Annotated in this window: 52 protein-coding genes and 3 tRNA genes (2 of these 55 running past the window's edge); 35 read left to right on the top strand and 20 right to left on the bottom strand. The window is 71.0% G+C overall.

Translation table 11 applies throughout. The features are described 5' to 3' along the window. From ASD18_RS02650 to ASD18_RS02620, 7 genes are all read left to right on the top strand, one after another. A protein-coding gene (locus tag ASD18_RS02650; RefSeq protein WP_156387859.1) for a DUF6049 family protein crosses the window boundary here: on the top strand, positions 1–1,096 show its 3' portion. 947 nt of this gene lie to the left of the window's left edge; 1,096 of the gene's 2,043 nt are visible here — the last part of the coding sequence; its start codon lies off the left edge, out of view; it ends in the stop codon at positions 1,094–1,096. Beyond that, the gene (gene murJ, locus ASD18_RS02645) at positions 1,093–2,742 is read left to right on the top strand and encodes a murein biosynthesis integral membrane protein MurJ (protein WP_056086264.1); all 1,650 of its coding nucleotides are present in this window, start codon (positions 1,093–1,095) and stop codon (positions 2,740–2,742) included. The genes ASD18_RS02650 and murJ overlap by 4 nt, the downstream gene beginning before the upstream one ends. 35 nt (positions 2,743–2,777) lie before the next feature. Continuing rightward, positions 2,778–4,790 (top strand): protein kinase family protein, encoded by a 2,013-nt coding sequence (locus ASD18_RS02640; protein ID WP_056086261.1) that lies wholly within the window; start codon positions 2,778–2,780, stop codon positions 4,788–4,790. 88 nt (positions 4,791–4,878) lie between these two features. Then, positions 4,879–5,874, top strand: coding sequence for a thioredoxin-disulfide reductase (trxB, locus tag ASD18_RS02635; RefSeq protein WP_056086258.1), 996 nt, complete (start codon positions 4,879–4,881; stop codon positions 5,872–5,874). Next, on the top strand, positions 5,871–6,203 hold the full coding sequence (gene trxA / locus ASD18_RS02630; RefSeq protein WP_056086255.1) for a thioredoxin: 333 nt from the start codon (positions 5,871–5,873) through the stop codon (positions 6,201–6,203). Before trxB ends, trxA begins: the two co-directional genes overlap by 4 nt. A 105-nt stretch (positions 6,204–6,308) precedes the next feature. Next, positions 6,309–7,655 carry a PLP-dependent aminotransferase family protein gene (locus tag ASD18_RS02625; RefSeq protein ID WP_056086251.1) on the top strand — a complete coding sequence of 449 codons (1,347 nt, stop codon included), beginning with the start codon at positions 6,309–6,311 and terminating at the stop codon, positions 7,653–7,655. Between the two features lie 39 nt (positions 7,656–7,694). Then, a complete protein-coding gene (locus tag ASD18_RS02620) occupies positions 7,695–8,645 on the top strand; it encodes a D-alanine--D-alanine ligase (protein WP_056086248.1) in 951 nt (316 codons plus the stop codon). A 39-nt stretch (positions 8,646–8,684) separates the two neighbouring features. Here the strand turns inward: ASD18_RS02620 and ASD18_RS02615 are convergent, their stop codons facing one another. Then, positions 8,685–9,830: a ParB/RepB/Spo0J family partition protein gene (locus ASD18_RS02615; protein ID WP_056086245.1), complete on the bottom strand. Its 1,146-nt coding sequence runs from the start codon at positions 9,828–9,830 to the stop codon at positions 8,685–8,687. Beyond that, positions 9,827–10,882: a ParA family protein gene (locus ASD18_RS02610; protein WP_082573470.1), complete on the bottom strand. Its 1,056-nt coding sequence runs from the start codon at positions 10,880–10,882 to the stop codon at positions 9,827–9,829. The genes ASD18_RS02615 and ASD18_RS02610 overlap by 4 nt, the downstream gene beginning before the upstream one ends. Between ASD18_RS02610 and ASD18_RS21670 the strand changes: the two genes are divergently transcribed. After that, entirely contained in the window at positions 10,881–11,003 is a 123-nt protein-coding gene (locus tag ASD18_RS21670; protein ID WP_255355432.1) for a hypothetical protein, read from the top strand. The two genes, ASD18_RS02610 and ASD18_RS21670, sit on opposite strands and share 2 nt — an antisense overlap. Positions 11,004–11,732: 729 nt before the next feature. On the opposite strand, the gene rsmG is transcribed toward ASD18_RS21670, so the two are convergent. From rsmG to rpmH, 6 genes are all read right to left on the bottom strand, one after another. Then, on the bottom strand, positions 11,733–12,410 hold the full coding sequence (rsmG, locus tag ASD18_RS02605; protein ID WP_156387858.1) for a 16S rRNA (guanine(527)-N(7))-methyltransferase RsmG: 678 nt from the start codon (positions 12,408–12,410) through the stop codon (positions 11,733–11,735). A 3,042-nt stretch (positions 12,411–15,452) separates the two neighbouring features. After that, on the bottom strand, positions 15,453–15,965 hold the full coding sequence (locus ASD18_RS02600) for a R3H domain-containing nucleic acid-binding protein (RefSeq protein ID WP_056086242.1): 513 nt from the start codon (positions 15,963–15,965) through the stop codon (positions 15,453–15,455). Positions 15,966–15,999: 34 nt separating this feature from the next. Further along, entirely contained in the window at positions 16,000–17,058 is a 1,059-nt protein-coding gene (gene yidC, locus ASD18_RS02595) for a membrane protein insertase YidC (RefSeq protein ID WP_082573468.1), read from the bottom strand. 21 nt (positions 17,059–17,079) lie between these two features. Further along, entirely contained in the window at positions 17,080–17,376 is a 297-nt protein-coding gene (gene yidD, locus ASD18_RS02590) for a membrane protein insertion efficiency factor YidD (RefSeq protein WP_056086239.1), read from the bottom strand. A 7-nt stretch (positions 17,377–17,383) separates the two neighbouring features. Continuing rightward, the gene (gene rnpA, locus ASD18_RS02585; protein ID WP_056086236.1) at positions 17,384–17,749 is read right to left on the bottom strand and encodes a ribonuclease P protein component; all 366 of its coding nucleotides are present in this window, start codon (positions 17,747–17,749) and stop codon (positions 17,384–17,386) included. Positions 17,750–17,760: 11 nt separating this feature from the next. Then, positions 17,761–17,898, bottom strand: a complete 138-nt coding sequence (rpmH, locus tag ASD18_RS02580; protein WP_043601468.1) for a 50S ribosomal protein L34 — start codon at positions 17,896–17,898, stop codon at positions 17,761–17,763. A gap of 478 nt (positions 17,899–18,376) precedes the next feature. Here rpmH and dnaA point away from each other — a divergent pair, with 478 nt between their 5' ends. The 14 genes from dnaA (at position 18,377) to ASD18_RS02515 (ending at position 33,380) form a co-directional block, all read left to right on the top strand. Beyond that, entirely contained in the window at positions 18,377–19,912 is a 1,536-nt protein-coding gene (dnaA, locus tag ASD18_RS02575) for a chromosomal replication initiator protein DnaA (protein ID WP_056086233.1), read from the top strand. 695 nt (positions 19,913–20,607) lie between these two features. Further along, positions 20,608–21,738: a DNA polymerase III subunit beta gene (gene dnaN, locus ASD18_RS02570; protein WP_056086230.1), complete on the top strand. Its 1,131-nt coding sequence runs from the start codon at positions 20,608–20,610 to the stop codon at positions 21,736–21,738. A gap of 60 nt (positions 21,739–21,798) precedes the next feature. Then, positions 21,799–22,707: a phosphogluconate dehydrogenase (NAD(+)-dependent, decarboxylating) gene (gene gnd, locus ASD18_RS02565; RefSeq protein WP_056086227.1), complete on the top strand. Its 909-nt coding sequence runs from the start codon at positions 21,799–21,801 to the stop codon at positions 22,705–22,707. A 7-nt stretch (positions 22,708–22,714) separates the two neighbouring features. Beyond that, a complete protein-coding gene (gene recF, locus ASD18_RS02560; protein ID WP_056086224.1) occupies positions 22,715–23,896 on the top strand; it encodes a DNA replication/repair protein RecF in 1,182 nt (393 codons plus the stop codon). Continuing rightward, a complete protein-coding gene (locus ASD18_RS02555; RefSeq protein ID WP_082573466.1) occupies positions 23,886–24,452 on the top strand; it encodes a DUF721 domain-containing protein in 567 nt (188 codons plus the stop codon). Before recF ends, ASD18_RS02555 begins: the two co-directional genes overlap by 11 nt. 172 nt (positions 24,453–24,624) lie before the next feature. Continuing rightward, the gene (gene gyrB / locus ASD18_RS02550; protein WP_056086220.1) at positions 24,625–26,667 is read left to right on the top strand and encodes a DNA topoisomerase (ATP-hydrolyzing) subunit B; all 2,043 of its coding nucleotides are present in this window, start codon (positions 24,625–24,627) and stop codon (positions 26,665–26,667) included. Positions 26,668–26,715: 48 nt separating this feature from the next. Beyond that, positions 26,716–29,322, top strand: coding sequence for a DNA gyrase subunit A (gene gyrA, locus ASD18_RS02545; RefSeq protein ID WP_056086217.1), 2,607 nt, complete (start codon positions 26,716–26,718; stop codon positions 29,320–29,322). Next, positions 29,319–30,287: a DUF3566 domain-containing protein gene (locus ASD18_RS02540; RefSeq protein WP_056086215.1), complete on the top strand. Its 969-nt coding sequence runs from the start codon at positions 29,319–29,321 to the stop codon at positions 30,285–30,287. Before gyrA ends, ASD18_RS02540 begins: the two co-directional genes overlap by 4 nt. A 73-nt stretch (positions 30,288–30,360) precedes the next feature. Further along, positions 30,361–30,434, top strand: a tRNA-Ile gene (locus tag ASD18_RS02535). A 23-nt stretch (positions 30,435–30,457) separates the two neighbouring features. Next, the gene (locus tag ASD18_RS21435) at positions 30,458–30,577 is read left to right on the top strand and encodes a DLW-39 family protein (protein ID WP_210768242.1); all 120 of its coding nucleotides are present in this window, start codon (positions 30,458–30,460) and stop codon (positions 30,575–30,577) included. Positions 30,578–30,598: 21 nt separating this feature from the next. Continuing rightward, positions 30,599–30,674: transfer RNA gene (locus tag ASD18_RS02530), tRNA-Ala, on the top strand. A gap of 42 nt (positions 30,675–30,716) precedes the next feature. Continuing rightward, the gene (locus tag ASD18_RS02525; protein WP_056091411.1) at positions 30,717–31,346 is read left to right on the top strand and encodes a GyrI-like domain-containing protein; all 630 of its coding nucleotides are present in this window, start codon (positions 30,717–30,719) and stop codon (positions 31,344–31,346) included. A gap of 175 nt (positions 31,347–31,521) precedes the next feature. After that, positions 31,522–32,733 carry a sensor histidine kinase gene (locus ASD18_RS02520; RefSeq protein WP_056086213.1) on the top strand — a complete coding sequence of 404 codons (1,212 nt, stop codon included), beginning with the start codon at positions 31,522–31,524 and terminating at the stop codon, positions 32,731–32,733. Further along, positions 32,721–33,380: a response regulator transcription factor gene (locus tag ASD18_RS02515; RefSeq protein ID WP_255355431.1), complete on the top strand. Its 660-nt coding sequence runs from the start codon at positions 32,721–32,723 to the stop codon at positions 33,378–33,380. The genes ASD18_RS02520 and ASD18_RS02515 overlap by 13 nt, the downstream gene beginning before the upstream one ends. Here the strand turns inward: ASD18_RS02515 and ASD18_RS02510 are convergent. Further along, positions 33,377–34,024, bottom strand: coding sequence for a GNAT family N-acetyltransferase (locus ASD18_RS02510; RefSeq protein WP_056086209.1), 648 nt, complete (start codon positions 34,022–34,024; stop codon positions 33,377–33,379). The genes ASD18_RS02515 and ASD18_RS02510 overlap by 4 nt on opposite strands. Before the next feature lie 83 nt (positions 34,025–34,107). Between ASD18_RS02510 and ASD18_RS02505 the strand changes: the two genes are divergently transcribed. The 5 genes from ASD18_RS02505 to hisF are packed head-to-tail and all read left to right on the top strand — an operon-like array spanning position 34,108 to position 38,138. Continuing rightward, on the top strand, positions 34,108–35,034 hold the full coding sequence (locus tag ASD18_RS02505) for an ABC transporter ATP-binding protein (RefSeq protein WP_056086206.1): 927 nt from the start codon (positions 34,108–34,110) through the stop codon (positions 35,032–35,034). Beyond that, entirely contained in the window at positions 35,031–35,867 is an 837-nt protein-coding gene (locus ASD18_RS02500) for an ABC transporter permease (protein WP_056086203.1), read from the top strand. The genes ASD18_RS02505 and ASD18_RS02500 overlap by 4 nt, the downstream gene beginning before the upstream one ends. Further along, positions 35,864–36,682: an ABC transporter permease gene (locus tag ASD18_RS02495; RefSeq protein WP_056086200.1), complete on the top strand. Its 819-nt coding sequence runs from the start codon at positions 35,864–35,866 to the stop codon at positions 36,680–36,682. Before ASD18_RS02500 ends, ASD18_RS02495 begins: the two co-directional genes overlap by 4 nt. 42 nt (positions 36,683–36,724) lie before the next feature. Then, entirely contained in the window at positions 36,725–37,351 is a 627-nt protein-coding gene (hisH, locus tag ASD18_RS02490; protein WP_056086197.1) for an imidazole glycerol phosphate synthase subunit HisH, read from the top strand. Further along, positions 37,341–38,138, top strand: a complete 798-nt coding sequence (gene hisF, locus ASD18_RS02485) for an imidazole glycerol phosphate synthase subunit HisF (protein WP_056086194.1) — start codon at positions 37,341–37,343, stop codon at positions 38,136–38,138. Before hisH ends, hisF begins: the two co-directional genes overlap by 11 nt. A gap of 66 nt (positions 38,139–38,204) precedes the next feature. Here the strand turns inward: hisF and ASD18_RS02480 are convergent, their stop codons facing one another. Next, positions 38,205–41,363 (bottom strand): glycoside hydrolase family 9 protein, encoded by a 3,159-nt coding sequence (locus ASD18_RS02480; RefSeq protein WP_056086191.1) that lies wholly within the window; start codon positions 41,361–41,363, stop codon positions 38,205–38,207. 202 nt (positions 41,364–41,565) lie between these two features. Continuing rightward, positions 41,566–42,537 (bottom strand): hypothetical protein, encoded by a 972-nt coding sequence (locus ASD18_RS02475; protein WP_200938439.1) that lies wholly within the window; start codon positions 42,535–42,537, stop codon positions 41,566–41,568. A gap of 140 nt (positions 42,538–42,677) precedes the next feature. On the opposite strand from ASD18_RS02475, the gene ASD18_RS02470 reads away from it, so the two are divergent. Continuing rightward, positions 42,678–43,217 carry a peptidylprolyl isomerase gene (locus tag ASD18_RS02470; RefSeq protein ID WP_056086188.1) on the top strand — a complete coding sequence of 180 codons (540 nt, stop codon included), beginning with the start codon at positions 42,678–42,680 and terminating at the stop codon, positions 43,215–43,217. Between the two features lie 184 nt (positions 43,218–43,401). Beyond that, positions 43,402–44,085, top strand: a complete 684-nt coding sequence (locus ASD18_RS02465; RefSeq protein ID WP_369817245.1) for a rhomboid family intramembrane serine protease — start codon at positions 43,402–43,404, stop codon at positions 44,083–44,085. Between the two features lie 279 nt (positions 44,086–44,364). Here ASD18_RS02465 and ASD18_RS02460 read toward each other — a convergent pair whose 3' ends face one another. Next, positions 44,365–44,613: a cell division protein CrgA gene (locus tag ASD18_RS02460; protein WP_056086185.1), complete on the bottom strand. Its 249-nt coding sequence runs from the start codon at positions 44,611–44,613 to the stop codon at positions 44,365–44,367. 176 nt (positions 44,614–44,789) lie between these two features. Here ASD18_RS02460 and ASD18_RS02455 point away from each other — a divergent pair, with 176 nt between their 5' ends. From ASD18_RS02455 to ASD18_RS02445, 4 genes are read left to right on the top strand one after another with little or no spacing between them, the layout of a single operon-like run. Then, the gene (locus ASD18_RS02455; protein ID WP_056086181.1) at positions 44,790–45,620 is read left to right on the top strand and encodes a DUF881 domain-containing protein; all 831 of its coding nucleotides are present in this window, start codon (positions 44,790–44,792) and stop codon (positions 45,618–45,620) included. Then, positions 45,617–46,420 carry a class E sortase gene (locus ASD18_RS02450; protein WP_235522231.1) on the top strand — a complete coding sequence of 268 codons (804 nt, stop codon included), beginning with the start codon at positions 45,617–45,619 and terminating at the stop codon, positions 46,418–46,420. Before ASD18_RS02455 ends, ASD18_RS02450 begins: the two co-directional genes overlap by 4 nt. Positions 46,421–46,451: 31 nt before the next feature. Beyond that, the gene (locus ASD18_RS21255; protein ID WP_200938437.1) at positions 46,452–46,610 is read left to right on the top strand and encodes a hypothetical protein; all 159 of its coding nucleotides are present in this window, start codon (positions 46,452–46,454) and stop codon (positions 46,608–46,610) included. Position 46,611: 1 nt separating this feature from the next. Further along, on the top strand, positions 46,612–47,235 hold the full coding sequence (locus ASD18_RS02445; RefSeq protein WP_056086178.1) for an aminodeoxychorismate/anthranilate synthase component II: 624 nt from the start codon (positions 46,612–46,614) through the stop codon (positions 47,233–47,235). 48 nt (positions 47,236–47,283) lie between these two features. On the opposite strand, the gene pknB is transcribed toward ASD18_RS02445, so the two are convergent. From pknB to ASD18_RS02410, 7 genes are read right to left on the bottom strand one after another with little or no spacing between them, the layout of a single operon-like run. Beyond that, positions 47,284–49,284, bottom strand: coding sequence for a Stk1 family PASTA domain-containing Ser/Thr kinase (gene pknB, locus ASD18_RS02440; RefSeq protein ID WP_056086174.1), 2,001 nt, complete (start codon positions 49,282–49,284; stop codon positions 47,284–47,286). Next, entirely contained in the window at positions 49,284–50,537 is a 1,254-nt protein-coding gene (locus ASD18_RS02435; RefSeq protein WP_056086171.1) for a serine/threonine-protein kinase, read from the bottom strand. Before ASD18_RS02435 ends, pknB begins: the two co-directional genes overlap by 1 nt. Further along, entirely contained in the window at positions 50,534–51,985 is a 1,452-nt protein-coding gene (locus ASD18_RS02430; RefSeq protein ID WP_056086168.1) for a penicillin-binding protein 2, read from the bottom strand. Before ASD18_RS02430 ends, ASD18_RS02435 begins: the two co-directional genes overlap by 4 nt. Further along, positions 51,982–53,418, bottom strand: coding sequence for an FtsW/RodA/SpoVE family cell cycle protein (locus ASD18_RS02425; protein WP_056086166.1), 1,437 nt, complete (start codon positions 53,416–53,418; stop codon positions 51,982–51,984). Before ASD18_RS02425 ends, ASD18_RS02430 begins: the two co-directional genes overlap by 4 nt. Positions 53,419–53,428: 10 nt before the next feature. Next, a complete protein-coding gene (locus ASD18_RS02420; RefSeq protein ID WP_056086163.1) occupies positions 53,429–54,745 on the bottom strand; it encodes a PP2C family serine/threonine-protein phosphatase in 1,317 nt (438 codons plus the stop codon). Positions 54,746–54,749: 4 nt separating this feature from the next. Then, positions 54,750–55,271 (bottom strand): FHA domain-containing protein, encoded by a 522-nt coding sequence (locus ASD18_RS02415; RefSeq protein ID WP_056086161.1) that lies wholly within the window; start codon positions 55,269–55,271, stop codon positions 54,750–54,752. A 9-nt stretch (positions 55,272–55,280) separates the two neighbouring features. After that, positions 55,281–55,991, bottom strand: a complete 711-nt coding sequence (locus ASD18_RS02410; protein ID WP_056086159.1) for a DUF3662 and FHA domain-containing protein — start codon at positions 55,989–55,991, stop codon at positions 55,281–55,283. A 182-nt stretch (positions 55,992–56,173) separates the two neighbouring features. Between ASD18_RS02410 and ASD18_RS02405 the strand changes: the two genes are divergently transcribed. Both ASD18_RS02405 and ASD18_RS21160 read left to right on the top strand, forming a co-directional pair. After that, positions 56,174–56,256, top strand: a tRNA-Leu gene (locus tag ASD18_RS02405). Positions 56,257–56,389: 133 nt separating this feature from the next. Next, positions 56,390–57,481, top strand: a complete 1,092-nt coding sequence (locus ASD18_RS21160; RefSeq protein ID WP_162251721.1) for a thermonuclease family protein — start codon at positions 56,390–56,392, stop codon at positions 57,479–57,481. Positions 57,482–57,496: 15 nt separating this feature from the next. Here the strand turns inward: ASD18_RS21160 and ASD18_RS02395 are convergent, their stop codons facing one another. Further along, positions 57,497–57,671: the 3' end of an NAD(P)-binding protein gene (locus ASD18_RS02395; protein ID WP_056086153.1), read on the bottom strand. It continues 1,448 nt past the right edge of the window; only the last 175 of its 1,623 coding nucleotides appear in the window; the start codon falls outside the window, past its right edge; it ends in the stop codon at positions 57,497–57,499.

Raw genomic sequence — 57,671 nt, 5'->3', positions numbered from 1 at the left:
GCCGTCCACCGAGACGGATGCCAAGGTGACGCCCGGTGCGGCCGTGCGGGTCCAGACGGCCGCGGGTCCGACCACCGCCTTCCGACCCGACGCCACCCTCACCGGGTTGCTCACGGCGCCGGAGGACGTCGAGCCGGGCGCCACGACGACCACCACCGTCCAGCGCGCCCTCGCCGAGCTGGCCGTCATCACCCGCGAGGGGGACGAGCCGCCTCACCTCCTGCTCGCGCCCGGACGTGCGTGGGAGCCCGACACGCAGAACGTGTCCGCGCTGCTGGCCGCGTTCGGCAGCACGCCCTGGGTGCGGCTCSCCCCGGTGTCGAGCCTCCTCGACGCCGCCCAGCCCGAGGCCCGCACCACGCTCCCCTCCCGCACCACCGACCCCGACGAGCTCTCCGTGAGCGGCGTGCGGGCTCTCGCGGACGCCCGGGCACACGCCGTCGCGTTCGCCCAGGTCACCAGCGACCCCGCCACCTTGCTCGAGGGCGTCGACACCGAGGTCCTCGAGCCGCTGTCCGTCGCCTGGCGCGTGGATCCCGCCGGGCGGGACGACCTCGTGACGTCAGTCGTCACCGAGGTCGGCGAGCGGACCACGGGCCTGAGCATCGCCCCGGTCAGCGACTTCCGGGTGATCGCGGCGAGCAGCGCGCTCTCCGTCGTCGTGCAGAACGCACTCACCGTCCCCGCCACCGTCCTGCTCGAGGTGACCCCGCGCACGGCGTGCCTGGAGGTCGGCGAGATCCCCGAGGTGCAGGTCGACGCGCAGAGCGAGACGAGCGTGCGGGTCCCCCTGAGCGCCCGGGCCAACTGCTCGGTGGCCGTCACCGCGCAGCTGACCGCCCCGGACGGGATGGCCGTCTCCCCGACCGTCCGGTTCACCGCGCAGGTGGCGCCCACGATCGAGAGCATCGGCACGATCGTCGTCGGCGTCCTGCTCGCGATCGGCCTGGTGCTCGGCATCATCCGGACCGTGCGGCGCGGGCAGAGCGGACGCCGCGGGGCCCGCACCGAGGCGGAGGCCGACGCTCCCACGTCGCTGCCCGTGCTCGGGGGCGCCGCTCCCGAGGAGACAGCCCCGGCGGAGGAGCCTCGGTGACCGACGACGACGGGATGCGCCGCGGCGCCGCCCTCATGGCCTCCGGCACCGCGGTCTCGCGGGTGCTCGGGCTGCTGCGCGGCATGGTCATGGTCAGCGCGATCGGCGCGACCGGCCAGGCCGCTGACGCCTTCGCGGTGGCCAACAAGCTGCCGAACGTCCTCTACATGCTGCTCGCCGGGGGCGTGCTCAACGCGATCCTGGTGCCGCAGGTGGTCCGGGCGTACAAGCGCAAGGCCGGCCAGGAGTACGTCGACCGGCTGCTCACCCTGGGGTTCGTGGCGCTGGCCGCCGCGACCGTGGTGCTCACCCTCCTCGCACCGGTGCTCGTGAGCCTGTACTCGAACTTCGGCAACCCGGCGCAGGACGCGTTGGCGACGACGTTCGCCTACTGGTGCATCCCGCAGCTGTTCTTCTACGGCGCCTACGCGCTGCTGGGCCAGGTGCTGAACGCGCGCGGGTCGTTCGGTCCGTACATGTGGGCGCCGGCGGTCAACAACATCGTGGCGATCGTCGGCTTCGGCGTCTTCATCGCGGTGTTCGGCGTGTGGAAGAGCTCCGGCGTGACCGACGCCGCCTCGTGGACACCCGGGCAGACGGCGCTGCTGGCCGGCGCGGCGACGCTCGGCGTGGTCGCCCAGGCCGTGGTGCTCATCCCCGCCCTGCGCAGGGCCGGCGTCCACTACCGGCCGCGCTGGGGGCTGCGCGGCTCCGGCCTGAGCGCGGCGGGCGGGGTGGCCACGTGGACGCTCGCCGGCCTGGCCGTGGGCCAGCTCGGGTACCTGATCGTCTCCCGCGTCGCGTCCGCCGCACCGGCAGCCGCCGTCGCCGACGGTGCGACCGCGAGCGCCGTGGCAGGCACCGCGGCCTACGACGTCGCCTTCCTGATCTTCATGCTGCCGCACTCGCTGGTGACGGTCTCGCTGGCCACCGCCCTGTTCACGCGGCTGTCCGGGCAGGCGCACGAGGCCGACGTCGCCGGTGTCCGCGCCACGCTCTCGTCGGGCCTGCGGGTGGTCGGCGTGTTCACGATCTTCGCGACGGCGGCCGTCATCGTGCTGGACCTGCCGCTCACGCGCGTCGTGCTGGCCACCGCCTCGGCCGCGTCGGCCGACGCCGTCGCCGCGGTCGTGCTGACGATGATCCTCGGGCTGCCGGCGTTCGGTGCCTGGTCGATGTTCCAGCGGGTGTACTACGCCTACGAGGACGCGCGGTCGATGGTGCCCATCCAGGTGGTGATGGCGGCGGTCGTCGTCGTCGGCGCCCTGCTCTCCCGCGTGCTGCTGCACCCGTCCTCGTGGGTGGCGGGCGCCGGCGCGGCGATGTCGCTGTCCTACGTGGTCGGCGCCGTCATCGCCGCGTGGCGCCTGCGTCGGCGCCTGGACGGCATCGACGGGTCCCGGGTGCTGCAGGTGCTGGCGCGCTCCACGCTGGCCGCCCTCGTGTCCGCGGGGATCGGTGGCCTGGTCCTGCTGCTGCTCGGGCGGGGCCTGTCGACCGGGTTGATGGCGTCGGTGATCGAGTGTGCCGTCGTCGGCACCGTGATGGGCCTGGTGTACGTCGGCGCGCTCCGTGTGCTGCGCGTGCGCGAGCTGGACAGCCTGCTCCTGCCGGTCCTCCGCCGGCTGACCGGGCGACGCCGCTGATCCGGCACGTCTAGCATGCAGGGTGTCCTGTCCAGGTGATCGACACGGAGGTGCTGGTGAGCGAGGTCGTCGGACGGGGCACCGTGCTCGCGGGCCGGTACCGCGTGCTGTCCCCGGTGGTGTCCGACCTCGAGGGCGCCAGTGCCTGGCAGGCCACGGACCAGATCCTCGACCGGCCTGTCCGCGTACGCATCCTCGAGCACGGCGCGGTCGCCCCCGCGCTCGACGCCGCCCGCCGCGCGGCCCTCGTCACCGACTCCCGCCTCGTGCGCGTGCTGGACGTCGGCACGCACGAGGGCTACGGCTACGTGGTCTCCGAGCAGCGCGTCGGCCCCTCGCTCGCACGGCTGGTCGCACAGACCCCGCTCACGGCCGAGCAGGCCCGCGCGGTGGTCGGCGAGGCCGCGTCGGCCCTCGAGGTCGCCCGGCGCCGCGGCGTCCACCACCTCGCCCTGCGCCCGTCGGTCTTGCACGTGAGCCCGGACGGACGGGTGCTGCTGGGCGGTCTCGCCCTCGACGCGGCCCTTCTCGGTGACTCCGGCGGCGACGCCCGGTCCACCTCGCGAGCCGACGCCGTCGGCCTGGTCCGGCTCCTCTACGCCGCCCTCACCGGGCTCTGGCCGGCCGATCCGCGCGCCCCGCAGACACCGGGCGGCGAGACGCTGCCTCCCGCCCCGATCGTCGACGGCGCCCCCGTGGCGCCCGCCGACCTGGTCCCCGGCGTGCCCAACGACCTCGACACGCTCTGCGTCGTCACCCTCGGACCCAACGACGACGGCCCGCACAGCCCCGGAGAGCTGGTGCGCGAGCTCGAACCGTGGGGCGAGATCCGCACGTCCGTGCCCGACCCGTCTGCGCTCGGTGGCCCCGTCACCGCGCAGTTCCCGCCCACCGGTGCTGCGGCACCCGGAGGAGGCATTCCCGTGCCCGACGAGGACGACCAGCAGGACACCGCGCCCGTGACCGTGCAGCGGCAGTCCGTGCGGACCGCGTTCCAGCAGCAGGACCCGCCCGGCGCCAACCGGCCCGGCACCCCGCCACCGGCGACGCCGTCGCGCACCAGCTCTCTCGGTGCGGCCGCCGCTCCTGAGCAGGCCGTCGCACCGGCCGCCGCCACCACGCAGGCCCTTCCGCCGGCAGCTGCCACCACGCAGGCCCTTCCGCCGACGGCCGCCACCACCCAGCTCCCCCCGGCGCCGGCATCGGCACCCGAACCGGCGCCCCAGCCTCCCGTCCTCCCGACCGTGGTGCGCCGACCTGTGGCCCGGTCCACCGCGGCGGCCGCTCCGTCGTCGGTCCCCCCCGTCGCTCGCGCCGCTGCCCCGCCGCCGCCGGTCGGGCCCCCCGCGCCGCGCCCCGACACCTTCGACTTCGGCGACGTCATCGGGGCCGAGTCCACCCCGCCCAGCAAGCTCCGGTTCGACCCGACCGCGCTGGTCCTCATCGTCGTCGTGCTCGTCGTGATCGTCGGCGTGGTCCTCGCGTTCCGGGCGCTGTTCTCGTCGCTCGACCCGGGCGGCTCCACGGCAGATCCCGAGACGTCGCAGAGCGCCGCGGCGCCTTCCACCCCCGCGGCACCCGCGGCGGAGGAGCCGGCCGCACCCCCCGCCCCGGTGGGCGGAGCACCGGTCATCGCGTCCGCCACGACGATCGACCCGTCCGACGCCGACGGCGAGCACCAGGAGGACGTCGCCAAGGCGTACGACAGCGACCCGGCCACGTTCTGGTACACCCAGACCTACAAGCGGGACGACTTCGCGGGGTTCAAGGACGCCGTCGGGTACGCCATCACCCTGACCACGACGACCACGGTCAGCACCGTCACGCTGCACTCGAACAGCACGGGCGGGAACGTGGAGATCCGCGCGACCGACGCCGCGAACCCGACCGCCGGGGCGGTGCTCGCGTCCGGACCGTTCGGACCGGACGCGGTGTTCACCCTGAACCCCGCCACGGAGACGCAGTCGATCGTCCTGTGGATCACGCAGCTCCCGACGGCACCCGACGGCGGCTTCCGGCTCGAGCTCACCGAGATCGCCCTGTCCTGACGGGGCACGGAACAGATCCGGCCTAGGATCGGTTGATCCGTCAGCCCCGCCGGATCGTCTCCGGCATGCCGAACCGCAAGGAAGTCTCGTGACCGAGCAGTCCACCACCGTCCGCGATCTCGTCATCGTCGGCTCGGGTCCGGCCGGCTACACCGCCGCGATCTACGCTGCCCGCGCGGGCCTGGCGCCCCTGGTCATCGCCGGCTCCGTCACCGCCGGTGGCGCGCTGATGAACACCACCGAGGTGGAGAACTTCCCCGGCTTCCCGGACGGCGTCCAGGGCCCCGAGCTCATGGAGGGTCTGCAGAAGCAGGCCGAGAAGTTCGGCGCCGAGGTGCTGTGGGACGACGCGTCCTCGCTCGACCTCACCGGCGACATCAAGACCATCGAGACGCTCAACGGCGAGACGTTCCAGGCTCGCGCGGTCATCCTGGCCACCGGCTCCGCGTACCGTGAGCTGGGTCTGGACGACGAGAAGCGCATGTCCGGCCGCGGGGTGTCCTGGTGCGCCACCTGCGACGGGTTCTTCTTCCGTGACCAGGAGATCATCGTGGTCGGCGGCGGCGACTCGGCCGTCGAGGAGGCCACGTTCCTCACCCGCTTCGGCAAGCGCGTCACGCTCGTGCACCGCCGTGACCACCTGCGTGCGTCCAAGATCATGGCCGACCGCGCCGCGAACGACCCGAAGATCGAGTTCGCCTGGAACAGCGAGGTCGTCGCCATCCACGGCGAGAACAAGGTCACCGGCGTCACCCTGCGCGACACGGTCACCGGCGAGACCCGCGAGCACCCCGCGACCGGCGTGTTCGTCGCCATCGGGCACGTCCCGCGCTCCGAGCTGGTCAAGGGCCAGGTCGACCTGGACGACGAGGGCTACGTGCAGGTGATCGGCCGGTCCACGGCCACCAACCTGACCGGCGTCTTCGCGTGCGGGGACCTGGTCGACCACACCTACCGCCAGGCCATCACAGCCGCCGGCTCCGGGTGCGCGGCCGCCCTGGACGCCCAGCACTTCCTGGCCTCGCTCGGTGACCTCGTGCACCCGATCCCGCCGGTGGAGACCTACGCCGAGGAGATCCGATGAGCGCCACCACCCCCGTCACCGACGCCACCTTCCAGTCCGAGGTGCTCGAGTCGGAGATCCCCGTGATCGTCGACTTCTGGGCGCCCTGGTGCGGTCCCTGCCGGATGGTCGCCCCCGTGCTCGAGGAGCTGGCCGCGCAGTACGGCGGCCGCGTCAAGATCGTGAAGGTCAACTCCGACGAGAACCCCCAGGTCACGGGCGACTACGGCATCGTGTCCATCCCGACGCTCAACTTCTACGCGGGCGGTGAGCTGGTGAAGTCCGTCATCGGCGCGCGGCCCAAGTCGATGATCGCGGAGGACATCGAGAGCGTGCTCGCCTCGGTCTGACCTCCCGCTCCGCCTCTACCGAACGGCCCTGTCGCTCCGACGGGGCCGTTCGTGTCGCTGGGACGGTGCGCTGAGCATCGCCGCCGCCGTGGGAAACTCGGCTGCATGACTGCGCACCCCGTTCCCGACGGCGAGACGTCGGGCCCCCCCACGTCCTCCGCTGCCGGCACCGGGACGCGTCTCGACCAGTGGCTCGGGTCGTACGCCGAACGCACCCACGGCATGCGGTCCTCCGAGATCCGCGCCCTGTTCGCGGTGGCCAACCGGCCCGAGGTCGTGTCGCTGGCCGGGGGCATGCCGTTCCTCGAAGGCCTCCCGCTGGACATCCTCGGTGACCTGGCGCAGCGCGTCGTCGCCACGCGCGGTCTGCAGGCGCTGCAGTACGGGTCCGGCCAGGGCGACGAGACCTTGCGCGAGCAGATCCTCGACGTCATGGCGCTCGAGGGCATCGACGCGCACCCCGACGACGTCGTCGTCACGACGGGGTCGCAGCAGGCGCTCGACCTGGTCACCCGCATCTTCATCGACCCGGGCGACGTCGTCGTCGCGGAGGCCCCGTCGTACGTCGGCGCCCTCGGCGTGTTCCGGGCGTACCAGGCGGACGTGGTGCACGTGCCGATCGACGCGGACGGGCTGATCCCCGCGGCGCTCGAGTCCACCTTGGCTGCACTCGCCCGCGAGGGCCGTCGGGTCAAGTTCCTGTACACCGTCCCTAACTTCCACAACCCGGCCGGCGTCTCGCTCTCGCAGACGCGACGACCCCAGATCCTGGCGATCGCGCAGCGCTACGGCGTCCTCGTGCTCGAGGACAACCCCTACGGGCTGCTCGGCTTCTCGGGTGAGCCGCGCCCCGCGATGCGCTCCCTCGACGAGGACGGGGTGCTCTACCTCGGCTCGTTCTCCAAGACCTTCGCGCCCGGCTACCGCGTCGGCTGGGTAGTCGCCCCGCACGCCGTGCGCGAGAAGCTGGTCCTGGCCAGCGAGTCCGCGATCCTCTGCCCGTCGAACGCCTCGCAGATCGCGATCTCCACCTACCTGTCCACCTGCGACTGGCAGGGCCAGATCAAGATCTACCGCGAGCAGTACCGCGAGCGGCGCGACGCCATGATCGCCGCACTGGCCGAGCACCTGCCCGACGCCTCGTGGAACGTTCCCGACGGCGGCTTCTACACCTGGGTCAAGCTGCCCGACGGCCTCGACGCCAAGGACATGCTGCCGCGAGCCGTCACCGCCCGCGTCGCCTACGTCCCGGGGACCGCGTTCTACTTCGACGGCTCCGGCGCGGACCACATGCGCCTGTCCTTCTGCTACCCCACACCCGAGCGCATCCGAGAGGGCGTGCGCCGGCTCGCGGGTGTCGTCGCGGGCGAGCGTGAGCTGGTGGAGCTGTTCGGCACGACCGGGTCCGCCGGCCACGGCGACGTGCAGCAGCCGGGCCCGGATGTCGCCTGACCCGCCCCCGTCCTCTCTCGCCATCGGAGTCCTCGCACCGTGACCGCCACCCCGTCCCCCCGCGTCGTCGTCCTGGCCGGGGGCCTGTCCCACGAGCGCGACGTCTCCCTGCGCTCCGGCCGACGGGTCGCGGACGCCCTGCGGTCCGTGGGCGTCGAGGTCTCGGTCCACGACGTCGACGCCGACCTGGTGCCCGCCCTCGTCGAGCTGCAGCCCGATCTCGTGTGGCCCCTCCTGCACGGGGCCAGCGGCGAGGACGGTTCGGTGCGCGACGTCGTGCAGATGCTCGGCCTGCGCCTCCTAGGCACCGGTCCGCGGGAGAGCCGCATCGCGTGGAGCAAGCCGATCGCCAAGACCGTCGTAGCTCGCGCAGGGCTGTCGACGCCGGAGTTCGTCACGCTGCCGCAGTCGTTGTTCCGTGAGCTGGGTGCGCGTCAGGTGCTCGACGCCATCGTCGGCCGACTCGGTCTCCCGGTCGTCGTGAAGCCCTCCCGCGGCGGCTCGGCGCTGGGCGTCACGCTCGTGACCAGCGCAGATGCTCTCCCGCAGGCCATGGTCGACTGCTTCGCGTACAGCGACACGGCGCTCATCGAGCGGGCTGTCTCCGGCACCGAGGTCGCCGTCAGCGTGATCGACACCGGCGACGGACCGATGGCGCTCCCCGCCGTCGAGATCGTGACCGACGGGCCCTACGACTTCGACGCCCGCTACAACCCGGGGCGCACCGAGTACTTCGCACCCGCCCGGCTCTCACCCGAGCTGACTGCTGCGGTCGGCGACGTGGCCGTGGCCGCGCACCGCGCGCTCGGACTGGATGCGTTGTCCCGCACCGACCTCATCGTCGACGCCGACGGCACCGTCTGGTTCCTCGAGGTCAACGTGGCTCCCGGCATGACTGAGACGTCACTGCTGCCGCAGGCAGCCGAGGCCGCGGGCCTGTCCCTCGGCGAGCTCTACCGCTCGCTCGTCGAGGCCGCGCTCGCCCGCTGACCGTTTTGTACGGTTGCGTTCTCCCGGGTTGTACGCGGGTCAGCCCTTGAGCAGGCCCGGGTCCTCCGGGGCCAGGCTGGCCAGGATCCGGTTGAGGTCCTGCACCGAGGCGAACTCCACCGTCAGCCGGCCACGCGACTTGCCGAGGCTCACCTTGACGCGGGTGTCGAATCGATCCGAGAGTCGTGCGGCGAGGTGGTCCAGCGCCTCGTTCTTCACGCCCGCTCGGGGCGCGGTCCGGCGCGCGGCCGGCGCTGCGTCCCCGCCCAGGGAGACGATCTCCTCGACGGCACGGACCGACAGCCCCTCGGCGACGATGCGCTGAGCCAGGCGCTCGATCGCCGCGCCGTCGGCGAGCCCGAGCAGCGCGCGAGCGTGCCCCGCGGACAGCACGCCAGCGGCCACCCGGCGCTGCACCAGCGGCGGGAGCTTGAGCAGGCGGAGCGTGTTGGAGATCTGCGGACGCGACCGCTGGATGCGCGTCGCCAGCTGCTCGTGGGTGCAGCCGAAGTCGTCCAGCAGCTGCTGGTACGCGGCCGCCTCCTCGAGCGGGTTCAGCTCGGAGCGGTGCAGGTTCTCCAGGAGCGCGTCGCGCAGCAGGTCGGAGTCGTCGGTGTCACGGATGATCGCGGGGATCGTCGCCAGGCCGGCCGCCTGCGTCGCGCGCCACCGCCGCTCGCCCATGATCAGCTCGTAGCCGTCGCCGGCATCGCGCACCACGATCGGCTGCAGGACGCCGACCTCGCGGATCGATCCGACCAGCTCGTCGAGCGCGTCCTCGTCGAAGACGGTGCGCGGCTGCTTCGGGTTCGGACGAATCTCCCCCACCGGCAGCTCGGCGAACCGGGCGCCGGGCACCGGGACGAGCCCCTCGGCCGACGCCGCGGCGATCGGCGGCTCATCCGCCCGCGGTGCCTCGACCGGCACGGTGATGTCGACGTGGGCCACCCCGTTGGTGGACCCGTCGTGCCCGTTCGGCTCCGTCGGCTCGACGGCGGGTGGTTCCTCCGTCAGGGTCGCCGTCGCCAGCGCGGCGGCCGCGGCGGCTGCCTCGCCGTTCTCCCGCTCACGGTCGGGGAAGAACACGTCGACCGGACGCTCCGCCCCGGTCGGCCGCTGGCCGTCCAGGCCGGTGGGGATGAGGGCTCCAAGGCCCCGGCCCAGACCGCGTCGCTTCTCGCTCACAGTTCCTCCTGACGGACGGCCGCAGCCGTCTGGTGCTCGTGGTCTGTCGGGGCGGTGCCGTTCGACGCCTGCCCGTTGCTGTGGTGGTCGTCCTCGAGCTCGGTGGCGCCCCGCTCCGCCACTTCGCGGGCGGCCTCGAGGTACGCGAGGGCTCCGGAGGATCCGGCGTCGTAGGTCATGACCGTCTGGCCGTAGCTCGGTGCCTCCGAGATGCGGACGGACCGTGGCACGGTGGTGCGCAGCGTGCGCTCCGGGAAGTGCGTACGCACCTCGGTCGCCACCTGCTGCGCCAGGTTCGTGCGGGCGTCGTACATCGTCAGCAGGATCGTCGACACGTGCAGCCGTGGGTTCAGGTGCGCCTGGATCAGCTGGATCGTCTTCAGCAGCTGGCTGAGCCCTTCGAGCGCGTAGTACTCGCACTGGATGGGAATCAGCACCTCGCGTGCGACGACGAACGCGTTCACCGTCAGCAGGCCGAGGCTCGGGGGGCAGTCGACGAAGACGTAGTCGATCCGCTCCTGCCCGTTGGCGACCCGTCCGTCGAGGTAGGCGTCCAGCGCGTTCCGGAGCCGGGTCTCGCGCGCCACCATCGAGACCAGCTCGATCTCCGCACCGGACAGGTCGATCGTGGCGGGCAGGCACCACAGGTTCGACACGTCCGGGCTCTCCTGGACCGCGTCGGCCATCGGCGCGCCATCGACCAGCACCTCGTAGATCGACGGCGTCCCGGCGCGGTGCTCGACACCGAGAGCGGTCGACGCGTTCCCCTGCGGGTCGTTGTCGAGGACCAGCACGTTCAGGCCGGCCTGCGCCAGCGCCGCCGCCAGGTTGACGGTCGTCGTCGTCTTGCCGACGCCGCCCTTCTGGTTGGCCACCGTGATGATGCGGGTCTGCGGCGGGCGAGGGAACCGTCGGCCGCGGAGCTCGATCCGACGGCGGGCGTCCTGCTTCAGCTCCGCCATCAGCGGGGTGTCGTCGGACACGACCGGGAGGCTGTCGACGAGCGCCGCGCGACGGCTCTCCTCGGGGTCGAGATCATGGCGAGCAGGCATGGGCGTGATGGTGTCACGTGCCGGGGCCACTGCCGCGCTCTCCGCGTGGTGGGTCTCCCGCGCGGACATCCCCGCACTCCCCTCGATGACGGCCGTGTCGCTGCCGTTCTCGACGCTGTGACCTGGGGCGACGCTGCGGTCGTCCCATGATCCAGAGCCTTCGCTCGCCAGTGCGGGGGCCGGGTCACTGTGCGATGTTTCACGTGGAACAGAGGCGCCGAGATCCTGGGCTGTCGGAGCCGGCACTGTCGGGATGTATGGCTCGCCGGCGCTCACAGGTTCGGGCCGGACACTCCGCCGCTGGCGCCCCGTCGACGAACCCCCGTCGGAGGCAGCCGACTCAAGAGCCGCAGCGGCGTTCGCGCTGGCCCGTGCGGCGGCGGCGTCGGTCACGCTGCTCAGGCTCTGGTTCGGGCCAGGAGCCGACTCGGGCGCAGCCTGCGTCGTCGATTCGAGCTGCTGGTGAGCTTGCTCCTGCTGCGGAAGCGCCGGTGCGGACGGACGGTACTGACCGGCTGGCTGCGGCATCCCGTCCTCGTGCGAGCCGGTACCGACCGGCACCTGGCTGTCGTCGATCCGCCGACCCCCGGGCTGCTGGACTGTCGTCGTGGGCGCGGCGTCCTGAGGGGCGGTGCCCTGCGCGACACTTCCGCGTTCGGGAGCCTGCTGGACCGTCTCAGTCGACGCAGGCTGCGGCACAGCGGCCAGGCCGGGGTCGCTGGGCGCCTCGGGCGCGTCATTGGGCAGCGGGGTTCCTTGCTGGGGGGCCCAGGCCGGCGTGCTCATAGCAGGCGGCTCGGGCGGCCCGGCGGGGGCCTGAACGGGATCCGCTTCTTGACGACGCTTCTTCCTACCGAACACCAGGCACTGCCTCCCGTACGACGCGGACCACTCTCGTCACTTCGACTCCCTCGATCGTGGGGGCGTCCACCACGGATGCCACGCCGGCCCCGAGCTTGCGGCCGACATGCTTGGCCGCCTCGATCTCCTCCTCCGCCTTGCCGCCCTTCAGCGCGACGAGCGAACCGCCGGCCACGAGCAGCGGCATCGCGAGCCGGTAGAGCTTGTCGAGCGACGCGACCGCTCGCACAGTCACCGCGTCGCCGAACAGGAGCCCGTGCTCGTCCTGTGCTCGACCGCGCCGCACCACGACATTGCTGAGGCCAAGGACCTCCGCCACCTCGCTGAGCCACGCCGTGCGTCGCTCCATGGGCTCGAGGAGAACGACCTCAGCCTCCGGGAGCATCGCCGCGACGACGATGCCCGGCAAGCCGGCTCCGCTCCCGAGGTCGATGATCCGTCCCTCGCGCGGGAGGAACGGCACGACCGCGGCGGAGTTGAGCAGGTGCCGTTCCCAGAGTCGCGAGAGTTCCCTCGGGCCGACCAGCCCGCGCAGCTCTCCCTGGGACACCAGCAGGTCATGGAACCCGAGCACCGCCGTCCACGCCGGGCCGAAGTAGGGCTCGAGACGAAGGTCGCCATCCAGCGGGTCGGTTCTGTCGGTCGCGTCCGACTGAACTTCTGCCACCGTCAGGTCCCCCAGGTTTCACGTGAAACAGTGCTGCTGAACGTCGCGTGCGGGCGCTGCGGACCACCGTCGGAGGACTGCCAGGGCTCTCGCGCGGCCCTACCGTACCGTGCGGGAGTCCGCTCCCCTCGCCGTCCACAGCACATGTCGACGATTGACATGTCCGGTTCTCACTGGGCGTCCAGTCACCCGCTTCGCGTGCTCGCTCTAGACGCACGATGAACCTCGATTCGGTACACACTCCCGACTCCCGTACGGCTGACCACGCTTCGCCAACCCGATGTCAGGCGCCCGACAGCCCATGTTTCACGTGGAACGCGCAGCCGATCCTGCACCGGCCCCCTGGCCACAGCCCATGTGTCCGCCGACCTACTGAGCAGCTCGCAACGAGACGCCCCGCCCCACGGCGGCGCTCAGTCGGAGCGCTTGCCGCGAGCCGCTGCTAGTGCCTGCGTGGGGTCTGGAACTGCTAGGCGCCACAGGTCGGAGCTCAGCAGCACCGTGGAGGAAGCCATCGGGAGACACCGTGACCAGCGGCTTCGCCCACGGACCAGATCGCCGCATCACCTTGCCAGTCGTGCGAAGCCGGTGACGATCACCGGCGGAGCGCGCTCAGGTGACGATCTGACGCGCCCTGGCTCGCACCGCGTCTGACAGGGCGGTTGGCGCTCCGCGTCCGGCTTGGTCGCCGTAGACGAACCCCACGCGACGGTCGCCTGAGGCAGAAGGCCGCCATCTCCAGGCCGACTCATCAGCGGGGCTCCCGGGTGAGTCGTCCTCTGGTGACCCGTGCGGGGTCATCCGCTGGTGACTCTGTGAACAACCCGTCCGCCGGTCCTCCGTCCGTGAGCCGCTCACCGCAGATCGCACAGAGCACGGCACTCGAGGCTGCCCACACGGCGCGGGGCCCGGGTCGCACTCGCTCCGCACGGCGCCGACCGGTGCGCTCTGCTGGCCGCGACCGGCGCGGGTCTCAGGTCGCGCTCACTCGGCACGCTCCGGGCGTCATGCGTCGTGAGCTGTCGCACGACGCTGCCGTCGCACCGTGCAGGAGGTCGGTGCACACTGCATGGTGCGCGCCGCAGCGCACGTTGCTCCTTCCGCTCCGCCCCGAGCTCCTCGCACGCTAGAGCTTCCTCGTCACACCCTCGGCCGGCGCGCCTGTTCGACCCCACCTTTCGCGGTGCTTGTGGAACATCTCCCGATGCAGATCGCAGGTCGCTAGTCGTGAGTGTTGACCGCCGTGTTGCCCGTCCTGCACACACGCCGAGCACGCCGTGGAGCACTCGTGGACCCGCACTAGCTGCTCCGAGCCCGCCGCAACTACTCGCGGGACGTCCCCCGCCGCCGGTCGAGGGTGCAGGGGCAGCCTGTCGCCACCTGGCAGATCGAGCCAGGTGGCGCCGCACCTGCCTACGCCACACATGCCTACGCCACACATCGAGCGCTACGAGGCAACGAGCCTTGCGCTGCACGACCCATCGCTCTGCGCGCTGTTTCACGTGAAACACACCCTGCCTCATCGTGCCGAGGGTCCACGCACGCCCACCGGCGAGACCTCCGCGTTCCGCTCCCGTTCGGGGCCGAGTCCGACGCACCCAGGACGTTCCACGGAGTAGCGCAAGGAGATCCGCCCGTCGCCGCCGGACCTCTGCGAACGTGCTGCTACCGCCCCTCACCTCCTGGCTTCCACCTCAGCCCCTCCACCGCGAGCTGGCGGCCGGCAGCGGCCACGCGGTCCACGCGGCACTCTCGGATTCGCGGCAGGCTGAGCGAGGGCCTGGCGACAGACGCACCGCACCGCAGCACCCCGCCAGAAGCGCCTACGGCCCGCCGTGCCCGTCCTCCGTGAATACCCGCACAGCGTCTCGGTTTCACGTGAAACACGACGGCAAGGGCCGACTGCGGCCATCTCGCAGATCTTGTGAGCATGCCGACGTGAAGACCCGCCCTTCCACGTCCAGTCGCAAAGCCCTGCGGGGCGGTCTGTGAGCGGAGGACTCAGTGGACCTTTCGCTCGACCGTCGCGTCGCACCGCTGACCTTGTCGAACGCTCGAGGCCCGTCTTCCAGGCGCATGACGATGACTCGCGAGCTTGGTCGTGTGTTCCACGTGGAACATTGGCGCTCGAGCACGTCCCGACGTCCCTATGCACCCACACCCGCCCCGGCCAAGCGAGGAATGAGTAGCTGAGTCCCCTCAGGACGCCCCTGGGTGACACCGCGAGCCCGAGCCACTCGCCCGGACTTCCGCCTGTTCGGGTCGCGCCGGGCAGTCCGTTCCCACTCCCGTGGCAGGACGCTCGCATGCTGCACCGCACGGGGACGGCAAAGGAGCCCGTACCCGCGAAGGCCTCGCGCCGATACTGCGCTCGAGCGTGCACTCTGACCGAGCGCAGCGCGGGTCGGGTCGCACGACACGAACGCCGGCTCAGTGCCCGACACTGCTCGTTCTCGCGCGCCACGGAGCCAGCTCAACGGATGCGAGGCCGGCCGGGAGCGCTGATCACCGGAATGAGGTGAGTCTGTCACCGAGCCGGTCGCTTGCGCTCGCACGGTGCCAGGACTCGGACCTGAGCTAGGCGCGCGCCATCGGCCCCTCGTCGGGGCCAGGAGTCCCACGCTCAGGCGAGACGCGCACTCGACCCGGTGGAACCGCCCCGCGGGCGTTTCACGTGAAACAGTGACGTCTCCCCGACGGCTAGGTCCCGCTGGACCGGAGCGACCAACGGGCGAACGGCCGCGACTACGCAGGCCGCCAGTACGCACAGCGTGCGGCTCCGCCCTGGACCGAGCGCCTCAGCGGGTGTGGCCACATGGTGCCGGGGGCACAGGGTCAACCGGCTGCCTGCTCTCCCGTCGACCCCCGGGTCCGTACCGAACACCGAGCGAGAGCAGGTGGCCGCTGTTTCACGTGAAACAGCGGGGACTGAACGCACCCGGAGCCCACAGGACCGATGCACCGGCTGCCACGTTTCACGTGAAACACGGACGACAAAGGGGTGGACCCAAGCGGATCCACCCCTTTCGTCACGCCACTAGATCACGCCGGTCGGATCACCACGTGCCGGTTCGGCTCCACGCCGTCGGAGTCGCTGGACATCCCCGCAGCAGCGACGGCGTCGTGCACCACCTTGCGCTCGAACGGGTTCATCGCGGCGAGCGCCACCGCCTCGCCGGAGGCCTTCACGCGGTCGATCGCCTCGGTGGCGACGGTGACCAGCTCGGCACGGCGGGCAGCACGGTAACCGGCCACGTCGAGCATCAGGCGGCTCCGCTCACCCGTCTTCGCCTGCACGGCCAGTCGGGTCAGCTCCTGGAGTGCGTCCAGGACCTCACCGTCGGGTCCGGCGAGCCGGCTGAGCGACTTGTCGGCGGGGTCCTCGGAGACGATCTCGACGGCGGCGCGGCCGTGGTCGATGTCGATGTCGATGTCGCCGTCGAGGTCCGCGATGTCCAGCAGCTCCTCGAGGTAGTCGGCGGCGATCTCCCCCTCTTCCTCGAGCCGCTTCGTGCTGGTCGGCTCGACGGGGGCTTCAGGCTGGGTCGAAGTCATGGAGTCTCTCTCCGATCGTGGTCGCGCTGGTGCGCTACTTCTTTGGCTTGGTGGGGGCGCCGGGCGCCGGCGTGCTGGGTCCGTCGGGCTCGTCGTCCGTCGGCGTGACGGGCTTGACGGTGCGGTCTTCGATGACGCGCGGCTTGTTGCGGTCCTTGCGCTTGGGCTGCTCTCGCTGCCCGCGCGGCTTCTCCTCGATGACGACCGTCGACTCGGGCTCCTCGATGAGTCCGTGCGCCTTGGCCTTGCGCGCCTTGCGCTCCTTCATGGCGATCTCGGCCTGCGAGCCCGGGGCCGGCATGCGACGGATCGTGTAGAACTGCTGGCCCATCGACCACAGGTTCGTGGTGGTCCAGTAGATGAGGACACCGATGGGGAAGTTGACGCCGGAGAACGCGAAGATCAGCGGCAGCACGTAGAGCAGCACCTTCTGCTGCTGCGCCATGGGCCCCTGCAGCGCGGCCGGCGGCATGTTCTTCATGGTCAGCTGGCGCTGGGTGAGGAACGTGGTCGCGGACATCGCGATGATGAGGATGACGGTGACGATGCGGATGTTCATCGCGTCGGGACCCGAGCCGGCCTGCATGAAGGTGCCGGAGAGCGGGGCACCGAAGATCGTCGCCGCCTCAGCCTGTGCGGCGAGCTCGGGGGTCATGGGCCCGATGGGCGGGTAGGTGCCGGCGGCGATCCGGGGGAGCTCGATGAGCACCCGGAACAGCGCGAAGAAGATGGGGGACTGCAGCAGGATCGGCAGGCACGACGCGAACGGGTTGGTGCCGTGCTCGCGGTAGAGCGCCATCGTCTCGCGGCTCATCGCCTCCCGGGAGGCGGGGTCCGACTTGCCCTTGTACTTCTTCTGGATCGCCTGCATCTCGGGCGCGAGCAGCTGCATGCCGCGCGATGCCTTGATCTGCCGGAAGAACAGGGGGATGAGCAGGATCCGGATCACGATGACCAGGCCCACGATGGACAGGCCCCACGCGGCGCCACTCTCGGGGTCGAGTCCGAGGGTGGTCAGCAACGAGTGGAACTGGACCATGATCCAGGCCACGACGACCATGATCGGTTTGAGCAGACCGTCGAACCAGCTCATCGGGGAGAACTCCTCGGGGGATCAGTGTGTGGACGAGGCCACGTCGAGATGGCGGTGGACGGGTCGTGCTGGTGGAACGTCGTCCACGCCACCCAGGTTCCAGGGGTTGCAGCGGAGCACGCGCCAGACGGCGAGCGCAGTGCCGCGGAGGGCACCGTGGCGCTGCACCGCGATCACGGCGTACTGCGAGCAGGACGGGTAGAACTTGCAGGTCGGCGGCGTCATCGGCGAGATGAACCGCTGGTACCCCTTGAGCAGCAGGAGCAGGAGCTGCGCAGGAGCACGCACGATGGCACGGAGCACCGAACGACTAGTCATGGGATGACTACGCCTCAACTCGACGTCGTGCGCGGCGTGCCGCCGTCTCGAGCGCCGCGTCCAGGTCTGCTCCGAGCTGCGCGTACGGCTGGGACGCAGCTGCCGGCAGGGCGCGGACGACGATGCCCGCGTCGGCCGGCATGGACGACAGACGTGCCCGGACGAGCTCACGCAACCGTCGCTTGACCAGGTTCCGCGTCACCGCGTTACCGACCGCCTTGGACACGACAAGACCGACCACAGGCCCCGAGGGCGAGTGGTCGGTCCTGGTCGTCAGATGCACCACGAGGGTGTCCCGTCCGCCGCGCGCACCTCGGCGCACCGCCTGCTCGAAGTCGGCAGCGCGGCGCATCCGGTGCGCGGCGGACAGCACCGACGGTGATGTCAGGCCGAGAGCTCCGCGCGGCCCTTGCGACGACGAGCCGCCAGGATCGCGCGGCCGGCACGCGTGCGCATGCGCAGGCGGAAGCCGTGGGTCTTGGCCCGGCGCCGGTTGTTCGGCTGGAAGGTGCGCTTGGTCACGAGAGTCTCCAACTACATCGGGTGGGCCTCGCATGTGCCGCGCGACCAGGTTCAGGCTGCCAGGATCGATGCTCCCAGGACACGCATCGCGTGCGTGCGGCGTCAGGGCGCGCCAGCAGGAGCCATCGAGAAGGCTGCAATACCGTACTTCCCGCCGTACTGGCCGGTCAAATGCACGCGACGCGCCGGTTCGATCTTGCCACAGTCACCCGCTGCCGCTCTGCCGCCCGGACGGGACCTGCCACTACGATCGGTCATCGTTGCCAGGGTGCGCAGGCTGTGGACCACGACGTGGTGGACAGAGGCACGGCGCGGCGCGCACCACGCGCGAGAGCGGCGCTGTCAGTGCCGTCCTCATCGCGGAACCGCGACCACCAGCCCCGCGCGACCATCTGCTCACAGGTGTGGACAACTGTGTGGACAACGCACGGTCATGCGAGACTCGACCACCCACGCGATCGAACAACCGAGGTAGCACGTGTCACAGGACGAAGAGCTCTCCCGGGTATGGGGCCACGTGGTGTCGACCCTCGAGTCGAGCCCGGACATCACGCCACGCCAGATCGCGTTCGTCCGGCTGGCCCGCCCGCTCGGGCTCCTCGACGGGACCCTGCTGCTCGCTGTGGGCAACGACCTGACCAAGGACTACCTCGAGTCGCGCGTCCGCGGTGAGGTCACCGGTGCGCTGAGCACCGCGCTCGGCCGCGAGGCCCGGTTCGCCATCACGGTCGATCCCGAGCTCGCCGAGGACGCACCGCCGGCCCTGCGGGTCGTCGCGCCCGCGCAGGATCACGAGCCGTACAGCCCGTCGCACGACGCGCGCGAGGCCGACGAGGCCGACGCCCGGCGCGAGGCACGCCCCGACCTGTCGCTCGTCCCGGACGACGACGACGAGGAGCCGAACCACGGCGGCTCGGCACGCGACCGCCGCTACCCGGGCCGCAACGACGACCGGCCCAACCGCCGTCAGCCCGCCGAGCCCGCGCGACTCAACCCCAAGTACCTCTTCGAGACGTTCGTCATCGGCAGCTCCAACCGCTTTGCGCACGCGGCCGCCGTCGCCGTCGCGGAGGCACCGGCCAAGGCGTACAACCCGCTGTTCATCTACGGCGACTCGGGTCTGGGCAAGACGCACCTGCTCCACGCGATCGGCCACTACGCGCAGAACCTCTACCCGAGCGTGCGGGTGCGGTACGTGAACTCCGAGGAGTTCACCAACGACTTCATCAACTCCATCAGCGAGGGCAAGGCCGGCGCGTTCCAGCGGCGCTACCGCGAGGTGGACGTCCTCCTCATCGACGACATCCAGTTCCTGCAAGGCAAGGAACAGACGATGGAGGAGTTCTTCCACACGTTCAACACCCTGCACAACGCCAACAAGCAGGTCGTGATCACGTCCGACCTGCCGCCCAAGCAGCTCAACGGTTTCGAGGACCGGATGCGGTCCCGGTTCGAGTGGGGCCTGATCACGGACGTGCAGCCGCCGGACCTCGAGACGCGCATCGCGATCCTGCGCAAGAAGGCCGGCAGCGAGCGCCTGGAGGCACCGCCGGACGTCCTGGAGTACATCGCCAGCAAGATCTCGACCAACATCCGGGAGCTCGAGGGTGCGCTGATCCGGGTGACCGCGTTCGCCAACCTCAACCGGCAGCAGGTCGACCTGTCGTTGGCGGAGATCGTCCTGAAGGACCTCATCACCGACGACCAGACCACCGAGATCACCGCCACCCAGGTCATCGGGCAGACGGCGGCCTACTTCGGTCTGAGCATCGACGACCTGTGCGGCTCGAGCCGCTCGAGGGTGCTCGTGACGGCCCGCCAGATCGCCATGTACCTGTGCCGCGAGCTGACCGACCTGTCGCTGCCCAAGATCGGCCAGGCGTTCGGCGGCCGTGACCACACGACCGTCATGCACGCCAACCGCAAGATCCGTGAGCTCATGGCCGAACGCCGGTCGATCTACAACCAGGTGACCGAGCTCACCAACCGGATCAAGCAGCAGAACCGGGGCTGACCGGCCCTAGTTATCCACAGCCGTCCACAGGCACCTGGGGACGCTTGTGACGGCATTCACCTGAACGACGCATCGGTCGCTCCGGGCGACAACCAGAGGGCTCCGACCTGCGGAAATACGGCCAACTGGACATCTCGGGCGAGATGTGGACGTTCACAAACGGTCGTTTCCCACGGAATGCCATGAGACAACTCTCACCATCGAAACGATACGAGGGTCTTGACCCCAACCTTCACCCTCGGAATGAGACATGCATGGGACGAATCTCCACACCTGTGCACTCACCTGTGGACGACGGTGGATGACCCCCTGTCACGGTGTGGACGGAGAGGCCCCGACCGGTGGACGCAGAACCGGCCCACCACAGCCGTCCACCCCCGTCCACGGAGAGTCCGATTCGGCCCACAACCGGCGTGCACAGGCTGATCAATGGTTGACCTGCACGGACGCCGACGATCCACATGATGCACAGGACCGATGACGATGATGAGACATCTCTATGAGGGGGATCCACACACCGCCAAAGGCCCCGACCCAGCGCAGACCCGGCCGAGAACAACACCGTTGTCGTTGTCATCCGACTGCCCGTACCGAGCGTCCGACCTCTCGCGTAGTGTTCGCCTGATGCCTGACTGCCCGCACTCCCCACAACCGTGGCGAGTCGCCGGCCGGGCCAGCTCGACGAGAGGTGAGGTATGAGGTTCCGGGTCGACCGCGACGTGCTCGCGGACGCCGTCACGTGGACGGCGCGCAGCCTGCCCACCCGGCCGCCGGTCCCCGTCCTGGCGGGTGTCCGGCTCGAGGCCGACACCACGGGCACGGTCCAGCTCTCCAGCTTCGACTACGAGGTCTCGGCGCGGTCGCAGATCCCGGCGGACGTCAGCGAGGCCGGCTCCGTGCTGGTCTCGGGACGCCTGCTCGCGGAGATCTCCCGCTCCCTGCCGGACAAGCCGGTCGATGTGGTGCTCGAGGGCACCAAGGTCGTCGTGACCTGCGGGGCCAGCCGGTTCACGCTCCTGACGATGCCGGTCGAGGACTACCCGAACCTCCCGGTCATGCCACCGACCACGGGCACGGTCGACGGCGACGAGCTCACCCACGCGGTCGCCCAGGTGTCCGTCGCCGCGAGCCGGGACGACACGTTGCCGCTGCTCACGGGAGTGCGCGTCGAGATCGAGGGCGAGAAGGTCACCCTCCTGGCCACCGACCGCTACCGGCTCGCCCTGCGCGAGCTCACCTGGAAGCCCTCGTCGCCGGACATCTCGACCGTTGCGCTCGTCCGGGCGCGCACGTTGTCGGACGCCGCGAAGTCGCTCGGCAGCGCCGGTTCGGTCACGGTGGCGCTGTCCACGGGCTCGGGCGTCGACATGATCGGGTTCGAGGCCGCCGGTCGCCAGACCACCAGCCTCCTGGTCGACGGGGACTACCCCGCGGTCCGCCGGCTCTTCCCGGACGAGACGCCCATCCACGCGATCGTCAGCACGCACGCCCTCGCGGACGCGGCCAAGCGCGTCAGCCTCGTCGCCGAGCGCAACACCCCGATCCGGCTGTCGTTCAGCGAGGGTCAGGTCGTGCTCGACGCCGGTCAGGGCGACGACGCGCAGGCGTCCGAGGCCCTCGAGGCCACGCTCGTCGGCGACGACATCTCGGTGGCGTTCAACCCGCAGTTCTTGCTCGACGGGCTCGGCGCGCTGAGCACCACGTTCGTCCGGCTGTCGTTCACGCACCCCAACAAGCCGGTGGAGTTCACCGGCCAGGAGACGCTGGACGGCGAGGACAACCCGGAGTACCGCTACCTGCTGGTGCCCATCCGTTTCGCCAGCTGATCGGCGCACGGTCGCGTCCTGCGGCAGAGTGAGACGCGGTCGCGACGAGAGAGGCACGCCATGCACATCGGTCTGGTCGGTCTGGGCAAGATGGGCGCGAACATGCGGTCGCGCATCCGCGCGGCCGGCATCGAGGTCACCGGTTTCGACCGGAACCCCGACGTCACCGACGTCCCGTCGCTCGAGGCGCTGGTCGAGGCGCTCCCCGCGGGCGAGCGTGTCGTCTGGGTGATGGTGCCCTCGGGCGAGATCACCGACGCCGTGGTGCACGACCTGGCCGGGCTGCTGACGGCCGGCGACATCGTCATCGACGGCGGCAACTCGTACTACCAGGACGACCAGCCGCACGCGGACCTGCTGGCGGCGACGGGTGTCGGCTTCCTCGACGCCGGGGTGTCGGGCGGTGTCTGGGGCCTCGAGAACGGGTACGGGCTCATGGTCGGCGGGGACGCGAAGCTCGTCGCGACGGTCATGCCGGTCTTCGACGCGCTGCGGCCGGAGGGTCCGCGGGCCGAGGGTTTCGTGCACGCGGGCAAGGTCGGCGCCGGCCACTTCGCCAAGATGGTGCACAACGGCATCGAGTACGGGCTGATGCAGGCGTACGCCGAGGGCTACGAGCTGCTCGCGGCGAAGGACCTGGTCACCGACGTGCACGGGACGATGCGCGCGTGGCAGCGTGGGACCGTCGTGCGGTCGTGGCTGCTGGAGCTGCTGGTCAAGGCGCTCGAGCAGGACCCGGGCCTGGGCGAGATCGACGACTGGGTCGAGGACTCCGGTGAGGGTCGCTGGACCGTCGACGAGGCGATCGACCTCGCGGTCCCGGCGCCGGTGATCTCGGCGTCGCTGTTCGCCCGGTTCGCCTCCCGCCAGGAGGAGTCCCCGGCCATGAAGGCCGTCGCTGCTCTGCGCCAGCAGTTCGGCGGTCACGCCGTGAAGCCGGCGGGCGCCCCACCCGCACCGCCCGCCTGAACCGACGATGTACGTCGCGCACCTCTCCCTGACGGACTTCCGCTCGTACGCGCAGGTCGAGCTCCCGCTGGAGCCGGGCATCACCGCGCTCGTCGGACCCAACGGGCAGGGCAAGACCAACCTGGTCGAGGCGCTCGGCTACGTCGCCACGCTGGGCAGCCACCGTGTGCCGACCGACGCCGCCCTGGTGCGTGCGGGCACCACCCGTGCGGTGGTCCGGGCGAAGGTGGTCCGCGAGCTGGAGCCCGGCCGGCCGCGCTCGACGCTGGTCGAGATCGAGGTCACGCCGGGGAAGGCCAACCGCGCGCGGGTCAACGGCGGCTCGCCCACACGGGCCCGGGACGTGCTCGGCATCCTGCGGACGGTCCTTTTCGCGCCGGAGGACCTGTCGCTCGTCAAGGGCGATCCCGACGGTCGCCGCCGGTTCCTCGACGACCTGCTCGTGCAGCTGACGCCCCGGGTCGCCGGCACGGTGGCGGACTACGAGCGGGTGCTGCGTCAGCGGTCGGCCCTGCTGAAGTCGGCCGGGGTGGCCCGTCGGGGTGCGGGTGCGGACCTGCGGACGCTCGACGTGTGGGACGCCAAGCTCGCGCAGACCGGCGCCCAGATCATCGTCGCCCGCCGGGGCCTCGTCAGGTCGCTCGCACCGCACATCGAGCGTGCATATGCGCAGGTCAGCGCGGGGCAGGGCGATGCCATCGTCACCTACAAGGCCTCCCTCGACGCCGTCCTCGAGACCGCGGACGAGTCGGCCTCGGTCGAGCTGGTCGAGGCGCAGCTGCTCGAGGCGATCGGTCGGCTGCGCAGCAAGGAGATCGAGCGGGGGGTCAGTCTCGTCGGTCCGCACCGTGACGACCTCGTCCTCACGCTCGGGGGCCTGCCGGCCAAGGGGTATGCGAGCCACGGGGAGTCCTGGTCGTTCGCGCTCGCGCTGCGTCTGGCCTCGTACGAGCTGCTGACCAGGGGCGACGAGGGCGTCGGTGGCGACTGGGGCCCCGACGGCGAGCCGGTGCTCATCCTCGACGACGTGTTCGCTGAGCTCGACGCACGCCGGCGGGACCGCCTGGCGGAGCTCGTCGCCCCGGCCCGGCAGGTGCTCATCACCGCGGCGGTGGCCGACGACGTGCCGGCGCCGCTGGCCGGCGCGCGCGTGGACGTCATGGGCGGCGAGGTGGCCCGTGTCCTCTGACGACAGCCTGTTCCCCCAGCCCCGGCCCGTGGACGGCACCCCGCTGCGCGACCTCGTCGAGCTGACACCCCCGCGCCAGGTGGCCCTCGGGGCGCTGGGGCGTGCGAAGGCGGCCGCGGCGCAGCGGGGATTCCGGCCCGGTGACCCCGCGCGGCGCCGACCCCTCGTCCAGGTGGCCGTCGGCACGGCGGGCCCGGGTGCGCGGGACCCGCAGCTCATCGGGTCCACGGTCAGCGGCCTGCTCGACCAGCTCGGCGGCACCTCGGACCAGGTGGCGGGTGTGCTCAAGCACCGGTGGGCGGAGCTCGTCGGGCCCCAGGTGGCCGAGCACTGCGAGTACGTGTCGTTCGAGGGCGGGGCGCTGACGCTCCGCGCTCACTCGACGTCGTGGGCCACGCAGCTGAAGTTCCTGGCACCGGCCATGCTCGGCCGGTTCGCGGCCGATCTGGGTGACGGGATCGTCCTCGAGATCACCGTGCTGAACCCCGGCGGCCCCCGGTTCAAGACCGGTCCGAAGCGCGTGGCGGGTCGCGGGGAGCGCGACACGTTCCGCTGAGCACGTCGCCACCTGTGGGAAAAGAGGGTCTGAGCCCGTCCACCAGGTAGACTGTGAAGGTCATTCCTGGCGCATCTGTGCCCGGAACTCCAGCGTCATGGAGTGATCCGACCCGGCGAAGTTCGGTCGGCGCGCTCCGTCGCGTGTGAGAGCTTGAGGAGCACCACCGCCCGTGGCTGAGCAGAGCACCACCCCGTCCAGCACCATCAAGAGCGGCAACGGCGGGTACGACGCCTCCGCGATCACGGTGCTCGAAGGCCTCGAGGCGGTGCGCAAGCGCCCCGGCATGTACATCGGCTCCACCGGTGCCCGTGGTCTGCACCACCTGGTCACCGAGGTCGTCGACAACTCCGTCGACGAGGCGCTGGCCGGCTACTGCGACCACATCGAGATCACGCTGCTGCCCGACGGCGGCGTGCGCGTGGTCGACAACGGCCGTGGCATCCCGGTTGCCATCCACCCGACCGAGGGCCGGCCGACGGTCGAGGTCGTCATGACGATCCTGCACGCCGGCGGGAAGTTCGGTGGCGCGGGCTACGCGGTCTCCGGAGGTCTGCACGGCGTCGGCATCTCCGTGGTGAACGCGCTGTCCACCCGCGTCGAGACTGTGGTCAAGCGCGACGGGTTCGTGTGGCAGCAGGACTTCGCCGACGGAGGCAAGCCGCTCGGTGAGCTGCAGAAGGGCGAGGCGACGGACGAGTCCGGCACCACGCAGACGTTCTGGGCGGACCCGGCCATCTTCGAGACCACCGAGTACGACTTCGAGACGCTCCGCGCCCGCTTCCAGCAGTACGCGTTCCTCAACAAGGGCCTGCAGATCACGCTCACCGACGAGCGTCCCGAGCACCTGGACACCGGCGACGAGGTCGTCGGCGGCGAGGAGCCCGAGGAGGAGGGCGGAGCGCCGGCCGCGCGGACCGTCACCTACAAGTACGACGACGGCCTGGTCGACTACGTCAAGCACCTGAACGGCGCCAAGAAGGTGGAGGTCGTCCACCCGGAGATCATCGACTTCGAGTCCGAGGACACCGAGCGCCGGATCGCCGTCGAGATCGCCATGCAGTGGACCAACGCGTACTCCGAGTCGGTGCACACCTACGCCAACACGATCTCGACCACCGAGGGCGGCACGCACGAGGAGGGTTTCCGTGCGGCGATGACCTCCCTGATCAACCGCTACGCGCGTGAGAAGGGCATCCTCAAGGAGAAGGACGAGAACCTCACCGGCGACGACATCCGCGAGGGCCTCACGGCGGTCATCTCCATCAAGCTGGGCGAGCCGCAGTTCGAGGGCCAGACCAAGACGAAGCTCGGCAACACCGAGGCGAAGACGTTCGTGCAGCGGGTGGTCAACGAGCAGCTGGGCGACTGGCTGGACTCGCACCCGAACGAGGCGCGGGACGTCATCCGCAAGTCGATCCAGGCCGCGGCCGCCCGCATGGCCGCCCGCAAGGCGCGCGAGGCCACCCGCCGCAAGGGCCTGCTCGAGTCGGGCGGCATGCCGGGCAAGCTGCGAGACTGCCAGTCGAACCGTGCGGAGGAGTGCGAGATCTTCATCGTCGAGGGCGACTCCGCCGGCGGCTCGGCGGTGCGCGGTCGCAACCCGCGGACGCAGGCGATCCTGCCCATCCGCGGCAAGATCCTCAACGTCGAGCGCGCCAGGCTGGACCGCGCCCTGGGCAACCAGGAGGTGCAGGCGCTGATCACGGCGTTCGGCACCGGCATCGGCGAGGACTTCGACCTGTCCAAGCTGAGGTACCACAAGATCGTGATCATGGCCGACGCCGACGTCGACGGTCAGCACATCCGCACCCTGCTGCTCACCCTCCTGTTCCGCTACATGCCGAACCTCATCACGCACGGCCACGTGTACCTGGCGCAGCCGCCGCTGTACCGGATCAAGTGGGCCAACGCCGAGCACGACTACGTGTACTCGGACCGTGAGCGGGACGTGTTCATCACCGACGGTCAGGCGGCCGGCAAGCGGCTGCCCAAGGACAACTCGGTCCAGCGGTACAAGGGTCTGGGCGAGATGGACTACCAGGAGCTGTGGGAGACGACCATGTCGCCCGAGCACCGCACCCTCCTGCAGGTCACGCTCGACGAGGCCGCCGCGGCCGACGAGATCTTCTCGGTCCTCATGGGCGAGGACGTCGAGTCCCGCCGCTCGTTCATCCAGCGCAACGCGAAGGACGTGAGGTTCCTCGACGTCTAGTCGAGGAACCCCGTCGTCCGACCGCCCGCACCGAAGTAAGGAACCCCGTTGAGCGAGACCACCGGCAACGAGATCGAGCACGGCAACATCGAGCAGGTCGACCTGCAGCTGGAGATGCAGCGGTCGTACCTCGACTACGCCATGTCCGTCATCGTCGGCCGCGCCCTGCCGGACGTGCGCGACGGCCTCAAGCCGGTGCACCGCCGCGTGCTCTATGCGATGTACGACGGTGGCTACCGGCCGGACCGCCAGTTCTCCAAGTGCTCGCGCGTGGTCGGCGACGTCATGGGCAAGTACCACCCGCACGGTGACACGTCGATCTACGACGCCCTGGTGCGGCTGGTCCAGGACTGGTCGCTGCGCTACCCGCTGGTCTCCGGGCAGGGCAACTTCGGCTCCCCGGGCGACGACCCCGCCGCCGCGCCCCGGTACACCGAGTGCAAGATGGCCCCGCTGTCCATGGAGATGGTCCGGGACATCGACAAGGACACCGTCGACTTCCAGGACAACTACGACGGCCGCACCCAGGAGCCCACGGTCCTGCCGTCGCGGTTCCCGAACCTGCTGGTCAACGGCTCGGCGGGCATCGCGGTCGGCATGGCCACCAACATCCCGCCGCACAACCTGCGCGAGGTGGCCGAGGGCGTCCAGTGGCACCTCGACCACCCGGAGGCGTCCCGCGAGGAGCTTCTCGCCGCCCTCCTGCTGCGGATCAAGGGCCCGGACTTTCCCACGGGCGCGACGATCCTCGGGCACAAGGGCATCGAGGAGGCGTACCGCACCGGCCGCGGCTCGATCACCATGCGCGCGGTGGTGGAGGTCGAGGAGATCCAGGGCCGGATCTGCCTCGTCGTCACCGAGCTGCCGTACCAGGTGAACCCGGACACGCTGGCGAAGAAGATCGCGGACCTGGTCCGCGAGAACAAGGTGACCGGCATCGCCGACATGCGCGACGAGACCTCAGGTCGCGCCGGCCAGCGCCTCGTGATCGTGCTCAAGCGCGACGCCGTCGCGAAGGTCGTGCTGAACAACCTCTACAAGCACACGCAGCTGCAGGAGACGTTCGGCGCGAACATGCTCGCCCTCGTCGACGAGGTGCCGCGCACGCTGAGCATCGACGCGTTCGTCCGGCACTGGGTCACCCACCAGCTCGAGGTCGTCGTCCGCCGCACCGCGTTCAAGCTGCGCGAGGCCGAGGCCGACATCCACATCTACCGCGGGTACCTCAAGGCGCTCGACGCGCTCGACGAGGTCATCGCGCTCATCCGCCGGTCGCCCGACGCGGACGAGGCGCGCGCCGGCCTGATGGCGATGCTCGACATCGACGAGCTCCAGGCCAACGCGATCCTCAACCTGCAGCTGCGCCGGCTGGCTGCGCTGCAGCGCCAGGAGATCCTCGAGCGGTACGCCAAGCTCGAGGCCGAGATCCTCGAGTACCAGGCGATCCTGAACTCGGAGCAGCGCCAGCGCGACATCGTCTCCGACGAGCTCGGTGAGATCGTCGCGAAGTACGGCGACGAGCGCCGCACGACGATCCTGCCGTTCGACGGCGAGGTCAGCGTCGAGGACCTCATCGCCGAGGAGGAGATGGTCGTCACCATCACGCGCGGCGGCTACGCCAAGCGGACGCGGTCGGACAACTACCGGGCGCAGCGTCGTGGCGGCAAGGGCGTGCGCGGTGCGCAGCTGCGCGAGGACGACCTGGTCGACCACTTCTTCGTCACGACGACGCACCACTGGTTGCTCTTCTTCACCAACCTCGGACGCGTCTACCGGGCCAAGGCCTACGAGCTGCCGGAGGGCGGTCGTGACGCCAAGGGTCAGCACGTGGCCAACCTGCTCGCGTTCCAGCCGGGCGAGAAGATCGCGCAGGTGCTCGACATCCGCGACTACACCAACGCCGAGTACCTGGTCCTGGCCACGCAGCGCGGCCTGGTGAAGAAGACGCGCCTGTCGGACTACGACTCCAACCGGTCCGGCGGCGTCATCGCGATCAACCTGCGCGAGGACGAGGACGGTCTGCCGGACGAGCTGGTCTCGGCCCGCCTGGTCGACTCCGACGAGGACCTGATCCTGGTGTCCCGCAAGGGCCAGTCGGTGCGGTTCACCGCCTCCGACGAGTCGCTGCGCCCGATGGGTCGGGCAACCTCCGGCGTCACGGGCATGAAGTTCCGCGCGGACGACGAGCTGCTCGCCATGGACGTGGTGCGTGAGGACGCGTTCCTGTTCACCGTGACGCAGGGCGGCATCGCCAAGCGCACCGCGCTCACCGTGGAGAACTACCGGCAGCAGGGTCGCGGCGGTCTGGGCATCAAGGTGGCCAACCTCCCGGAGGCGAACGGCGACCTCGTCGGCGCCCTCGTGGTGGACCCCGAGGACGAGGTGCTCGTCATCATGGAGCGCGGCAAGATCGTGCGCTCCGCCACGTCCGAGGTGAACGCCACGGGTCGCACGACGCAGGGTGTCATCTTCGCCAAGCCCGACAACGGGGACCGCATCATCGCGGTCGCGCGGAACACTGAGCGACACCTCGCCGAGGAGCCGGGTACCGTGGGCGCTGAGAATGGTCAGGTTTCCGACGTCCCGGACGTTCCCGGTGACGCCGAGACGCCCGTCGACCAGGCAGTGACCGACCCGTCAGCGGAGGACGCATGACCGATTCCACGCCCCCCTCGATCCCGCCGCGCAAGCGACCGACGACGCCGACGACCGCCGGTCGCACGACGACCTCGGCTCCCCGCGCCGGATCGACGTCGGCGTGGAACGGCACGTCGACCGAGGACGCCGCGACGCACGTGCCGGGTCTGAACGGCTCCAACGGCACCACCGCGTTCACCGTGTCCGCGAGCGTGATGCCGCCGACGGTCGCCCCGACCAAGGCGTCGCCGCCGGCGGAGCGGGCGGAGGAGCCGGAGCGCCCGACGAGTGCCGTGAAGACGGAGGCCGCGCCGGTCACCGCGACATCTCCACAGGATCGTGACACCTCCGTACCGGCAGTCGGCGACGAGCACGACCCTCCGTCCCCGATGATGGTGGCGGTGGACACCGCCACCGTCTGGCTGAAGAAGGCCGGCGTCGCGACGTCCGCAGCGATAGCCGCGGCCACTCGACCCCGTACCAAGGAACCGACCATGACGACCACCCCGGCAACTGCCCCGGCGGCCAGCACCACGGCCCCCCGGCCGGCCACCGCGTCCGACAACCTCACCGGCGCGCGGCCGACCACGGGACGCATCCCGGCAGTCGGCCCCCACGGCGCCCCGCGCCGGGTCCGGCTGGCGATCTCCCGCGTCGACCCGTGGTCGGTGATGAAGCTGTCGTTCCTGCTGTCCGTGGCCATCGGCGTGATGATCGTCGTCGGTGCGGCGGTGGTCTGGTTCACGCTGAACGGGCTCCAGGTGTTCACCAAGGCGAACGACCTGGTCACCCAGATCACCGGTACGGAGAGCGGGATCGACATCCTGCAGTACGTCGAGTTCCAGCGGATCATCTCCGGCGCGACCCTCATCGCGGTGATCGACGTCTTCCTGCTGACGGCCCTCGCCACCATCGGCGCATTCCTCTACAACATCGTGGCGGCGCTCGTCGGCGGCGTGCACGTGACCATGACGGACGAGTGACCAGAGCCGGTTTGGGTGGGGCCCCCGCGCTGGGGTAGTCTCATCCGGCGCCACTGCGGCGCGCGTAGTGCACGGGCCTATAGCTCAGACGGTTAGAGCGCTTCCCTGATAAGGAAGAGGTCACAGGTTCAAGTCCTGTTAGGCCCACTCCCAAACCCGTGGGGGAACCGATGAAGAAGCTCCTGCTCCTGGTGGCAGCCGCCGCCGTCGGATTCGTCGTGTGGCAGAAGTACGCGCAGGATCGCGACGAGCGAGACCTGTGGGCAGAGGTCACCGACACCTTCGAGTGACCCGCCCCGGGGATGCGCAACGGGGCCATGGCGCAATTGGTAGCGCACCTGCTTTGCAAGCAGGGGGTTAGGGGTTCGAGTCCCCTTGGCTCCACCAGTGTCACCGCTGCCCCTGTCGACCACCTCGACAGGGGCACTCGTGTCTGAGAAGACGGACTTCAGCAAGACCCTCGACGGCTACCGCGCGCAGCGGGGCATCGTCCGGCTCGTGGACGTGCCGGAGATGCAGTACCTGATGATCGACGGCCACGGGGATCCCAACACCTCTCCCGAGTTCGTGGACGCCGTCGGCGCGCTCTACCCGGTGGCGTACACGCTCAAGTTCGCCAGCAAGCGCGAGCTCGGACGTGACTACGTGGTGCCGCCGCTGGAGGGCCTCTGGCGGGCCGACGACATGGACTCCTTCACGGTGGCGCGGGACAAGTCCCGGTGGGACTGGACGCTGCTGCTCATGGTCCCGGACTGGATCGACGATGCCCGGTACTCCGTGGCCGTCGAGCAGGTCCGTGGCAAGAAGGATCGACCAGCACGGCTCGACGACGTCCGGCTGGAGACCTTGGCCGAGGGCCGCTGCGTGCAGACGCTGCACGTCGGCTCGTTCGACGACGAGGCTCCTGTGCTGGCGCAGCTGCACCACGAGTTCATCCCGGGCAACGGGCTGCGGATGACGGGGACGCACCACGAGATCTACCTCAGCGACCGCCGCAGGGTCGCACCGGAGAAGATGCGCACGATCCTGCGGCAACCCGTGGCCCCCGTCGAGGAGTAGCGGCTGCGTGGTCAGCCCTCGACCGGCTCCGGCTCCTGCCCTGACGTCCCGTCGCTCCACGTCCGGCCACCAGCCGGCGTCCGTCCGACGAGTCGGGGCCGGGTCCACCGGACGGTGGAGGTGGTCCGGCCGCAAGGTGGGCGAAGCCGTCCGGCACGCTGCCTAGGCTGCCGTCATGTCCCTCGACACCGACCTGCCTTCGCAGGAGCAGCCCGCGCTGTCCACGTGGTCGAGCGTGTGGCGGTACCTGGTGGCCGCGGGTGTCGGACTGGCCGCCTGGGGGGTGACCGCGGCCGAGCACTTCTCGGTCTCGCCCGCGGCCGCGGAGAACGTCGCCGGGACGCTCGTCGTGGTGGACCTGGCGCTGGGCGTGATGACGACCTGCCTGCTCGCGCTCCGCCGCCGGTACCCCTTGGCGGTCGCCCTCCTGACGCTCCTCGCGACGACGGTCTCGTCGGCGAGCGTCGGTGCCGCGACGATCTCCCTGGTCTCGATGGCCACCTGGCGGCGACGGAGGTGGGTGATCGCGGCCGGCGTGGTCGCGCTCGTCACCGGTCTGGTGTCCGAGCTGTTCTACCGCGCGGCCTTCCCTGACCGGGACAACAGCGGCTATCTCGTGCTCGTCGGGTTCCTCGTGAGCGTCACCTACTTCGCGGCGGTCGTCGCGACCGGCTACTACATCGGCACCAGGCGCGAGCTGGTGTCGTCGCTCCGCGAGCAGGTGGCGACGGCCGAGCGCGAGCGGGAGCTGGCCATGGAGCGGTCCCGCGACGCCGAGCGCACCCGGATCGCGCGGGAGATGCACGACGTGCTCGCGCACCGGATCTCGCTGGTCGCCCTGCACGCGGGCGCGCTCGCCTACCGGGACGACCTGACGCGCGAGGAGACGCGCGAGACGGCGCAGACGATCCAGTCGAACGCCCAGCTGGCCCTCAGCGAGCTCCGGCAGGTGCTGGGAGTCCTCCGGGCCGGTGCAGGCGCCGAGGGCATCGAACCCCCGCAGCCCACGCTCGCGGAGCTGCCCGCACTGCTGGCCGATGCGCGCGAGGCGGGGTCCGACGTCGACCTCGACACCACCGGTCTCGTCGAGGAACCCCGGCCGCAGACCCTGTCCCGCACGTCGTTCCGGATCGTCCAGGAGGCCCTGACCAATGCCCGCAAGCACGCCCCCGGTGAGCCCGTGAGCGTCCGGCTGTCCGGCGGACCCGGTGCACGGCTGGAGATCGAGGTGCGCAACCCGGTCCGCTCACCTCCCGACGGGCAGCGCGGCGGGGTCGGCCTGGCCGGGCTGGCGGAGCGGGCGGAGCTGGCCGGAGGCGAGCTCGATCACGGGATCGGGCCAGACGGGGCGTTCGTCGTGGAAGCGAGGCTGCCGTGGCCGGCGTGAGGGTGGTCGTGGTCGACGACGACGCCCTGGTGCGCGCCGGCCTGCGGATGATCCTGGGCGGCTCACCGGACCTCGAGGTGGTCGGTGAGGCGGCCGACGGTCAGGAGGCTCTGGACGTCGTCGCGCGCGAGCTGCCCGACGTGGTGCTCATGGACATCCGGATGCCGCGGATGGACGGCCTCGCCGCCACCCGCCGGCTGCGTGAACGAGGCACCACGGCACGGATCATCGTCCTGACCACGTTCGACACCGACGAGATGGTCCTCACCGCGCTGCAGCTGGGCGCCTCCGGGTTCCTGCTCAAGGACACCGCGCCGGCCGATCTCGTCGTGGCCGTGCAGCGTGTGGCCCTCGGCGAGCCCATGCTGTCGCCCAGCGTCACCAGCCAGCTGATCGCCGCGGTCACCCGGCCCGCCGACGACGGTCGTCGGCGCAAGGCGCGGACCCTCCTGGCCCGGCTCACCGACCGGGAGCGGGAGGTCGCCGACGCGGTGAGCAACGGGCTGACCAACACCGAGATCGCCCGGTCGCTGCACCTCGGCGTGGCCACGGTGAAGACCCACGTGGGCAGCCTGTTCACCAAGCTCGAGGTGACCAACCGGGTGCAGGTGGCCCGGTACGTGCACGACGCGGCGGACGACCGCTAGAGACCGAGCTGCTCCCGGGCCGCCTCGACGCCGACGAGCGTGACGTCGGGTCGCAGCTCGGGCGGCCGCGCGTCCCACGTCGCGCGGTCGAGCACGTACCGACGGCTCTCGGCGGGGGTGCCCTCGCGGGCCAGGACGTCGACGCCGTTCTCGGTGTAGCCGATCCGGCGCGTGACACCGTTCGACGACGCGTTGTCGGCGAACGCGCTGGTCGTCGCGCGGAGCCCGTCGAACCCCTCGAAGAGCAGGTGCAGGATCATCAGGCGCATGCGCGTGCCGACGCCCTGACCGTGATGCCGCAGACCGAGCCACGACCCCGTCTCCGCCGAGCGGGTCACCAGGAAGTCCTGGGCCGTGAGCTCCTGCGTGCCCAGCACCTCGCCGGCCCGGACGACCGCGAGCTCGAGGTTCCACTTCGCCGGTGAGGCCGATGCGCGGGCTCCCCACTGGTACGCCAGGACGCTCCGGGCGACCTCCGTCGGCGTGCCACGGGTCCACGGGGTGGTGAACGGCATCGCGTCCGGCGCGTGCACGCCGTCGCCCGCCAGGCGCGCGAGCGCAGCGAGGTCCTCGTCGTCCGTGTAGCGCAGCTCGAGGTCTCCGCTGCGGACGCGCAGTCCTGTCACCGGCCAGAGGTCATCCATGGCCGCAGGTTTCCGTGCCCGGCTGCCCCGGTCAACTTCAATGGGCTCGGCTGTGTGGGTCCGCTCGTCTAGGTTGGACCGCTGTGACCGCACCCGTGATCGCCGCCCACGGCCTGACCAAGCGCTTCGGCGACTTCACCGCCGTCGACGGCATCGACTTCGAGGTGCCGCCGGGCGAGTCGTTCGGTCTGCTGGGACCCAACGGCGCCGGCAAGTCGACGACCATGCGCATGGTCGGCGCCGTCTCGTCGCGCACGGCCGGTGACCTGACGGTGCTCGGGCTGGACCCCGACACGCACGGCCCGGAGATCCGCTCCCTGCTCGGGGTCGTGCCGCAGGAGGACAACCTCGACACCGAGCTGCGGGTGCGCGACAACCTCATCGTGTACGGCCGCTACTTCGGCATCCCGCGGTCCGTGTGCGCGACGCGGGCCGACGAGCTGCTGGGCTTCGCGCAGCTCGAGGAGAAGCGGAACGCCAAGGTCGACGACCTGTCGGGCGGCATGAAGCGACGCTTGACCATCGCCCGCGCGCTCATCAACGAGCCGCGCATCCTCATGCTCGACGAGCCGACCACCGGGCTCGACCCGCAGGCGCGCCACGTGCTCTGGGACCGGCTGTTCCGGCTCAAGGAGCGCGGCACCACCCTGGTGCTCACCACGCACTACATGGACGAGGCCGAGCAGCTGTGCGACCGGCTGGTGGTGGTGGACAAGGGCAAGATCATGGCCGAGGGCAGCCCGTCGTCCCTGATCCGGCAGTACTCGACGCGGGAGGTGGTCGAGCTGCGCTTCGGGTCCGACCGCAACGCGGAGGCCGCCGTGCGGATGGCCGGTCTGGTGGAGCGGATCGAGGTGCTCCCGGACCGGGTGCTGCTGTACGCCGACGACGGCGAGGCGGTGCTCGAGCGTGTGACCGACCTGGGCCTGCACCCCACGACGTCCCTCGTGCGGCGCTCCAGCCTCGAGGACGTGTTCCTGCGGCTCACGGGGCGGAGCCTGATCGAATGACCGCCACAGTCACCGAGGCAGCGGTCCAGGCTGCTGTCCGGCCACGCCGGTTCGGGGCCTGGTACATCGCCGAGCACCAGCTGCGCGGCATGAAGGCGTACGGCTGGACCATCGTGGTCGGCAGCGTCGGCAACCCGCTGCTGTACCTGCTGGGCATCGGGCTCGGGCTCGCGACGTTCCTCGACCAGCCGATCGCGTCCGGCGCCGACGGGCTCGTGGACTACGTGTGGTTCGTGGCGCCGGCACTGCTGGCGACCGCCGCGGTCACCGTGGCCATGGACGAGTTCACCTTCGTGATCATGGCCGGCTTCAAGTGGCGACGGATCTTCTGGGGCATGAACGCCTCGCCGATCGCACCCCCGCAGATCGCCGCCGGGCTGGTCCTGTCGGTCGTCGTGCGGATGCTGTTCACCACGACCATCTACTACCTGCTGATCGTCGCGTTCGGGGCCGTGGGCGACCCGGTCACCGGGGCGCTCATGCCCCTGGTCGGCGTGCTGGCGGGTCTCGCGTTCGGGCTGCCGGTCATGGCGTTCTCCGCGAGCCTGACGGAGGACAAGGGGCAGTTCGCCCTGGTGCAGCGGTTCGTCTTCACGCCCCTGTTCCTGTTCTCCGGCACGTTCTTCCCACTGGCCACCCTGCCCGTCTGGCTGCAGTGGATCGGGTGGGTGTCGCCGCTGTGGCACGCGAGCGAGATCGGGCGGTCGCTGTCCTACGGCTCACCGCCGGACGCGTGGCCTGTGGGGCTGCACCTGGCGGTCCTGCTCGTGCTCGCCGCGGGCGGTTGGGTGATGGCGCGACGGGTCTTCGTGAGGAGGCTCCGGGCAGGATGACGTCGACCACCACCACCGAGCCCACCCGCAGCGCCATCAGCGCGCTGTACGCGCGCAACGCGCGGTCCGTCGTCGCGCGGGGCCTCAAGGCGACCAAGAGCTCCAGCGGGATCATCGTGCTCTCCGGCTTCTTCGAGCCGGTCTTCTTCCTGCTCGCCATGGGCCTCGGCCTGGGCTCGTTCATCGGCGACGTCGAGCTGCCCGACGGGACCTCGGTGTCGTACGCGGCCTTCATCGCGCCGGCCCTGCTGGCGGTCTCCGCCATGAACGGTGCCGTCTACGACTCCACGTGGAACGTGTTCTTCAAGATGCACTTCGGCAAGCTGTACGACGCGATGCTGGCCACGTCGCTCGGGCCGCTCGACGTGGCGTTCGGAGAGATCACCTACGCGCTCCTGCGTGGCGGGGTCTACGCCTTCGGGTTCCTGACGGTCATGCAGGTCATGGGCCTCAACCTCGCCTGGTCGGCGGCGCTCGCACTGCCCGCCGTGCTGCTCGTCGCGTTCGGGTTCGCCAGCGTCGGGATGGCCGTGACCAGCTACATGAAGACCTTCCAGCAGATGGACTGGATCAACTTCGTGATGCTCCCGATGTTCCTGTTCTCGGCCACCTTCTACCCGATCACCGTCTACCCCGGCTGGATCCAGGGGGTCATCAAGGCGCTCCCGCTGTGGCACGCGGTGGAGCTGGTGCGCGGGCTGACGCTCGGGGTGGTGGACGGCACGATGCTCACGCACGTGGCGTACTTCGTGGTGATGATCGGCCTGGGCCTGGCGTTCACCACCGTGCGGTTGAAGGCCCTGTTCCTCGACTGACGTCCAGGATATGAGACGGGTGTCCGGTGTAGGATTGGGCAAGTGATCGGGATCATCGACTACCGCACCGGTAATTCGCAGAGCATTTCTTATGCGCTCGAGCACCTCGGTGTCCCCCACGCGCTGGTGGCCAAGCCCGGCGAGTGCGACGAGGTCGACAAGTACATCCTCCCCGGGGTCGGCGCGGCCGGCGTGACCATGGAGTCGCTGGCCCAGGAGGGCTGGATCGACCACCTCTCGGAGAAGGTTCTGGCCGATGGTCAGGGCTTTCTCGGGGTCTGCGTCGGCCTGCAGGTGCTGTTCGAGCACTCGGACGAGGGCGACGTCGAGTGCCTCGGCTGGCTCAAGGGGTCGGTGCACGAGTTCGACAAGTCCCAGGTCCGGGTCCCGCACATGGGCTGGAACAACGTCGACGTGCGCGGTGACCACCCGTTCTCTCGCGCATTCACGCCGGGCGGCTTCTACTATTTCGTGAATTCCTTCTATGCCGTTCCGACCGACGATTCCACCCTGGTGGGCGTCACCACCTACGGCCAGGAGTTCGCCGCCTCCGTGGCGCACAAGAACATCATGGCGACGCAGTTCCACACCGAGAAGAGCGCGCGCGCCGGCCTGCAGGTGCTCAAGGCGTTTTGCGATCTAGACGTGAAGGACCTCGATGCTCGCTAACCGGCTGATCGCCTGCTTCGACGTGAAGGACGGCCGCGTCACCAAGGCCCAGCAGTTCCAGGACAACATCGACGTGGGGGACCCGGCCGAGCTGGCCGACCGGCTGTACCACGAGGACGTCGACGAGATCGTCATCTACGACATCATGGCCAGCGCCCAGAAGCGTCAGATCGACCTCGCCATGGTCCGCAGGGCGGCGCACCGCACGTTCGTCCCGCTGACGGTCGGCGGCGGGATCCGGCACCTCGAGGACATGCACGAGGTGCTCCGGGCAGGGGCGGAGAAGATCAGCATCGACTCGATGGCCGTGCGCAACCCGCAGATCATCACGCAGGGGTCGGTCGAGTTCGGTCGCCAGTGCATCGTGCTCAGCATGCAGGTCAAGCGCGTGGAACCGACGGGGACGATCCCCAGCGGGTACGAGATCGCGATCGACGGGGCTCGCACCTACACGGGCATGGACGCGGTCGAGTGGGCCAAGCGGGGTCAGGACCTGGGCGCCGGCGAGATCGTGGTGAACAGCATCGACCGCGACGGCACCGGCTCGGGATACGACCTGGACATCACGCAGCGGATCACCGAGGCCGTGTCGCTGCCGGTCATCGCGTCGGGCGGGGCAGGTCTGGTCAGCCACGTGGCGGACGCGTTCCGGATCGGCGCCACGGGAGCGATCACCAGCTCGATGCTCTACTCGCCGCGCGTGGAGCACACCCTGACCGTCGGCGAGATGAAGGCGCAGCTGGCCGAGATGGGCGAGCACGTCCGTCCGGTGCACAGCGCCGACTGACCCGAGCAACGCCGAAAGGGCGCCCACCTCGGTCAGCGAGGTGAGCGCCCTTCGTCGTGCCGCCGGTCAGGAGACCGTGCAGGCCACCCCGTTCACCGTGAAAGCGGTCGGGGCCGTGTTCGTGCCGGTGTGCGAGCCGTTGAACCCGATGTCGGTGCTGGCACCGGGCGCGAGGGTCGCGTTCCACGAGAGCCCCGTGGCGGTGACCGCCGACCCGGTCTGGGTCCACGTCGCGCTCCAGCCCTGCGTCACCTTCTGACCCGAGGGGAACGTGAACCCGAGGGTCCAGGTCAGCGGGGTGGTCGACGTGTTGGTGACCTTGATGCTCCCGGTGAAGCCGACGTTCCAGCTGTTGGCGGAGTACGCCACGGCGCAGCTGCTGCCGGTCGTCGTCGGGAGGGTCGTGAAGGCGACCGGCGAGCTCGCCGCCGAGGTGTTGCCGGCCGCGTCCTTGGCCCGCACCGCGTAGCTGTACGCGGTGTTCGCCGAGAGGCCGGTGAGGACCGCCGTCGCCGACGTCGGTGAGGCCACCAGGGTCGAGGTCGAGCCCTGCACCCGGTACACGTCGTACCCGGCCAGTCCGCTGCCTCCGGTGTCGGTCGACGCCGCCCAGGTGAGGGTGGCGCCGGTCTGGGTGATCGACGACGCCGCCGGCGTGCCGGGCACGGTCGGTGCGGTGGTGTCGGTCGCAGCCGTGGTGGTGAACGTGACCGACGAGGATGCGACCGAGACGTTCCCGGCGACGTCCTTGGCCCGCACCGCGTACGTGTACGCGGTCCCGGCGGTCAGGCCGGTGAGCGCGAAGGTGGTCCCGGTGGCCGTGCCGACGACGGTGGAGGACGACCCGCTGATGCGGACCACGTCGTACCCCGTCAGTGCGTACGTCCCCGGGGTGCCGGCCGTCCAGGTGAGGGTGGCTCCGGTCGCGGTGACCGTGGACGCGACCGGCGTGCCGGGCTTCCCCGGCGGCTGGACCTCCACGGGCGGGTCGGCCGTGGTGAACGTGCCGACCGCGGAGGCGGCGGACACGTTGCCCGCGACGTCCTTGGCCCGCACCGCGTACGAGTACGCGGTGCTCGCCGTGAGGCTGGACAGGACCGTCGTGGTGGTGGTGGTGGACGCGACCAGGGTCGAGGTGGAGCCCTGGACCCGGTACACGTCGTAGCCCGCCACGCCGCTGCCGGCGTCGGTCGACGCCGTCCAGGCGAGCGAGGCGCCGGTCGACGTGATCCCGGACGCCACGGGGGTGCCCGGGACGCTGGGCGCGGTCGTGTCGGTGACCGTGCCGGTGGGCTCGGTGCCCCAGATGAGCCGGCCGCCGTCGTAGAGCGTGATCGCCTGTGTCTTGGCCAGGGCGGTGGTGTTCAGGCCGGCGAACGACGGGTCGTTGGTCGCGTTCCACGTGGAACCACCGGTCACCCGGAACTGGAGCTCGCGGCGGTGCTGGGACTGACCACCGGGGTGGATGTTCTGACCGACGCAGCTGAGCTCGGCGTAGTAGAGGGTGCCGCCCGCGCTCACCGGCTTCGCGGTCTGCGGTCCGCACTCGCTGTAGTTGGCCGAGAGCGTGAGGTTCGCCGCCGAGTCGCCGGCGTCGAGCGTGAACCAGTACCGCAGGGTGCCGTTCTTGAGCGCACGTGCCGGGAAGGCCGACTGGTTGCGGATCATGGCCTTGACCTCGGTGAACGTGCCACCGGGGGGCTGGTTGAGCATGGCCTCGACGAAGATCTCGTCCCCGTCAGGCTGCTCGGCGACCGGGAAGCCGGACAGCGGGGTGCCGCCGTACTCCTGGGTCAGCCGTGCGAGCGCGCTGGAGAAGCCGGCGTTGTAGTCCGTGGCCACCTCGTTGGCGGTGTAGTCGGACCGCAGGTCGGTGTACGAGTCGTTGGCGCCGCTGGGTCCGCCGACGAGCGCCCCGTACAGCACGTGCCTCGTCGCGGTCGGCGCGGTCAGCGAGTCGAGCCACGAGCCGTGCGCGGTGCGGTGGTGCGGGTTCTGCGGCGGGTTGGCGCCGAAGCCCACGACGTAGCTGGACTTGCGGGGGTTGTCGCCGAGCGCGTAGTTGATCTGGCGCACACCGAAGTCGTGGTACCTCGCCTTGCGCGTGGCGTCGGTCAGCCAGTCGGAGTAGACCAGCGCGACGAACGACGTGTTCGCCGCGTACCGCAGCGATCCCCACGAGTCGAGGACGGCCTGGCCGCCGGGCGAGTACGGGATCCGCTGGCCGTTGACGCCCACGGTCCAGTAGTCGAGCCACCGGTTGGCGTCGTCGACGTACTGCTGCTTGCCGGTCTCCATGGCCAGCAGCGGGTACATCGCGTAGGACTTGTCGTCCCACGCGACGGTCCACTTGTAGGACCGGGTCGACGTCTGGTTCTCGACGCTCAGCTTGAGGTACTCCGCCTCCGCCTTGGCCAGGTAGGTGGCGTCACCGGTCGCCTTGTAGAGCCAGTAGGCGCCCCAGACCAGCTCGTCCTGGTAGCCGGACCACGACTTGTAGTACGCCGCCGCCGCTGTCACGCAGTCGGAGTACTTCCCGCGGTAGGTGTCCGCGAACGCGTAGAGCTGCTTGGCGTGCGACAGGAGCGTGGCGGAGTACGTCGGGTCGTCGGTCTTGAAGACGATCGCCGCCGACGCCAGGGACGCTGCGGTCTCGCCGGCGACGTCCGAGCCGGGGCAGGAGGCGCTGATCTTGTGCGACGGCCGGGCCATCGTCATGACCTCGGCGGGACCCCACCACTTGTGGTCGGCCTCACCGTCGCCCACCTGCACGTACAGCTCGTTGGGCGCGGTGTGCGCCTTGATGAAGTAGTCGTTGACCCAGCGCAGGTTGCTCTTGAGCTCGTCCAGCTGCCCGGCCTTGGTGTAGCCGGCGGGGGCGGCGATCGCGCCCCACGCGAGCATGGTCGACGAGAACGCCATGGGGAGCCCGAACTTCACGTGGTCGCCCGCGTCGTACCAGCCGCCCGTGAGGTCCTTGCCCACGTCGGCGCCGTCGGTCAGCGCCGAGTCACCGCGCCAGCTCACGCGGTTGTCGGCGGGCAGGTCGCCCGCGCGCTGCGCCTCGTAGAAGAACATCGACTTCTGCAGGGCCTCGGCGTAGTTGTACGCCGGGTCGGCGGCGGTCGCGGCGCCGGCCAGCGGTGCGACGAGCAGGCCGGCGGCGACGGTCACGGCGGTCGTGCACGCGATCGCGACGCGACCACGGGTTCTGGGGCGGTGCATGGGGTCCTCTTCCACGGCACTGGGGACGGTCGACTCGAGTGGGTCGGCGGGGGGCCCCGGCGTCGCCTCGGTGCGGCCCCGGCACGACGCGCCTCGCGCATCGTCCTCAGAGCGGCGGACGAGGGTCAACGCCCAAAACGTTTAGGCAGACGACGACGGCCCCCGGTCCGTGAGGACCGGGGGCCGTGCGGGTCAGAGGGGCTCAGAGCGGGCGGTCGCCCTCGCCGAGGTCCTTGACGGGGTCGGGCGGGGAGTCGATCACCGGCTCCGCCACGGGCGCGTCGGTGTCGACCACCACGGGCGTCGTGGTGTCGGCCGGCTTGGACGTCCGACGGGCGGTGGCCTTCTTGGCTGCCTCCGTCGCGCCGGCGACCTTCTCCTTGGCGACGTCGGTCGCCTCGGACACCTTCTCGGTCAGGTCGTCCTTCGCCTCCGCCACCTTCTCGGACAGGCTCTCCGTGGCCGCAGTGACCTTCTCGGCCGCCTTGCGCGTGGCGTCGCGACCCTTCGCGACCGCGCTGCCGGCCGCCTCACCCACGGCGTCCGCGGCGTCGCCCACGCGGGTGTGCGCCGACCCGGTGTCGGTCGGCTCCCACGGCTCTGCCCACGGGTCCACGCTCGATCGCGACCGGGTCCAGGCGGCGACCCCCGCGCCGATGCCGACGAGGGCGGCCAGCAGCCAGAACACCTTGGCGCCGGTGTGCTTCTTCTTGCCCGACGCCGCCTCGGCGGCGGCAGCCAGGGCAGCGGCCCTGCCCTTGCCCCGGGTCGCGGCGGAGTCGGCGGCGTGCTCGACCGCTGCTCCCGCCTTGACCGCGGCGTCGTTCATGGCCGCCACGAGCTTGGGCAGCAGGTCGTCCACCAGCTTGTCGTGGGCGCTGTCGATGGCCGGCGACGCCTTTGCGGCCGCGCTCTCCACCTTGGGGGCGGCCGCCTTGACGCTCTCCTTGTACAGGTGCTCGACCCGCGGCAGCAGCCAGTCGATGGCCGCCTCGACCCGCGGCGTGGTCCAGTCCTTGGCCTGGCTCGCGGCGTCGCCGGCCTTGGACGCCGCGGTGCCCGCGGTCTCCTTGGCGCTCCGCGCGGCGTCGGCCAGCGTGGCACCCAGGTCGGCCGCCTGGTCCTTCAGCTTCTCGGTATCGACGTCGATCTTCGGGCTCTTCGTGAACGGCATTCTCGGCTCCCGGCTCGTCGGCTGTACTGGCGTCCCACTCTGCCACCGTGGGCGCACCCGTGCAGGGTGGTATTCGGCCCGTGGCCTGCGCGACCGCTCTTTCCAAGGTCTTCGTCAGGGTCGCGTGCGAGACTTCTCGCATGTTTGCGACCCTGCACACGACCGCCGGAGACATCCGGATCGAGCTCTACCCCAACCACGCGCCCCGCACGGTGCAGAACTTCACGGGGCTGGCCACGGGAACGACCCCCTGGACGGACCCGACCACCGGCGAGGAGCGCACCGACCCCCTGTACAACGGGGTCGTCTTCCACCGCGTGATCTCCGGGTTCATGATCCAGGGCGGTGACCCGCTGGGCACCGGTCGCGGAGGCCCGGGCTTCACGTTCGACGACGAGATCCACCCCGAGCTCTCGTTCAACGAGCCCTACCTGCTCGCCATGGCCAACGCCGGCAAGCGCCTGGACCCGACCACGGGCAAGGTCGGCGGGACCAACGGCTCGCAGTTCTTCATCTCGGTGGCGCCCACCGAGTGGCTCAACGGCAAGCACACCATCTTCGGCAAGGTCGCCGACGACGAGAGCCGTGCCGTGGTCGACGCCATCGAGAAGACGCGAGTCCGCCCGGGTGACCGCCCGGTCGAGGACATCGTCATCAACTCGATCACCGTCGAGGACTGAGACCACCATCAGCGAGCTCTCCCAGCCGGGCGCGCCGGTCGCGCCGCCGGTCTGCCCTCGGCACCCCGACCGGGTGTCGTACGTGCGGTGCCAGCGGTGCGGCCGGCCCACCTGCCCGGAGTGCCAGCGCCAGGCGGCGGTCGGCGTGCACTGCGTCGACTGCGTGGCCGAGGCAGCCCGGACTGTGCCGAGCACCCGCACCGCGCTCGGCGGGGTGCGGCACGACGGCCGGCCCGTCGTCACGCTCACGCTCATCGGCCTGTGCGTGGTCAGCTTCGTCCTGCAGCTGGTCCTGCCGTCGTGGACCGGGCGCTGGCTGTTCTCGCCGATCCTCGGGTTCTACGAGCCGTGGCGCTTCCTCACCGCCGCGTTCCTGCACTCCCCCGGGCAGTACCTGCACATCGTGTTCAACATGGTGGCACTGTGGTTCGTCGGGCCCACGCTCGAGAACACCCTCGGCCGCGCTCGGTACATCACCCTCTACCTGGTGTCGGCCGTCGGCGGCTCGGTGGGGTCCGTCCTGCTGGCCACCGCGACCGGGAGCTGGGCCACCACGAGCGTCGGTGCGTCCGGTGCGGTGTTCGGCCTGTTCGGCGCCATCCTCGTGGTCAGCAAGCGGCTCGGCGGGGACGTCCGCGGCATCCTCGTGCTCATCGGCATCAACCTGGCACTCGGGTTCGTCATGGCGAACATCGCGTGGCAGGCGCACGTCGGCGGGCTGGTCACCGGCGGGCTGCTCGCCGCGGCCTACGCCTACGCACCCGCGTCTCGACGCCGGCTCGTCGCCGTCGCCGCGCCCGTGACGCTCTGCGCGGTCCTGCTCGTGGCCACGCTGCTCACGTACGCGTCCGTCGGCGCGTTCGACTAGTCCCAGCGCCGCTCACAGCAGGATCCGGCCCCGTCGTGCGTGTCCCCACAGTTGCCCACACCTGTGGAACTACACCCGTGTAGTTATCCACAGACTTGTGCACCGCTGGGGACAGTCCGCGCGTTCCTGCAGGTCAGGACGCGGCGCTGGGGACGACGTCGGTGGTGCCAGGGTGGGGACGACGCCCGCAGCCGGACATACCGGTCACCCGCCCGCAGGGGTCGACGAAGGCGCCGCCCGCGGGTGCGAGCGGCGCCTGGAGTCAGAGCGTGGGGAGCGTCAGCGCCAGCGCGTCGTCATGCCGAAGCCGGCGATGATCAGGACGAACCCGATGGCGAGGTTCCACTGGTTGATGCCGGGGATCGGGTACTGCGACTGGGTGAGGTACGTGACCACGATCCAGATCAGTCCGAGGATCATCAGCCCGAGCATCACGGGGAGGAACCAGGGCGCGTTGACCTTGGGTCCCGTCGACTCGGCGGGCGGCGGTGTGTACGTCGCCTTCTTGCGCGACTTCGACTCAGGCACGTCCGGTGCTCCTGTCCTGCAGCGGTGCGGCCCCGGGGCCGCGGGAGACCACGGCGGGGAACGGCGTGGTCGAGAAGGGTTCGTCGATGATGCACCGAGGCCGCGTCGTCACGGACCCGTCGCATCGTGACCTAGCGTAGTGCCCACCCGAACCGTGCCCGTCCGAGGAGCCGTCCGTGACCGACCACCCGCACCGCGCGCGCCGCGTCCTCGCGCGCGGGACGCTGTCGGTCGCTCTGGTGCTCGCCCTGTCCGGGGCCCTGTTCGCGGCCAACGCGAAGTTCGCCCGCGCCTCCGGCGACCGCCACCCGCAGGACCTGCGGGAGCTGGTCCAGGTGGAGACGGACCGCGTCGCGCGGCTCGCCACCGAGGTCGACGCCCTCCGGGCCGATGTCGACGACCTCACGACCAGCGAGAACGCCGCCGGCGGGAGCCCTCCGGGGACCCCCGGCACCGGGTACGTGGTCGAGGGTGGTCTGGTCCCCGTCGTCGGCCCGGGAGTCACGGTGCAGCTCGAGGACGCGCCGACCGACTCGCCGCGGCGCGACGAGGTGAGCCCCGACGTGCTGGTGGTGCACCAGCAGGACCTGCAGGCCGTGATGAACGCGCTGTGGGCCGGGGGCGCCGAGGCCATGGAGCTCATGGACCAGCGGGTGATCTCCACGAGCGCGTTCCAGTGCGTCGGGAACGTGCTCAAGCTGCACGGCCGGCTGTACTCCCCGCCGTACGTGGTGCGCGCGATCGGCGACCCGACGGAGCTGCGCCGCGCGCTCCTCGCCTCGCCGGCCGTGCAGTCGTACCTGCGCGACGCCGCCGACGTGGGGCTCGGCTGGTCGGTGACCGACGCGGAGGAGCCGCTCGCGCTCGGGGCCTACTCGGGTGCGACAGAGCTGAGGTCCGCGACCGTCCCCGACGGCGTCGAGATCCTGCCCGGGCTCGAGGCCGCCGAGGCGGAGGCCGAGGACCGCGCGTCCCCCAGCTCGTCGGCCCCGGGAGCTGACGGGTGAGCGGCACGACGGTGGAGCCGTCGCCCGACACCCGGCGGGAGCGGCAGAAGAGGGCCGCGGCCGGACGCGTCCGGCACACGGTCTACGGGGTCGTCGGGGTCATCGGCGAGGTCCTCATCACGCTCGGCGTCCTGCTCTTCGCGTTCCTCGTGTGGCAGCTGTGGTGGACCGACGTCGTCGGCAACCGCGCGCAGGCCGAGATCGTGCGCGAGCTCCCCTTCGAGCCGGTCCCGACGGCGACGCCGAGCGCCGGGGCACCCGCGGGACCGATCATCGCCCCGCCGCGGCGCGACGAGCCGCCGGTGATGGCCGAGCCGCCGCACGCGACGACCTTCGCGACCATCCAGGTGCCGCGCTGGGTGGGCGAGCCCGAGCGCCCGATCAGCCAGGGGACCGACCGCGCCACGGTGCTCGACGTGCTCGGCGCCGGGCACTACGAGGGCACCGCGATGCCCGGCGGGCTCGGGAACTTCGCGGTGGCCGGGCACCGGACCACCTACGCCAAGCCGTTCAACCGGGTCGAGGAGCTCCAGGTGGGCGACCCGCTGGTCATCCGGACCACCGACAACATCTGGTACGTCTACCGGGTCACGTCGACGCAGATCGTCATGCCGTCCGAGGTCTCGGTGATCGCCCCCGTCCCCGGCGACCCCGGTGCGACCCCCACCGAGCGCATGATCACGCTCACCACCTGCCACCCGATGTTCTCGGCGCGGGAGCGGTTCATCGTCCACGGGGTGCTCGACTACTGGGCGCCGACGTCGGACGGGATCCCGGCCGAGCTGGTCGGTGGCGCATGATGGTCACCTGCGAGCGGGACGGAGGGCGCTGATGTACGGATGGTTGTGGCACCGGCTGCCCGGACCCGCCGCGGTGCGCGTGCTGATCCTCACGGTCGCCGCACTCGCGGTCCTGACCGCCTGCTTCCTGTGGGTCTTCCCGGCCGTCGCGCCGTTCATGCCCTTCAACGAGACGACTGTGGGTGAGTGACGTGACGCGGATCCTCGTGATCGACAACTACGACTCGTTCGTCTACACGATCGTCGGCTACCTCAACCAGCTGGGCGCCGAGACCGTCGTCGTGCGCAACGACGCGGTGCCGCCCGTGGCCGAGCGGACCGGCTTCGACGGCGTCCTGGTGAGCCCCGGTCCCGGCACGCCCGCCGACGCGGGCCAGAGCATGCAGGTGATCCGCGACTGCGCCGACGCCGGTCTGCCGATGCTGGGCGTCTGCCTCGGCCACCAGGCGCTCGGTGAGGTGTACGGCGGGACCGTCACGCACGCCCCCGAGCTGATGCACGGCAAGACCAGCCAGGTGGAGCACAAGGGCGAGGGCGTGCTGGCCGGGCTGCCCGACCCGTTCACCGCCACGCGCTACCACTCGCTCGCGGTGGTGAACGACACGGTGTCGGACGAGCTCGAGGTGACCGCCACCGCGCACGGCATCATCATGGGTCTCCAGCACGTGACCCTCCCGCTGCACGGGGTGCAGTTCCACCCCGAGTCCGTGCTCACCGAGGGTGGCCACCGGCTGCTGGCCAACTGGCTCGAGATCTGCGGCGACGACCAGGCTGTGGCGCGCTCCGAGGGGCTGCACCCGCTCGTCCGCCTCTGACCGTACGACGAAGGGGCCGTCCCGACCGGGACGGCCCCTTCGTCGTACCTATGGCTTCGGAGGCGAGTTCGAAGGGGCCGGGTCGTTGCCGGGTCCCGACGCCACGTGGATGTCGATCTGCTGGTCCAGCGGGACCTCGTCGCCGGCGGTGGGATCGGTCCGGATCACCGTGCCTGCGGGCGACTCGGACTGCTCGTCGATGCGGTTGAAGCTCGACAGCCCGAGCCCCTGCAGCTGCGCCACGACCTGCTCGTACGTCTTTCCGACGAGGTCGTTCGGGATCGTCGCCGTGGTGGGCGCCGTGGCGATCTGCAGGTTGATGACCCGGCCCTGCTTGACCGGTGTGTTGGGCGGGACGTCCTGCGAGACGACGGTGTCGGGCGCCTGCGTGGCGGACTCGACCGGCGACGTGTTCACCTGCAGCTTGGCGTCGTTGAGGATCTGCGTCGCCTCGGCCTTCGTCTTGCCCGTCACGTCGGGTACCAGGACGTTGCCGGTGGACACGAAGAGCGTGACGGTGGACCCGGCGCTCACCGACGTGCCCGACGCGGGGTCGGTCTTGGTGACCTGGCCCTGCGGGAACGCGGGGTTGTCGTCGTCCTGCCGGTTGGCGGACACGACGAGGCCGAGACCCGTGAGGATGTCGGTCGCCTCCTGCTCGGTGCGGCCCGACACGTCGGGGACGGCGAGGCTGGCAGGCCCGGTGGAGATGAAGACGGTGATCGCGTCCTCGGCCGTGACCTCGGCGCCTTCCTCAGGATTCGTCCTGATCGCGTGCTCGGCCTCGACGGTGTCGGAGGCTTCCTCCGCCCGGACGAAGATCAGGTTGGCGTCCGTGATCGCCTCCTCGGCCGCTGCCGCGGTCATCCCGACCACGGACGGCACGGTGATCGGCTCCGGGGCGTTGCTCTTGTTCGCGTTGGCGATGAGCAGCGCGACGATGCCGGCGACGGCCAGGACGGCGATCCCGATGAGCAGCGGGAGCAGCCACGGTCGCTTGTTCCCCTCGTCCTCCTCGGGCGGGCCGGCCGTAGCGACCGCGGCACCGGTGGACGCCCACGGCGAGGTGGCCGGCGGCATGGCCTGTGTCGTGGCGACGGGCGGGGCCATGACCTGCGTGGCCTCCGTGGCGGGGGTCGCGATCAGTGCCGCGGCGGCGAGCGCCCCGACGGCCGGCGCGCCCACGGCACCGCCGCGGACGGCGGCCTCGAGGTCGGAGCGGAACTCGGCGGCGCTCGAGTAGCGGGCGTCGCGCTCCTTGGCCAGCGCCTTGAGCGTGATGCGGTCCAGCGTGTCCGGCACGTCCGACGCGAACGTCGAGGGCACCGGTGCGGCCTCGCGCACGTGCTGGTAGGCCACGGCGACCGGGGAGTCGCCGATGAACGGCGGGCGGCCGGTGAGCAGCTCGAACAGCAGGCAGCCGGTGGAGTACAGGTCGGAGCGGGCGTCGACGGTCTCGCCGCGCGCCTGCTCGGGCGACAGGTACTGCGCGGTGCCGATGACGGCCTGCGTCTGGGTCATCGTCGCGGCGGAGTCGGCCATGGCGCGCGCGATGCCGAAGTCCATCACCTTGACCGCGCCCGTGGGGGTGAGCATCACGTTCGCGGGCTTGATGTCCCGGTGCACGATGCCGGCGTGGTGCGAGTACTCCAGCGCGGACAGCACGCCGGCCGTGATCTCCACGGCCTCCTCGATGGGCACCGCGTGGCCGTCACGCAGGATGTCGCGGACCGTGTGCCCCTCGACGTACTCCATGACGATGAACGGCACGTGCGCCACGACGCCGGTGGGCTCGGTGAACACGTCCTCGCCGGTGTCGTAGACCGACACGATGGCGGGGTGGTTCAGCGCGGCCGCGGACTGGGCCTCGCGGCGGAACCGGTTCTGGAACGAGGGGTCGCGTGCCAGGTCGGAGCGCAGGATCTTGATGGCCACGGTGCGACCGAGCCGGGTGTCGTGCCCGATGTGCACCTCGGCCATGCCACCTCGGCCGATGAGCTCGCCGACCTCGTACCGTCCGGCGAGGATGCGGGATCCGTCGTCCACCACTAGGCGTCCTTTGCTTCCGTCGATGCCGGGCCCGCTGCGTGCGCGCCGGACCCGTTCTCCGTGATCATCCCATCGAGGGCGTCGCCACGAGGGTAATGGTCGACCGATGCCGACGGCTTGGTCTGGTCGCCAGGAGGCCCGTCCGCGTTGGTGAACCGTGTCGCGAGCGCAGCCCCGAGGAGGCCGATGAGCAGCAGGACCAGCGCGAGCAGGGGCCAGGACAGCCGACCCGTCCGGCCCAGGCGCACCCCGGTGGTCGTCGACGCGCGCCGGGCGGCAGCCCGTCCGATGGGCTCGTCGGCCCGGCGGGTCCGGCGCGGCGGGTAGGAGGGCGGGGGTGCCTCCGCAGGGGTGCCCCCCGACGCCACGGCGGTCGCGAACGTGTCCGGGGTGCGCTGGTGCTTGCTGACCAGCACGGGGATGCCCGACGGCGGCGTGCGCGGCACCATCTTGTCCAGCAGCTGCGCGAGCTCCTCACCCGAGGCGGGCCGCGCGCTGGGCTCCTTGGACAGCAGCCGGATGACCAGCGCGGCGAGCTGCTTGTCGACGCCGGAGGGCAGCGGCGGGACCGGGTTGTTCACGTGCGCCACGGCGATGTCGACCGCCGTCGGCCCGGTGAAGGGCCGGTGCCCGACGAGCGCCTCGTACGCGATGATCCCCAGCGAGTACAGGTCGGACAGCGGCGTCGCGGGCTTGCCGACGGCCTGCTCCGGCGAGAGGTACTGCGCGGTCCCCATGACCATGCCGGTCGCGGTCATGTTCACCTGGTTGCGCGCCAGCGAGACCCCGAAGTCGGTGATCTTCACGCGGCCGCCACGGCCCAGCAGGATGTTGCCGGGCTTGACGTCCCGGTGCACGACCCCGGCGAGGTGCGCGGCGTGCAGCGCGCGGGAGGTCTGCGCGAGGATCGGCAGCAGGCGACGGGTGGGCAGCACGGGCTCGCGCTCGAGCAGGTCGGACAGCGGCTCGCCGACGACGAGCTCCATGACGAGGAACCCAGAGCCCTCCTGCTCGCCGTAGTCGAACAGCTGCGCGATGTTCGGGTGCGACAGGGACGCCGAGTTGCGCGCCTCGGTGCGGAACCGCTCCAGGAACCCGCGGTCGCCGGCGAACTCCGAGCGCAGCACCTTGACGGCGACCGGGCGGGCGAGGGCGTCGTCGTACCCCTCCCACACCTCACCCATGCCACCGACGGCGATCTGCCGGACCAGCCGGTACCGCTCGCCGAGCAGGACTCCCGCTGCTGTCTTCACGAGGCCAGCACCGCCTCGATGACGGCCTTCGCGATGGGTGCCGCGATCCGTCCGCCGGTGGCCTCGTTGCCGGCGCTGCCGCCGTGCTCGACGATCACCGCGACCGCGACGCGCGGCGCGTCGGCCGGCGCGAACGCCGTGAACCAGGCGTGCGGCGCCTGCCCGTCGGCGGTCTGCGCGGTCCCCGTCTTGCCGGCCACCTGCACGCCCGGGATCTGCGCGGCGGCGCCCGACCCGCTGTCGACGACGCCGACCATCATGTCCCGCAGCGACGCGGCCGTGCCGGGCGAGACCGCGGTGGAGTACAGGGTGGGCTCTGTCTCGTCGACCAGGTGCAGGTCGGCGGACCGGACCGTCTGCACGAGGTACGGCGTCATCAGGCGGCCGCCGTTGGCGATCGCCGCGGAGACCATCGCCATCTGCATCGGCGTCGCCTGCACGTCCCGCTGCCCGATGGCCGACTGCGCCGTGACCGGCAGATCCATGTCCGCGGGGAACACGCTCTCGGCCACCAGCATGGGGATGGTGAGGTCGGGGTCGTTGAACCCGAACCGCTCCGCCTGCGTGAGCAGCGCGTCGGAGCCCACGTCGAGGCCGAGCTGGCCGAACGCGGTGTTGCAGGAGACGCGCAGGGCGTCCGCCAGCGTGATCGGGTCCGCACCGCAGCCGCCGCCGCCGAAGTTGCCGATGGTCGCGGTGGTCTGGGGCAGCGTGAGCTGCTGGGGTGCGGGCAGCACGCTCCCCGGCGTGAAGGCGCCGCTCTCGAGCGCGGCAGCCGCGGTGACCAGCTTGAACGTGGAGCCGGGCGGGTACCGCTCCTGCGTCGCGTTGCTGCGCAGCGGGTTGCCGTCGGCGGCGTCCAGCGCCTGGTACGCGGCGCTCGCGGCCGTGATGTCGTGCGAGGCGAGCACGTTCGGGTCGAAGCCGGGGGTCGAGACCAGCGCGAGGATCTTGCCGGTCGACGGCTCGAGCGCGACGACGGCTCCCTGCTGGCCGGCCAGCCCCTCGAACGCGGCCTGCTGCGCAGCGGGGTTGAGGGTCGTCTCGACGGCCGCACCCTCGGGCTGGCTGCCGGTGAGCAGGTCACGGATGCGCGAGAAGAACAGGCGGTCCCCCCGGCCGGTCAGCTCGTCGTTGGCGGCGCGCTCGAGCTGGGTGCGGCCGTTCACCACGGAGTAGAAGCCGGTCGCGGCGGAGTACAGCTCACCGTTGGTGTACGAGCGCTGGTACCCGTAGGAGTCCTCCACGGGCGCGGACAGCGCGATCGCCTCGCCGGCCACCACGATCGGTCCGCGCGCGTTGCCGAACTCGCGGTAGAGCGTGCGGACGTTGCGGCTGTCGTTGTTGAGCCGCTCGGCCTGGAAGTACTGCACCCAGGTGGCGCTGGCCATGAGCGCGACGAACATGACGAGGACGACCGTCGCGAGGCGGCGCAGGGGAGTGTTCACCGCACCCCCCGCATGATCTCGGTCGGCTGATCATCCTCATTGCTGCCGCCGACGACCGGAGTACCCGCGACCGGCGTGAGCGACGGCTTCATGGACGGCGCCGGCCGCCGGGCCTCGTCGGAGATCCGCAGCAGCAGGGCGACGATCACCCAGTTGGCCACCAGGGACGAGCCGCCGTAGGCGATGAACGGGGTGGTCAGGCCGGTCAGCGGGATGATCCGCGTGACGCCGCCGACCACGACGAACGTCTGCAGCGCGACGATGAACGCGAGACCCCCCGCGAGCAGCTTGCCGAACCCGTCCCGCACCCCGATCGCGGTGCGCATGCCGCGCTCGGCGAGGATCGCGTAGAAGAGCAGGACGGCCAGCAGCCCGGTGAGCCCGAGCTCCTCGCCGAGCGACGCGACGATGAAGTCGGACTCCGCGAACGGCACGAGGTCGGGGCGCCCCTGGCCCCACCCGGTGCCGAACAGCCCGCCGCTGGCCATGCCGAACAGGCCGCGCACCAGCTGCCCGGACCCGCCCGGGCTCTGGTCGAACACCGCGGGGTCGAACGCGTGCAGCCAGGCGTCGAACCGCGCACCGACGTGCGAGAACGCGCTCGCGGCCAGGACGGCCCCGACGACGAACAGCAGGAGGCCGATGACCACCCAGCTGAGCCGTTCCGTGGCGAGGTAGAGCATCGCGACGAACAGGCCGAAGAACAGGAGCGAGGTGCCGAGGTCACGCTCGAGCACGAGGACGGCGACGGACGCGCCCCAGACGATGAGGATCGGTCCGAGGTCCCGCGGTCGCGGCAGCTGCAGGCCCAGCACCTTGGGCCCGGCGAGCGCCAACGTGTCGCGATGGGTGACCAGGTACCCCGCGAAGAAGATGGCGAACGCGATCTTGGCGAACTCCGCCGGCTGGAAGCCGACCCCTCCGACGCGCACCCAGATGCGGGCACCGTTGATCAGCACGCCCAGGCCGGGGATCAGAGGCAGCATGACGAGCACGAGACCGGCGAGCATCGCGGTGTACGTGTACCGCCGCAGGGTCCGGTGGTCGCGCAGCAGGATGATCACCGCGGCGGCGAGCACCACGGAGATGGCCGTCCACACCAGCTGGCGCTGCGCGAATGTGTCCTCGCGGCCCCGCGCGGTGTACGCGAAGTCGATCCGGTAGATCATCGCGAGCCCGATGCCGTTGAGCGCCACCGTGATCGGCAGGATCACCGGGTCCGCGAACGGCGCGCGCCACCGGAGGACCAGGTGGATGCCGATCGCCAGCGCGGCCATGCCGACCCCGTAGCCGATGACGTCCGGCGGGACCTTGTCGGTGGTGCCGATGCCGACGAGCGCGTACGAGGCGACGCCGATGGCGAGCGCGAGCAGCAGGAGGCCGAGCTCGACACCCCGGCCGGCCCGCACTCGGTGCGGCTGGACCGTAGCCATCACGCGCGGCTCACGGTGCGGCCGTCGTGGTGACGGAGACGGACGGGGACGGGGACGAGGACGGCGACGGCCTCGGCGGCGCCGTGTCCTCCTCGAGCATGGCGACGAGGTCGCGCGCGTCGTCGAGGGACTCGGCGTGGATGGTCTGCTCGACGCGGGCGCGCAGGTACCCGGACGCGAGGTCCTCCAGCGAGGTACCGGTCCGCTCCACCACGGAGGACAGCGGGACGGGCCCGAGGTCCTGCGGGATCCCGCGGAAGATCACGACCTCCTGGCCGTCGACGCCCACGTAGTACTGCGTCTGCGTCCAGCCGTAGGCGATCGCGGCACCCCCGAGGACGACCACGGCGACGACCACCCACGCGACGACCGAGCGCCAGCGCCGCGGGGGCGTCGGCTGCTCGTCGTCGTCGTCCTCGTCCGCCGTGGGCGGCTCGGCTGCCTTCTCCTGGGAGTCCTCCTCCACCGGCGCAGCCCGCGTGAGGCCGGCTGCGCGGGCGGCCGGACCGTCGGCGGCGGCCGTCGGCGCGTTGCGGCTCAGCGCGGCCGCGCCCACCACCGTGGCGTTCGTCGTCGGACCCGCACCGTCCGCGACGGCGTCCAGCTCGATGACGTCCGCCAGGACCACGGTGATGTTGTCGCCGCCGCCCGCGCGCAGCGCCAGCTGGACCAGCCGGTCCGCGCACGCGTCGACGTCGTCGATCGTGGCCATCGTCTCCTCGATGGTCTCCGCGCTCACGAAGCCGGACAGGCCGTCGGAGCACAGGAGCCAGCGGTCGCCCGGGCGGGCCTCGCGGACGGACAGGTCGGGCGTGACCTCGGGGTCGAAGTCGCCCAGCACGCGCATGACGACGGAGCGCTGCGGGTGGTGCTCGGCCTCCTCCGGCGTGATCCGGCCGATGTCCACGAGGTGCTGCACGAACGTGTGGTCGGTGGTGACCTGCGTGAGGACGCCGTCGCGCATGAGGTAGCCGCGCGAGTCGCCGAGGTGCACCATCGCGAGCTTGTTGCCGGCGCGCAGGATGGCCAGCACGGTCGTCCCCATGCCGCCGAGGTCCGGGTCGGCGTCGCTGCGGGCGATGATCTCGTCGCGGGCGTTGGCCAGCGCCGTCTCCAGCTCGTCCAGGGCGTCGTCGGGACCGTGCGACTCCCCGTCGAGCGGCGCGAACGCGGCGACGGCCACCGACGAGGCGACGTCGCCCCCGGCGTGCCCCCCCATGCCGTCGGCGACCATGAGCAGGTGCGGACCGGCGTAGGCCGAGTCCTGGTTGTTGGAGCGCACGAGTCCGACGTCGGACCGCGCCGCATACCTGAGTGCGACGGTCACCGGGTTACCTCTGCAGCTCGAGAACGCTCTGGCCCACGCGCACGGGTGTACCCGTCGGGACGGGGGTCGGAGCCTCGACGCGCTGGTCCGCCACGAATGTCCCGTTCGTCGATCCGAGGTCCTCGACGAACCACTGGCCACCCTGCGGGAAGATCCGTGCGTGCCGCGACGACGAGTAGTCGTCGTCCAGGACGAGCGTGCAGCTGGGCGCCCGGCCGATGAGCACCGCCGACGTCCCCAGCGGGACGATCGTGCCGCGCAGCGGACCCTCGGTGACCACCAGCCGCGACGGGCCGGCGCCGCTGCGGGTCGAGCGGGGGGTGCGCGTCGGCGCGGTCTCCGGCCTGGCCGGCTCGGTGGCGACGGCGGCCGCACCGGCTGCCGCGACGGGAGCCTTGCGCCGACGACGGTCGGTGATGCGCGTGCCGTACAGGTCGCGGCGCAGCACCCCGATGGCGAAGAGCACGAGCACCCAGAGCAGGGCCAGGTAACCCAGCCGCAGCAGGGTGATCGTCAGTTCACTCATGCGCCGGCGTCACTCGTCCGGGTCCGGCTCGCCGCCGGTCCAGAACAGGATCCGGGTGCGGCCGATGGTCAGTGTGTTGCCGTCCAGCAGCGTCGCGGCCGGAACCTGGTGGCCCTCGACGAACAGTCCGTTGGTGGAGCCCATGTCCGTCGCGACCACCCCGTCGGACGTCACCCGGATCTCGAGGTGGCGACGGGAGACGCCCGGGTCGTCGACGATGATGTCCGCCTCGGAGCCGCGCCCGATGACGGTGACCGGCCCGGTGAGGATGTAGCGCTGCCCGTCGATGTCCACCAGCGGGTGGCGCGCGCTCGGCGCCGACGTCGCCGAGGCCGGGGCGACCGCACCGCGCACCGTCGCGCTGTGCACACGGAACCGCGCGGCCTCGAGCTCGCTGTCCTCGCTGAACGACACGGTCACCGGGCCGACGAACGCGTACCGCTGGCTCGCGGCGTAGTCGGTGACGTTGTTGGCGAACTCGTCCGCCAACGCCTCCGCACCCCACGACTCCACCTGGTCGTAGTCGGCAGTCGCGAGCTCGATCGTGAACTCGTTGGGCACGACCGTCCGGTCACGACCCACGACGGCGGCCCGGTCGTCCACCTCGCGACGCAGCGCGCTGGAGAGGTCGAGCGGCTTGAGCTCGCTCTTGAAGGCCTTGGCGATGGCGTTGTTGACGACGCGCTCGACGCCGTTCTCGAACCTGTCGAGGATGCCCATTGCCACCTCCCCCGTCCCTCGTGCGCCTCTGCGTGCAGGTACAGCACCCGCAATCCGCCTTGATCGTATCCGTGACCCACCGGTACGGGGCCGGATGCCGGGTGATGTGCGCGCGGCGAGCCCCCGGGAGCCTCCCGGGCTGGTCTGGCGACCCCCGTGATCGTGCTAATGTTCTGCGGCGCGCGCGAGTGGCGGAACGGCAGACGCGCTGGCTTCAGGTGCCAGTGTCCGAAAGGGCGTGGGGGTTCAAATCCCCCCTCGCGCACACATCCCCCGGGATCTCCCGGGGCCGAACGAGCCGGGAACCTCAGGGTTCCCGGCTCGTTCCGCGTCCAGCCAGATGTCCGTGTCGTCCCACTCCTGCCCGGTGTGTGGTCACCGTCGTAGGAGTGCTCGTCGTGAAGTTCCTTGCTGCCCTCGTCCTGTCCTGTGCGCTGGTTCTCGCCGGAGCCGTACCCGCGACGGCCTCCGAGCGCTCACGCGGCGGCGAGACGGTCGACCGTACGGTCCGCGTCGTCCGTGTGGTGGACGGCGACACCATCGTCGTGAGGGACGCCGACGGTGTGTACCGCGTCCGCCTGCTCAACATCGACACCCCCGAGACGGTCGATCCCCGGAGCGGGGTCGAGTGCCTGGGTCCCGAGGCGTCCGCCTTCCTGCACGACCGGCTCCCGGCGGGGACGTCCGTGCAGCTGGAGCACGACAGGATTAAGCACGACCGGTACGGCCGGGAGCTGGCGGCTGTGTACGTCGGCAGCGCACTGGTGAATGCCGAGATCGCTCGCGCAGGACTCGCGGACGCCCTCGTCATCGGAGGGAACGACGCGTTCTACGGGCGCGTGCTCGCGGCGCAGAAGGAGGCCCGGACGGCGGCGCGCGGCCTCTATGACGAGTCGACGCCGTGCACCGTGCCCGCTCAGGTCGCAGCCGTCGAGCAGTCCGCAGCGACCCTCCTTGCCCAGCCGCCGGCCGCGGGCGCGGGGGTCGAGTCGTTCGACGCGTACGCCGGTCAGCTCGCCGCGGCGACCACTGCCGCCGCGGCCGTGACCGCCGTGCTGGCCACCGACCTGCGCGACCGTCACCTTCTCGGTCTGAACGCCGGTCGGGTCCGGACGCTGAGCACCCGGGTAGCCGCGGTGCAGACCTCCCTGGACGTGCGAGCCGGCGAGACGGTGACCGGGCGGGCGTCGGAGGTTGCCCGGATCGCCGCGGAGCAGGCGGCGGCCGCGCAGGCCGAGGCCGAGCGCGTGGCGGCGGCGGCTCAGGCCGAGGCGGCGCGCGCCGCGAAGGCTGCCGCGCGCAAGCGGACGCCTGCCGCCCCGGCTCCCGCACCTGCTGCTCCTGCCGCTCCCGCGCCGGCAGCTCCAGCGGCGCCGGCGGTCGACAACTACACCGGGTGCCGCGCGTACGGGTCGGGCGGCACCTCCGTCGACAAGAAGGGCCAGCGCTACACGAAGATCGACTGCGTCACCAAGGCCCCGCTGGGCTGACGCTCCGGCGCTCGCCTACCGCGGCTCGGGGACCATGAGGATCGAGCCGGACGGGCACTCGGCGACGCAGATCCCGCAGCCCTTGCAGTAGTCGTAGTCGATCTCGAACCGCATGCCGGGGCCGAGCTTGATCACCGCGTTGTCAGGGCAGACGCCGTAGCAGTTGTCGCACTCGAAGCAGTTGCCGCAG

This window comes from Cellulomonas sp. Root137 (assembly GCF_001426725.1).
Taxonomy (GTDB): domain Bacteria; phylum Actinomycetota; class Actinomycetes; order Actinomycetales; family Cellulomonadaceae; genus Cellulomonas.
The sequence above is the reverse complement of the archived record's forward strand: the minus strand, read 5'-3'. Positions and strand labels throughout refer to the sequence as shown.

Bases quoted from the DNA above. Each gene is read 5' to 3' on its own strand.
- trxA (WP_056086255.1), top strand. From the start codon at position 5,871: ATGAGCGCCACCACCCCCGTCACCGACGCCACCTTCCAGTCCGAGGTG.
- ASD18_RS02625 (WP_056086251.1), top strand. From the start codon at position 6,309: ATGACTGCGCACCCCGTTCCCGACGGCGAGACGTCGGGCCCCCCCACG.
- ASD18_RS21670 (WP_255355432.1), top strand. From the start codon at position 10,881: ATGGGCGTGATGGTGTCACGTGCCGGGGCCACTGCCGCGCTCTCCGCG.
- ASD18_RS02610 (WP_082573470.1), bottom strand. From the start codon at position 10,882: ATGCCTGCTCGCCATGATCTCGACCCCGAGGAGAGCCGTCGCGCGGCG.
- ASD18_RS02600 (WP_056086242.1), bottom strand. From the start codon at position 15,965: ATGACTTCGACCCAGCCTGAAGCCCCCGTCGAGCCGACCAGCACGAAG.
- yidC (WP_082573468.1), bottom strand. From the start codon at position 17,058: ATGAGCTGGTTCGACGGTCTGCTCAAACCGATCATGGTCGTCGTGGCC.
- yidD (WP_056086239.1), bottom strand. From the start codon at position 17,376: ATGACTAGTCGTTCGGTGCTCCGTGCCATCGTGCGTGCTCCTGCGCAG.
- dnaN (WP_056086230.1), top strand. From the start codon at position 20,608: ATGAGGTTCCGGGTCGACCGCGACGTGCTCGCGGACGCCGTCACGTGG.
- gnd (WP_056086227.1), top strand. From the start codon at position 21,799: ATGCACATCGGTCTGGTCGGTCTGGGCAAGATGGGCGCGAACATGCGG.
- recF (WP_056086224.1), top strand. From the start codon at position 22,715: ATGTACGTCGCGCACCTCTCCCTGACGGACTTCCGCTCGTACGCGCAG.
- ASD18_RS02540 (WP_056086215.1), top strand. From the start codon at position 29,319: ATGACCGATTCCACGCCCCCCTCGATCCCGCCGCGCAAGCGACCGACG.
- ASD18_RS21435 (WP_210768242.1), top strand. From the start codon at position 30,458: ATGAAGAAGCTCCTGCTCCTGGTGGCAGCCGCCGCCGTCGGATTCGTC.
- ASD18_RS02520 (WP_056086213.1), top strand. From the start codon at position 31,522: ATGTCCCTCGACACCGACCTGCCTTCGCAGGAGCAGCCCGCGCTGTCC.
- ASD18_RS02510 (WP_056086209.1), bottom strand. From the start codon at position 34,024: ATGGATGACCTCTGGCCGGTGACAGGACTGCGCGTCCGCAGCGGAGAC.
- ASD18_RS02500 (WP_056086203.1), top strand. From the start codon at position 35,031: ATGACCGCCACAGTCACCGAGGCAGCGGTCCAGGCTGCTGTCCGGCCA.
- ASD18_RS02495 (WP_056086200.1), top strand. From the start codon at position 35,864: ATGACGTCGACCACCACCACCGAGCCCACCCGCAGCGCCATCAGCGCG.
- hisF (WP_056086194.1), top strand. From the start codon at position 37,341: ATGCTCGCTAACCGGCTGATCGCCTGCTTCGACGTGAAGGACGGCCGC.
- ASD18_RS02480 (WP_056086191.1), bottom strand. From the start codon at position 41,363: ATGCACCGCCCCAGAACCCGTGGTCGCGTCGCGATCGCGTGCACGACC.
- ASD18_RS02475 (WP_200938439.1), bottom strand. From the start codon at position 42,537: ATGCCGTTCACGAAGAGCCCGAAGATCGACGTCGATACCGAGAAGCTG.
- ASD18_RS02470 (WP_056086188.1), top strand. From the start codon at position 42,678: ATGTTTGCGACCCTGCACACGACCGCCGGAGACATCCGGATCGAGCTC.
- ASD18_RS21255 (WP_200938437.1), top strand. From the start codon at position 46,452: ATGTACGGATGGTTGTGGCACCGGCTGCCCGGACCCGCCGCGGTGCGC.
- ASD18_RS02425 (WP_056086166.1), bottom strand. From the start codon at position 53,418: ATGGCTACGGTCCAGCCGCACCGAGTGCGGGCCGGCCGGGGTGTCGAG.
- ASD18_RS02415 (WP_056086161.1), bottom strand. From the start codon at position 55,271: ATGAGTGAACTGACGATCACCCTGCTGCGGCTGGGTTACCTGGCCCTG.
- ASD18_RS02410 (WP_056086159.1), bottom strand. From the start codon at position 55,991: ATGGGCATCCTCGACAGGTTCGAGAACGGCGTCGAGCGCGTCGTCAAC.